Origin of the sequence: Methylobacter sp. BBA5.1 (genome assembly GCF_000746145.1) — a bacterium.
GTDB lineage: Bacteria > Pseudomonadota > Gammaproteobacteria > Methylococcales > Methylomonadaceae > Methylobacter > Methylobacter marinus.
On record NZ_JQKS01000002.1, the window covers coordinates 1 to 57,671 of the forward strand.

Annotated in this window: 47 protein-coding genes, 1 tRNA gene, 1 pseudogene and 1 riboswitch (1 of these 50 running past the window's edge); of the genes and pseudogenes, 20 read left to right on the forward strand and 29 right to left on the reverse strand. The window is 55.0% G+C overall.

From position 1 onward, the window contains the following. Together EK22_RS25125 and speA are read right to left on the reverse strand one after the other, a co-directional pair. Positions 1–195, reverse strand: a pseudogene (locus EK22_RS25125) (IS1182 family transposase); the annotation flags it as partial. A gap of 214 nt (positions 196–409) precedes the next feature. Next, positions 410–2,248: a biosynthetic arginine decarboxylase gene (gene speA, locus EK22_RS01085; RefSeq protein ID WP_036247207.1), complete on the reverse strand. Its 1,839-nt coding sequence runs from the start codon at positions 2,246–2,248 to the stop codon at positions 410–412. A 78-nt stretch (positions 2,249–2,326) separates the two neighbouring features. Between speA and speE the strand changes: the two genes are divergently transcribed. The 8 genes from speE (at position 2,327) to EK22_RS01125 (ending at position 10,753) form a co-directional block, all read left to right on the forward strand. Continuing rightward, complete coding sequence (speE, locus tag EK22_RS01090; protein WP_369798173.1) at positions 2,327–3,181, forward strand: polyamine aminopropyltransferase; 855 nt, start codon at positions 2,327–2,329, stop codon at positions 3,179–3,181. Between the two features lie 8 nt (positions 3,182–3,189). Further along, positions 3,190–3,768 (forward strand): MarR family winged helix-turn-helix transcriptional regulator, encoded by a 579-nt coding sequence (locus EK22_RS01095; protein ID WP_036247211.1) that lies wholly within the window; start codon positions 3,190–3,192, stop codon positions 3,766–3,768. Positions 3,769–3,831: 63 nt separating this feature from the next. Beyond that, positions 3,832–4,092, forward strand: coding sequence for a ubiquinone biosynthesis accessory factor UbiK (locus EK22_RS01100; RefSeq protein WP_020158415.1), 261 nt, complete (start codon positions 3,832–3,834; stop codon positions 4,090–4,092). A gap of 92 nt (positions 4,093–4,184) precedes the next feature. Further along, complete coding sequence (locus EK22_RS01105) at positions 4,185–5,693, forward strand: YifB family Mg chelatase-like AAA ATPase (protein ID WP_036247214.1); 1,509 nt, start codon at positions 4,185–4,187, stop codon at positions 5,691–5,693. A gap of 142 nt (positions 5,694–5,835) precedes the next feature. Then, positions 5,836–6,405 carry a retropepsin-like aspartic protease family protein gene (locus EK22_RS01110; protein ID WP_036247216.1) on the forward strand — a complete coding sequence of 190 codons (570 nt, stop codon included), beginning with the start codon at positions 5,836–5,838 and terminating at the stop codon, positions 6,403–6,405. Between the two features lie 52 nt (positions 6,406–6,457). Then, positions 6,458–8,461 carry a DNA helicase Rep gene (rep, locus tag EK22_RS01115; RefSeq protein ID WP_036247218.1) on the forward strand — a complete coding sequence of 668 codons (2,004 nt, stop codon included), beginning with the start codon at positions 6,458–6,460 and terminating at the stop codon, positions 8,459–8,461. A gap of 33 nt (positions 8,462–8,494) precedes the next feature. Continuing rightward, positions 8,495–8,571: transfer RNA gene (locus tag EK22_RS01120), tRNA-Arg, on the forward strand. A gap of 718 nt (positions 8,572–9,289) precedes the next feature. Beyond that, on the forward strand, positions 9,290–10,753 hold the full coding sequence (locus EK22_RS01125; protein WP_036247220.1) for a mechanosensitive ion channel: 1,464 nt from the start codon (positions 9,290–9,292) through the stop codon (positions 10,751–10,753). Between the two features lie 229 nt (positions 10,754–10,982). Here the strand turns inward: EK22_RS01125 and EK22_RS01130 are convergent, their stop codons facing one another. The 6 genes from EK22_RS01130 to EK22_RS01155 form a co-directional block, all read right to left on the reverse strand. Next, on the reverse strand, positions 10,983–12,947 hold the full coding sequence (locus EK22_RS01130) for a CHAT domain-containing protein (RefSeq protein WP_036247222.1): 1,965 nt from the start codon (positions 12,945–12,947) through the stop codon (positions 10,983–10,985). 1 nt (position 12,948) lies between these two features. Continuing rightward, positions 12,949–14,451: a metallophosphoesterase gene (locus EK22_RS01135; protein ID WP_020158429.1), complete on the reverse strand. Its 1,503-nt coding sequence runs from the start codon at positions 14,449–14,451 to the stop codon at positions 12,949–12,951. A 132-nt stretch (positions 14,452–14,583) separates the two neighbouring features. Next, positions 14,584–16,308: a GMC oxidoreductase gene (locus EK22_RS01140; protein ID WP_036247224.1), complete on the reverse strand. Its 1,725-nt coding sequence runs from the start codon at positions 16,306–16,308 to the stop codon at positions 14,584–14,586. Positions 16,309–16,473: 165 nt separating this feature from the next. Next, positions 16,474–18,054 (reverse strand): patatin-like phospholipase family protein, encoded by a 1,581-nt coding sequence (locus tag EK22_RS01145; RefSeq protein WP_036247226.1) that lies wholly within the window; start codon positions 18,052–18,054, stop codon positions 16,474–16,476. Between the two features lie 37 nt (positions 18,055–18,091). Beyond that, positions 18,092–18,955, reverse strand: coding sequence for an acetoacetate decarboxylase family protein (locus EK22_RS01150; RefSeq protein WP_020158432.1), 864 nt, complete (start codon positions 18,953–18,955; stop codon positions 18,092–18,094). 68 nt (positions 18,956–19,023) lie between these two features. Beyond that, positions 19,024–20,076, reverse strand: coding sequence for a lipase family protein (locus tag EK22_RS01155; protein WP_036247229.1), 1,053 nt, complete (start codon positions 20,074–20,076; stop codon positions 19,024–19,026). A 206-nt stretch (positions 20,077–20,282) separates the two neighbouring features. Between EK22_RS01155 and EK22_RS25410 the strand changes: the two genes are divergently transcribed. Beyond that, positions 20,283–20,408, forward strand: a complete 126-nt coding sequence (locus EK22_RS25410; protein ID WP_255360560.1) for a hypothetical protein — start codon at positions 20,283–20,285, stop codon at positions 20,406–20,408. Positions 20,409–20,809: 401 nt separating this feature from the next. On the opposite strand, the gene EK22_RS01160 is transcribed toward EK22_RS25410, so the two are convergent. After that, complete coding sequence (locus EK22_RS01160) at positions 20,810–21,334, reverse strand: DUF3280 domain-containing protein (RefSeq protein WP_036247232.1); 525 nt, start codon at positions 21,332–21,334, stop codon at positions 20,810–20,812. Between the two features lie 201 nt (positions 21,335–21,535). On the opposite strand from EK22_RS01160, the gene EK22_RS01165 reads away from it, so the two are divergent. After that, complete coding sequence (locus tag EK22_RS01165; RefSeq protein ID WP_081917714.1) at positions 21,536–22,939, forward strand: histidine kinase; 1,404 nt, start codon at positions 21,536–21,538, stop codon at positions 22,937–22,939. After that, a complete protein-coding gene (locus tag EK22_RS01170) occupies positions 22,936–23,631 on the forward strand; it encodes a response regulator (RefSeq protein WP_036247239.1) in 696 nt (231 codons plus the stop codon). Before EK22_RS01165 ends, EK22_RS01170 begins: the two co-directional genes overlap by 4 nt. A 59-nt stretch (positions 23,632–23,690) precedes the next feature. On the opposite strand, the gene EK22_RS25130 is transcribed toward EK22_RS01170, so the two are convergent. The 3 genes from EK22_RS25130 to EK22_RS25140 form a co-directional block, all read right to left on the reverse strand. Beyond that, entirely contained in the window at positions 23,691–24,293 is a 603-nt protein-coding gene (locus EK22_RS25130; protein ID WP_036247244.1) for a hypothetical protein, read from the reverse strand. 1,362 nt (positions 24,294–25,655) lie between these two features. Further along, entirely contained in the window at positions 25,656–26,198 is a 543-nt protein-coding gene (locus tag EK22_RS25135; RefSeq protein WP_036247248.1) for a hypothetical protein, read from the reverse strand. Positions 26,199–26,231: 33 nt separating this feature from the next. Continuing rightward, positions 26,232–26,313: riboswitch (cyclic di-GMP riboswitch) on the reverse strand. 118 nt (positions 26,314–26,431) lie between these two features. Further along, a complete protein-coding gene (locus EK22_RS25140) occupies positions 26,432–27,280 on the reverse strand; it encodes a VPLPA-CTERM sorting domain-containing protein (RefSeq protein ID WP_036247252.1) in 849 nt (282 codons plus the stop codon). Positions 27,281–27,633: 353 nt separating this feature from the next. On the opposite strand from EK22_RS25140, the gene EK22_RS01190 reads away from it, so the two are divergent. Next, positions 27,634–28,692, forward strand: coding sequence for a winged helix-turn-helix domain-containing protein (locus EK22_RS01190; RefSeq protein WP_036296615.1), 1,059 nt, complete (start codon positions 27,634–27,636; stop codon positions 28,690–28,692). A gap of 69 nt (positions 28,693–28,761) precedes the next feature. On the opposite strand, the gene leuA is transcribed toward EK22_RS01190, so the two are convergent. Continuing rightward, entirely contained in the window at positions 28,762–30,414 is a 1,653-nt protein-coding gene (gene leuA / locus EK22_RS01195) for a 2-isopropylmalate synthase (RefSeq protein WP_036247258.1), read from the reverse strand. Positions 30,415–30,596: 182 nt separating this feature from the next. Between leuA and EK22_RS01200 the strand changes: the two genes are divergently transcribed. From EK22_RS01200 to EK22_RS01225, 6 genes are all read left to right on the forward strand, one after another. After that, complete coding sequence (locus EK22_RS01200; protein WP_020158444.1) at positions 30,597–31,073, forward strand: Lrp/AsnC family transcriptional regulator; 477 nt, start codon at positions 30,597–30,599, stop codon at positions 31,071–31,073. Between the two features lie 359 nt (positions 31,074–31,432). Then, positions 31,433–31,903, forward strand: coding sequence for a VOC family protein (locus EK22_RS01205; RefSeq protein ID WP_020158445.1), 471 nt, complete (start codon positions 31,433–31,435; stop codon positions 31,901–31,903). A gap of 183 nt (positions 31,904–32,086) precedes the next feature. Further along, positions 32,087–32,644 (forward strand): hypothetical protein, encoded by a 558-nt coding sequence (locus EK22_RS01210; protein ID WP_036247261.1) that lies wholly within the window; start codon positions 32,087–32,089, stop codon positions 32,642–32,644. 215 nt (positions 32,645–32,859) lie between these two features. Then, the gene (locus EK22_RS01215; RefSeq protein WP_235209194.1) at positions 32,860–33,339 is read left to right on the forward strand and encodes a hypothetical protein; all 480 of its coding nucleotides are present in this window, start codon (positions 32,860–32,862) and stop codon (positions 33,337–33,339) included. A gap of 141 nt (positions 33,340–33,480) precedes the next feature. Further along, the gene (locus EK22_RS01220; protein ID WP_235209195.1) at positions 33,481–33,855 is read left to right on the forward strand and encodes a hypothetical protein; all 375 of its coding nucleotides are present in this window, start codon (positions 33,481–33,483) and stop codon (positions 33,853–33,855) included. 53 nt (positions 33,856–33,908) lie between these two features. Further along, complete coding sequence (locus tag EK22_RS01225) at positions 33,909–34,736, forward strand: alpha/beta hydrolase (protein ID WP_036247270.1); 828 nt, start codon at positions 33,909–33,911, stop codon at positions 34,734–34,736. 696 nt (positions 34,737–35,432) lie between these two features. Here the strand turns inward: EK22_RS01225 and EK22_RS01230 are convergent. The 8 genes from EK22_RS01230 to EK22_RS01265 all read right to left on the reverse strand — a co-directional run bounded on the left by EK22_RS01230 (position 35,433) and on the right by EK22_RS01265 (position 42,576). Beyond that, positions 35,433–36,662: a tetratricopeptide repeat protein gene (locus tag EK22_RS01230; protein ID WP_036247273.1), complete on the reverse strand. Its 1,230-nt coding sequence runs from the start codon at positions 36,660–36,662 to the stop codon at positions 35,433–35,435. Further along, positions 36,662–37,324, reverse strand: a complete 663-nt coding sequence (locus EK22_RS01235; RefSeq protein ID WP_036247278.1) for an energy transducer TonB — start codon at positions 37,322–37,324, stop codon at positions 36,662–36,664. The genes EK22_RS01230 and EK22_RS01235 overlap by 1 nt, the downstream gene beginning before the upstream one ends. Continuing rightward, a complete protein-coding gene (locus tag EK22_RS01240) occupies positions 37,321–37,725 on the reverse strand; it encodes an ExbD/TolR family protein (protein ID WP_020158452.1) in 405 nt (134 codons plus the stop codon). Before EK22_RS01240 ends, EK22_RS01235 begins: the two co-directional genes overlap by 4 nt. Before the next feature lie 275 nt (positions 37,726–38,000). Next, complete coding sequence (locus EK22_RS01245) at positions 38,001–38,576, reverse strand: MotA/TolQ/ExbB proton channel family protein (RefSeq protein WP_036247282.1); 576 nt, start codon at positions 38,574–38,576, stop codon at positions 38,001–38,003. Then, on the reverse strand, positions 38,560–39,936 hold the full coding sequence (locus EK22_RS01250) for a MotA/TolQ/ExbB proton channel family protein (protein WP_036247285.1): 1,377 nt from the start codon (positions 39,934–39,936) through the stop codon (positions 38,560–38,562). The genes EK22_RS01245 and EK22_RS01250 overlap by 17 nt, the downstream gene beginning before the upstream one ends. Further along, a complete protein-coding gene (locus EK22_RS01255; RefSeq protein ID WP_036247287.1) occupies positions 39,933–40,712 on the reverse strand; it encodes a DUF3450 domain-containing protein in 780 nt (259 codons plus the stop codon). The genes EK22_RS01250 and EK22_RS01255 overlap by 4 nt, the downstream gene beginning before the upstream one ends. 73 nt (positions 40,713–40,785) lie before the next feature. After that, complete coding sequence (locus EK22_RS01260; RefSeq protein WP_020158456.1) at positions 40,786–41,070, reverse strand: hypothetical protein; 285 nt, start codon at positions 41,068–41,070, stop codon at positions 40,786–40,788. 525 nt (positions 41,071–41,595) lie between these two features. Next, on the reverse strand, positions 41,596–42,576 hold the full coding sequence (locus EK22_RS01265) for a FecR family protein (RefSeq protein ID WP_036247300.1): 981 nt from the start codon (positions 42,574–42,576) through the stop codon (positions 41,596–41,598). A gap of 150 nt (positions 42,577–42,726) precedes the next feature. Here EK22_RS01265 and EK22_RS01270 point away from each other — a divergent pair, with 150 nt between their 5' ends. Beyond that, positions 42,727–42,909 carry a hypothetical protein gene (locus tag EK22_RS01270; protein WP_020158458.1) on the forward strand — a complete coding sequence of 61 codons (183 nt, stop codon included), beginning with the start codon at positions 42,727–42,729 and terminating at the stop codon, positions 42,907–42,909. Between the two features lie 223 nt (positions 42,910–43,132). Here the strand turns inward: EK22_RS01270 and EK22_RS01275 are convergent, their stop codons facing one another. Further along, positions 43,133–45,526 (reverse strand): penicillin acylase family protein, encoded by a 2,394-nt coding sequence (locus EK22_RS01275; RefSeq protein ID WP_051961579.1) that lies wholly within the window; start codon positions 45,524–45,526, stop codon positions 43,133–43,135. 1,091 nt (positions 45,527–46,617) lie between these two features. Between EK22_RS01275 and EK22_RS01285 the strand changes: the two genes are divergently transcribed. Further along, positions 46,618–47,223 carry an RNA polymerase sigma factor gene (locus tag EK22_RS01285; RefSeq protein ID WP_081917715.1) on the forward strand — a complete coding sequence of 202 codons (606 nt, stop codon included), beginning with the start codon at positions 46,618–46,620 and terminating at the stop codon, positions 47,221–47,223. A 285-nt stretch (positions 47,224–47,508) separates the two neighbouring features. On the opposite strand, the gene EK22_RS01290 is transcribed toward EK22_RS01285, so the two are convergent. The 7 genes from EK22_RS01290 to EK22_RS01320 all read right to left on the reverse strand — a co-directional run. Continuing rightward, a complete protein-coding gene (locus EK22_RS01290) occupies positions 47,509–48,342 on the reverse strand; it encodes a DJ-1/PfpI family protein (protein ID WP_051961581.1) in 834 nt (277 codons plus the stop codon). Between the two features lie 80 nt (positions 48,343–48,422). Beyond that, positions 48,423–50,888, reverse strand: a complete 2,466-nt coding sequence (locus EK22_RS01295) for a TonB-dependent siderophore receptor (protein WP_051961583.1) — start codon at positions 50,886–50,888, stop codon at positions 48,423–48,425. Between the two features lie 179 nt (positions 50,889–51,067). After that, complete coding sequence (locus EK22_RS01300; RefSeq protein WP_020158464.1) at positions 51,068–52,051, reverse strand: FecR family protein; 984 nt, start codon at positions 52,049–52,051, stop codon at positions 51,068–51,070. A 122-nt stretch (positions 52,052–52,173) separates the two neighbouring features. After that, a complete protein-coding gene (locus EK22_RS01305) occupies positions 52,174–52,674 on the reverse strand; it encodes an RNA polymerase sigma factor (RefSeq protein WP_036247302.1) in 501 nt (166 codons plus the stop codon). 447 nt (positions 52,675–53,121) lie between these two features. Next, positions 53,122–53,814 (reverse strand): 4'-phosphopantetheinyl transferase family protein, encoded by a 693-nt coding sequence (locus EK22_RS01310; RefSeq protein WP_036247303.1) that lies wholly within the window; start codon positions 53,812–53,814, stop codon positions 53,122–53,124. A gap of 110 nt (positions 53,815–53,924) precedes the next feature. Next, on the reverse strand, positions 53,925–55,178 hold the full coding sequence (locus EK22_RS01315) for a PepSY-associated TM helix domain-containing protein (protein ID WP_051961618.1): 1,254 nt from the start codon (positions 55,176–55,178) through the stop codon (positions 53,925–53,927). Between the two features lie 91 nt (positions 55,179–55,269). After that, on the reverse strand, positions 55,270–57,671 hold the 3' portion of the coding sequence (locus EK22_RS01320) for a TonB-dependent siderophore receptor (RefSeq protein WP_081917716.1). Its footprint extends 220 nt past the window's final position; the window shows 2,402 of its 2,622 coding nt (coding positions 221–2,622); the start codon falls outside the window, past its right edge — the gene reads right to left on this strand; its stop codon occupies positions 55,270–55,272.

Genomic DNA, 57,671 nt, shown 5'->3' on the forward strand with positions numbered 1-57,671 from the left:
TGGATGATAGGCCGGTTGCCCGGCTGTCAGACCTGAGCTGCACTTTTGGATTTTCAGGCGCACTAAATCAAGGGTGGTCACGTATGCATCAATCGCGCGTACCGGATTATTCTCGGATACATACTCATCCACGCGGGGGGGCAGCAACGATGACTGGTAGCGATCTTGACCCACTTTATAGTTCTTGGCAGTCATTTATTCTTTTTATATCAATGGAATAATAAATAATATTATACCATTGAGGAGTCTTGAATACTTTCACAGTCTCGTACCCTACGCTCAATTACCCTACTGCCGGGCGTGGCATGTTGCCGCGCCCGAAACGTTTGCAGTGATTAAATGTAACTGCTTGGCTCAGACATCTCTGAAATGTTAGGAACGGGGTTACAAACCCCGTCCCGCTTGAATTTTACCGCTCCAGATAAGTATAAGCCGTCAAGCCCGCGACCAGTTCTTTTTCGTAATCCCGCCGCTCCTGTTCGCTGATCGGGCTCCTGGCCAGTTTTTCGCGGTAGGCCGCCTTCAGTTCCTCGGTGCAGATATGAACATAATCGAGCAGATCGCCGACATGCTCGCCTTCGAGCAGATCGTAAAAATGATACCCGCTGTCGTCGAGCTCGATATTGATCGAATGCGTATCGCCGAACAGGTTGTGCATGTCGCCGAGGATTTCCTGGTAGGCGCCCAGCATGAAAAAGCCGATCAGGTACGGTTCCTTGCAGTCGATTTCGTGCAGCGCCAGCGTCGTCTCGATGTTCTGGCCGTCGATGTACTGGTCGATGCGGCCGTCCGAATCGCAGGTCAGGTCCTGGATCACGGCGCGCCGCACGGGCCGCTCGTCCAGCCGGTGTATGGGCATGATCGGAAAGATCTGCTCGATGCCCCAGATGTCGGGCATGGACTGGAACAGCGAGAAGTTGCAGAACACCTTGTCGGCCAGCTTTTCGCTCAGTTCCTGCAGGATCGTGGCCTCGTTCTGGCTTTTCGGATTCAGGCTGTTTTTGATCTGCTGACAGACGATCGCATAGTCGTTCTCGGCCTGCGCCAGCTCTGCAATGCTCAGCTTGTCCTGAGCGAACTGCGCGCGGGCCTCCGACAGTGCGAATTGCGCATCATGATAGCGTTCGACGATATTCTGTCCGTTCGCTAGAGGCTGCCTGGCCGACTCGTTGGTATAGACCGATTCGATATCGGTCACGTTAGTGATCAGGACGGCATGATGAGCGGTGATCGCGCGGCCCGATTCGGTAATGATGTCCGGCTGCGGCACCTGTTTTTCGGCGCAGATTTCCGCGAAGCTGCGCACGATGTTCTGCGCGTATTCGTCCAGGCTGTAGTTGATCGACGATTCGCGCCGCGACCGGCTGCCGTCGTAATCGACGCCGAGGCCGCCGCCGGCGTCGATGATGTGTATGGGCGCGCCCTGTCGGTGCAGTTCGACGTAGAACTGCCCGGCTTCCTTCAGCGCGACCTTGATGTCGTGGATGTTGGCGATCTGCGAACCCATGTGGAAATGCATGAGCTTGAGCGTATCGAGCAGGCCGGCCTGTTTCAGGCGGTTGATCAGCCCCAGCACCTCGTTGGCATGGAAGCCGAATTTGGATTTCTCGCCGCCGCTGTTCTGCCATTTGCCGGCGCTGATGCTGGCCAGCCGGATGCGCACGCCCAGCTGCGGCCTGACGTTCAAGCGCGCGGCTTCTTCGATGATCAGTTCCAGCTCGGAGGGCTTTTCAATGACCAGGAACAGGTTCAGCCCCATCTTCAGGCCGATCAGCGCCAGGCGGATATAGGCCCGGTCCTTGTAGCCGTTGCAGATTACGACGGACTTTGTCGACAAGGCCATGATGGCCAGCAGCTCTGGCTTGCTGCCCGCTTCCAGCCCGACATTGTCGCTGGCCATAATGCCCTCGACGACTTTGCGCTGCTGGTTGACCTTGATCGGATAGACGGGCGTGTAGCGGCCCCGGTAATCATTGTTGACGCAGGCTTTTTGGAAGGCGGCCTGCAGGCGCCGGACCCGATCTTTCAGGATGTCGGTAAAGCGTACCAGGACCGGCAGGGACAGGTGCTTGTCCTTGAGCGACCCGGCGATCTCGTACAGATCGATTTCCACGGCTTTGTCGGAGCTCGGCCTTACGCAGACGTGCCCGTCGGCATTGATGGCAAAGTAACCGTCGCCCCAGTTATTTATGCCGTAGGTTTGCGCCGAATCGTCGATGGTCCACGTCTTTGAATCACTTAAATACAACTTTTTAACTCCGTTCCGCCTAAATACGCGAGAATTCTAATATAATACCGGTTTGTTTATTCGTTTTTAGGAACACAGATAATGAATCCGTCTCAGTGGTTTACCGAGCAAGTCCCAGGTGCTGAATCCGCCTTTTCGTTAAAATTTAAACAAAAGTTGCACGAGGAGCAATCGGAATATCAATTTATTGAAATTTATGAAACCGAGGGCTTCGGCAATCTGATGGTGATCGACGGCTGCACGATGGTATCGACGCGCGATAACTTTCTCTATCATGAGATGATGAGCCACCCGGTTTTATACACGCACCCCGATCCGAAACGCGTCTGGATCATCGGCGGCGGCGACTGCGGCACCTTGAAGGAAGTCCTGAAGCACCCATCCGTCGAACAGGCCGTACAGATCGACATCGACGAGCGCGTCACGCGCCTGGCCGAAATCTATTTCCCTGAATTGTGCGAGTCCAACAACGATCCGCGCGCCGATCTGAAGTTCATCGACGGCATCAAATGGGTCAAGGATGCCGAGCCCAATTCCGTGGATATTATCATCGTCGACAGCACTGACCCGGTCGGTCCGGCTGAAGGCTTGTTTAGCAAGGATTTCTACCACGACTGCTTCAACTGCCTGTCCGAGCACGGCATGGTCGTGCAGCAAAGCGAATCGCCGTTGTACCACATGAAGCTGATCGGCGAAATGCGCGGCGCCATGAGCTCGGCCGGCTTCGGGCATCTGCAGACGCTGTTCTTCCCGCAATGCATCTATCCGTCCGGCTGGTGGAGCGCCACCATCGCCGGCAAGGCCAGTCTGGCAAAATTCAGGGAACTGGACTCGGCCAACAAAAACTTCGATACGACTTATTACAACGTCGACATCCATAAGGCGTCACTGGCCCAGCCCGAGTTTTTCAAGAAAGCCCTTGGTTTGAAGTAGTCAATTGAATGCAGGAATTAAAAAATACGTTTAAACTGATCGAACGCATCAGCACCCTGGTACGTTCGGAAGAACGCAAAAAATACGCCGCGATCGGCTTGCAACCCATCCATATCCAAGTATTGGACTATTTGTCACGCTGCAACTGGTGCAGCGACACGCCCGCGGCCGTGGCGGAATATCTGGGCCTGACCAAGGGCACTGTTTCGCAAACGATACAGGTTCTTGAGCGCAAGGGCTATCTCGAGCGCAGCAATGATGCCGAGGACGGCCGCGTCGTGCACTTGGCTCTGTCCAAATCCGGGACGCGGCTGCTGGACGAACTGGCGGCGCTCGATGTGTTCGCGCAGGCCGAAAACGCCCTGGCGATCAAAAAATACGCGACACTCGGCGATGCGTTGAATTCAATGCTGCGGACCTTGCAGATAACCAATAACGCCCGGACTTTTGGCGTATGTGACACCTGTGTTAATTTCAACGAAGTGGACAGCCACTATCAGTGCGATTTGGCCCAGGTGCCTTTAAGCCGTTCGGACACGGAAAAAATATGCCGCGAGCATAGGCCGGCTGACATAGCGGACGATTAATCAGGACAGGTCGCCAGCCGGCGGCCTGTCGCCTTTTACCTTTTTAACAAAGTGAGATATCCCATGTTTGATCCCAAAGCCTTTGACGATATTGCCAGCCGCCTGGCCGGAGCCATCCCACCGGGCCTGAATAATCTGAAGGAAGACCTGGAAAAAAGTTTCCACGCCATTTTACAGAGCGCCTTAGGCAAGCTGGACCTGGTGACGCGTGAAGAATTTGAAGTGCAAAAAGCCGTGCTGGCCAAAACCCGCTCCAAACTCGAAGAGCTGGAAAAGCGCGTCGCGGCCATGGAAGCGCAAATCCTGAATAAAGCCGACCTGTAAAGATCGTATTTTTGTCAGGACGACTTCCAAGTGTCAGGCTTTTGCGGGGGCGGCTTCGGTCGCCCTGTTGAAATAGCGCGAGGCTTCAGCCCATGGCCTTAGCCGTCATCTACAGCCGGGGCCGCGCCGGCATCGATGCCCCTTTGGTCACGGTCGAAGTGCACGTGGCCAATGGGCTGCCGGCGCTGTCCATCGTCGGCCTGCCCGAGGCCGCCGTCAAGGAAAGCAAGGACCGCGTGCGCGGCGCCATCCTGAACTCGCGCTTCGAGTTTCCGGCCCAGCGCATCACGATTAACCTGGCGCCTGCCGATCTGCCCAAGGAAGGCGGCCGTTTCGACCTGGCCATTGCTCTGGGCATCCTGGCGGCCTCAGGCCAGATTCCGACCGCGGGCCTGGACCGCTATGAATGCATCGGCGAGTTGTCCCTCGGCGGCGAACTGCGGCCGATCAGCGGCGTATTGCCGGTCGCGATACAGGCCAGAAACAATGCCAGAAAACTGCTGCTGCCGCGCGAGAACACCGCCGAAGCGGCATTGGTCGACGGCATAGAGATCATGCCGGCCGGCCATCTGCTGGAAGTCTGCGCGCACCTGAGCGGGCAGTCCCTGATACAGCCACAATTCCAGCAGCCCCTGCAAAATACCCGGACCGACAGCATCGACTTTGCCGATGTGCACGGCCAGTACCATGTCAAACGCGCGTTTGAAATCGCCGCGGCCGGCGGTCATAACCTGCTAATGCTGGGCCCGCCCGGCACCGGCAAATCGATGCTGGCCGCGCGCCTGCCGACTATTCTGCCGCTATTATCGGAACAACAGGCCCAGGAAAGCGCCGCCATCGCCTCGATCAGCGACCAGGGTCTCGATGTGGCCAATTGGCTGAAACCGCCTTACCGCGCTCCGCATCACACGGCCTCGGCGGCGGCACTGGTCGGCGGCGGAGGCAATCCCCGGCCCGGCGAAATCTCGCTGGCGCATAACGGCGCCCTATTCCTTGATGAGCTTCCCGAGTTCGACCGCAAAGTGCTCGAAGTGCTGCGCGAGCCGCTGGAAACCGGCCATATCACGATCTCTCGCGCCAGCCGGCAGGCGGATTTTCCGGCGCGCTTCCAGTTGATAGCCGCCATGAACCCGTGCCCGTGCGGTTATCTGGGCGATGTCTCGGGGCGCTGCCACTGCACTTCGGAGCAGGTCATGCGCTATCGGGCCCGCGTGTCCGGCCCGCTGCTCGACCGTATCGACATGCACCTGGAAGTGCCGCGGGTTCCGCATGAGGTGTTGCGCAAGGGCTCGCCGGAGGGCGAGGAAAGCAGCGCGACAATCCGCGCGCGCGTCGAGGCGGCACGCAACATTGCCGTCGCGCGCGGCGGCAAGGCCAACGCGGCGCTGACGGCCAAGGAAGTAAAACAGTTCTGCCCGTTATCGGAACAGGGCCACCGGCTGCTGGAACAGGCCATGGACAAATTCGGCCTGTCCAATCGCGCCTATCACCGCATTCTCAAGCTCGCGCGTACCATTGCCGACCTGGCGAACTCGGAACCGATAGAAATCACGCATTTGAGCGAGGCGATTGGTTATCGCAAACTGGATAGAAGCGTTTAATGAGCCTTATCCTGATCAACAAGGATTCCGCCCGGCCTGTAGGTTCGAATTTATTCGACCCGAAACGCCTGTGCTATTCTTTAAAATAGTCGTAAGCAGGTAAATCCCGCCGACAAGCCGCGCCAATTAACAGAGGGAAATCATGAAAAAAATTAACTTATTGTTGTTATCCATAGGACTGGCCGCATCAGGCACGAATGCCTGGAGCAATGACACGATCTACAAATGCAAGAATCAGCAAGGCAATATCATTTACCAGAAGTCGGCCTGCACGGAAAATGTAGAGACTGTTTCTTCATGGACGTCCGTGATTAAAGAAAAGCCGCCCGAAAAAGAACCGGAAAAAAAGGTCCACCGGGAGCTCGTCATCAAGCCGGGCGCCAACGGGCATTATTTCCTGGACGGCTCCGTTAACGATAAGCCCCTGACATTCGTGATCGATACCGGCGCCTCCGTCGTCTCGTTGCCGGGCTCACTGGCTTCCAATGCCGGCATTGACTGCAAGGATCAGGTGGTCATGGAAACCGCCAATGGCCAAACCGGCGCCTGCACCGCCGTCATTTCGGAGCTCAAGTTCGGGCATTTCGTGATGAAAAACGCACCGGCGACCATCGTGCCGAACCTAAGCCAACCCTTGCTCGGCATGAATGTCCTGCAACAGTTCAACATCAAGCAAGAAAATGACGAAATGCATATTTCGGCGCGTGATTGATGCCTGACAGAACGTATTAAATTCCATTTCAGCCTAAGTTTTTATAGTAGTGATGGCCAAACTGAACCCTCAGCAGCAAGCCGCTGTTAAAACAATCGATCACCCATTACTGGTACTGGCCGGCGCCGGCAGCGGCAAGACGCGCGTGATCACCGAAAAGATCGCCTATCTGATCACCCAGGCCGGCATTCCGGCACGCAATATCGCCGCCGTGACCTTCACCAACAAGGCCGCGCGCGAAATGAAAAGCCGCGTCTCCAAGCTATTGGACGACAAGCAGCTGCGCGGCCTCAGGGTCTCGACGTTCCACTCGCTGGGCCTGGACATATTGCGGTCCGAGCATAAAACGCTGGGTTACAAGGCCGGCCTGACGCTGTTCGACGAGCAGGACAAGCTCACGCTGCTGCGCAACCTGATCAGCCACGACAGCAAAAACTGCGATATCGACAACGTCGACCGCTATTCCTGGCAAATCGGGCAATGGAAAAACGCCTTCGTGACACCGGAACTGGCCCTGTCGGCCGCGACGGCGGAGCAATACCCGGCCGCCGTGCTTTACAACGACTATATCCGCAGCCTGAAAGCCTACAATGCCGTCGATTTCGACGACCTGATCCTGCTGCCCGTGCTGCTGTTCCAGGATCAGCCGGCGGTGCTGGAGAAATGGCGCAACAAGATCCGTTATCTGCTGGTCGACGAATACCAGGACACCAACATCACGCAGTACCAGCTCGTGAAGCTGATCGCCGGCAACCTGGGCCGCTTCACCGTGGTCGGCGACGACGACCAGTCCATCTATGCCTGGCGCGGCGCGCAGCCCGAAAACCTGGCGCAGCTGCAAAAAGACTACGCGCGCCTGAAAGTCATCAAGCTCGAGCAGAATTACCGCTCGACCGGCCGCATCCTGAAAGTCGCCAACCACCTGATCGCCAACAACCCGCACGCATTCGAAAAAAAGCTCTGGAGCGAGCTGGGCTACGGCGACCCATTGCGCGTGCTGAGCCACAGGGACGACCAGATCGAAGCGCAGCAGATCGTGTCCGAAATCATCCACCACAAATTCAAGACCGGCAGCCGTTACCAGGATTACGCGATTCTATACCGAGGCAATCACCAGTCCCGGCTGTTCGAGCGCAGCCTGCGCGAGAACAACATCCCCTACTTCATCAGCGGCAGCACGTCGTTTTTCGCCTATTCCGAAATCAAGGACGTGCTCAGCTACCTGCGGCTGTTCGTCAATCAGGATGACGACGCGGCCTTCCTGCGCATCATCAACACACCGCGCCGCGAGATCGGCCCGACCACGCTGGAAAAGCTCGGCGCCTATGCCAACGAGCGCCATATCAGCCTGTTCGCGGCCAGTTCCGAACTGGGCCTGACCCAGAAGCTGCCCGAAAAAGCCGTGCAGCGGCTGACCCGATTCCGCGACTGGGTCGTCGATACGGCCGACCGCATCGAGCGCGGCGACACCTTTGGTGTGATCGAAGCCATGCTGGACCAGATCGGTTACGAGCAGTGGCTGCGCGAGAACAGCAAGACGCCGGCGGCGGCCGAACGCAAGATGAAGAACGTCCAGGAGCTGATCGACTGGCTCAAACGCATCGACGAAAAAGACAGCGGCGAAAAATCGCTGTCCGAGATCGTCTCCAAAATCATGCTGATGGACATCATGGAACGCAATCAGGAGGAAGAAGCCAGCGACCAGGTCAGCCTGATGACGCTGCATGCCGCCAAGGGCCTGGAATTCCCGCATGTGTTCCTGATCGGCATGGAGGAGAACTTGCTGCCGCATCAGAACAGCATCGAAACCGACAATATCGAGGAAGAACGCCGGCTGGCCTATGTCGGCATCACGCGCGCCCAGCGCACCCTCACGTTCAGCTACTGCACGCACCGGAAACGCTACGGCGAGATCGGCGAATGCGAACCCAGCCGGTTCCTGAACGAACTGCCGCCCGACGACCTGGAATGGACCAACAAAAAACAGTTGGCGCCGGAAGTGATCAAGGAGCGCGGCAAGGCCAGTCTTGCACATTTAAAAACAATGCTATCGTAATTTCGCGCGCAATCGGTTAGAATACGCGCCTACGCGCCCGTAGCTCAGCTGGATAGAGCGCAGCCCTCCGGAGGCTGAGGCCAGAGGTTCGAATCCTCTCGGGCGCGCCATTTTACGTTATCCCCCAAAACAGTCGTTTTTATCCTGTTATTTATCACGCGCGCGTGGTACGCCAGTCAAAATTTACCCCTCTGCTCCATCATCTTTTTCTAAGAAATCGTAGGACGGTTTCGCGCAGCAAACCGCCATTTCAAGCAGACCGGTAATATTTGCAGACACATGACGGTTACGAGTACGAGGCTCCGTTTGTTGGTGGATTGCCGAGGCAAATCCACCTTACGAGTCAGCCGCCGTACGGCCTTGTTTCCAATTCGGACAACCTCGGCGGGAGCGATGCTTGCATAGCAACTTAAAATCTCCGGGCAAGTCGCGATGTAGGCATCGCTCCCACGAGGTTTCGCGCTCGAGTCCCCACCCTCTGGAAAGCCTGGTGGGCGTTTCGGGTCGAATCAATTCGGTCTTACAGATGCGTGAATCAATTATCTGCGTAATAACGCCCGCAACTGACTGGTCTTTCCGTCCCTCTTCGGCGTTGCCTACAGGGATGGGGTGAATGCAGAGAAATGACGGGATCATTTCCTGCCCATGCAGTCGTTGAACAGGAACAGAAATCTGCTTCAGTTGCAGGTTTTATTTCATACCCGTTCCTAAGTATTTGAACCAATAGTAATTTATTTTTCTTTAACCTACATTGACTGCAAGAGGTTGTGTATTTTTTAAAAACAAAAATATACAGCTGAATTAAATATATTCACGAAGGAGAAGTTCATGGAAACAACAAATTTAATGAATTCCCTCCAAGACACACTGGGACAGCATCTTCCCCGGATTGCCGGCGCATTGGCTATCCTTATCATCGGTTGGCTGGTGGCCATTTTGATTAGAGCCGGTATTCGCAAAGCCCTTTCCCTGTTCAGACTGAACCAGAAGGTTGCCAAGGGCGGTGATATTACAATAAATCTTGAGTCCGGCATCGCCAAGGGCGTCTATTGGATCATTATGCTGATCGTATTAATAGCCGCGTTCAATGTTCTTGACCTTGAATTGGTGTCAAGACCTCTGGATGCCTTGGTAACCCAGGTATTTCATTATATTCCCCGACTTGTCGCCGGAGGGATTTTGCTGCTGATCGCCTGGTTATTGGCAACCGTGGTCCGCTTGCTGGTCATTAAGGCGCTGGACGCCACTGATCTGGATGAGAGACTTGGCGTTGTGGAGGGCGGCGCCTCGACCAGTAAAAATATCGGCAACGTCGTTTACTGGTTTATTTTTTTACTGTTTCTGCCCGCGATTCTGGGGGCTTTTCAACTGGAGGGGTTACTGGGCCCCGTTCAGAATATGGTTAATAAAGTCTTAGCCATGTTGCCGAATATTCTTGCCGCCTTCATCATCGGTCTGGTCGGCTGGTTTGTGGCTAAAATTCTTCGCGACATTGTGGCAAATTTACTCGCTGCCGCCGGAGTGGACCGTATCGGCATCCGGGCCGGTTTTGGAGGAGGCATGGGGCTGTCCCGGCTTCTTGGCGCTATCGTCTTTTTCTTTGTGTTTGTCCCCGCCCTGATAGCAGCATTGGACGCCCTGGAATTGGAAGCGATATCCGCGCCCGCTACGAATATGCTCAATATCATTATGCGGACAATTCCGGATATTTTTGCGGCGGCGGTGATTTTGATCATCGCTTTCTATGTGGCGCGATTTGTCGCAAACCTTGTCGCCTCTCTTTTGCAGGGCATGAATTTTGACAGGGTTCCGGCGGTGCTGGGCTTTGGAGACGTGTTTACAACAGGAATCACGCCCTCCATCCTGGTCGGGAGATTGATAATTTTCTTTACCATGCTGTTTGCCACTATTGAGGCGGCCAACCAACTGGGATTACATCAAGTGGGGGATCTTGTCACAACCTTTGTGGAATTCAGTGGCCAGATTCTGCTTGGCTCGATTATTCTGGCTGTCGGCTTTTGGCTGGCCAATATAACTTACCTGGTTATTATTAGAAGCAGCGGCGAAAGCAAAATACTGGCCGGCATTGCAAAATTCGCCATACTTGGTCTTGTGACGGCAATGGGCCTGCACGCAATGGGATTGGCTGACGATATCGTGAACATGGCTTTTGGCTTAACCCTGGGTGCCATCGCCGTTGCGGTAGCGCTTTCATTCGGATTGGGCGGCCGGGAGGCGGCGGGCAGACAAATGGAATATTGGTTTAGACAGTTGCGGGGAGAACTTAAATAATTTTCAAGGCCCAAGCAAAATAAAACATTGTCCGGTGTTGCGGTCATATAGGTCGGATTACGCAACCGCTTTACCCGACCTGCTGAACCTGATGTTAACATGGACCGATTTTCACTCCGCTTGCCGCGATGCGGGTAAGCCAGACATTCACAGCGGCATAGTCAAGGATCACTATCGAACGCCCTGACTACGCCCTGCCCGCGCAAGCACGAATCCGGCCCTGCAAAAATTAATATACATCCCCCAGCGCACCCAGCGCCGCCTGCGCCAGACCGGCCCACAGCGGGGAGCTCCAGTCTTTCAGATAACGCCTGAACTGGCGCCGTGTTGAAATAATCGGAAATGCCTCGGCGCATAACTCGTTCAACATCTCTTTGCAGTAATAAGTGATATCGGCTTCCAGCATTTCCGGGTCGACGCTTTGTCCGCCGTAAACCGCGCCCAATAAACTGAGTTCCGCGAATGTGCTTAACGCGTAGGCCCGCTCATCGCCTGACGTTTTCCGTATTTGCCATTCCACGATCTGCCGGGCCGCGTTCCATACTATGCCGTATTTGCGCGCCAGTTCCTTGAGCATGGGCCCGTCGTCTTCCCGGTTCAGTATGGCGATAATCGACAGGTACTGTGTGATCACCCAATGGTTGCAGGGATCGATATCCCAGGCGTCGCGATAGAAGTCGCGGCAGGCTTCGTAGGCTTTCTGCGCCAATGGCAGATCTTCCGCCAGGGTATAGGCGATGCCGATGCGTTTCTCGCAGGCGGCGCTGATGCCCAGGCGTTTCGCCCGGTCCTGGGTCGAGACGCCGGCGTGCAGTTCCGCGCGCCAGTTTTTCAGATCTTCGCGAACCGATGCGCACAGCGCCGCCAACTCCTTGTTTTGAGCCTCGCTAAGCACCTTCCCGGCGTCGTCGCCACTGTCCACATCCGCGCCGACCAATTCGTCGATCCGGCCAAACTTCACTTCGATTTTCTTGTGCGTCTGCTGGTCGCGGAACTGGTTGACCTGTTGTTCAAAATTCCACGGCACCGTGGCGTAAGCGACGATGCTGGCCCAGTCATGCGTCTCCGGCGAATCCGTGCGCAACCGCTGGCGCAATTCGTAGAGCACCCAGCGCGGATCGGCACCGCTCAACAGACCGCTGTAAAACACTTTGGCCGCGATGGCCGATGCCTTCATCCACAGCGGAAACTGGGATGCGACGACCCACGGGATGCCGGCCGCGTTCAATTCGTGGGCGATGCTGCCGCCGGGCGTCAGCACCGATTCGATGTTGCCGGAATCGCAGGTCGCCAGCGTCACGACCGTGGGGCGAAACCGGGTATTGCCGGCCGAGTCGCTCGAGGTCAAGGCGATGGCGAGGCGCTCGCCGTCGACGATATCGGCGCTGTCGCTGGTCTCGCTGCACAAGGCCACGCCGTAGCGCTCGTCGCCGGAGTATTTGAACGGCGCGCCGTGCGCCAGGATGTGGACATGGGTGAATTCGGTCGACGCGCACAGCGAACGGATCTGCTCCAGCGTGGCGTTAGGCAGCACGGTCAGCAGCTTTTTGACTTCGTCGATACGGTCCTTGTCCTTATCCTTGATCTTGATCCAGGGCTCGATGGCCTCGCGCAGGGCCTGCAAATGGGTTTGTGCGGGCACGTAAAGCCCGTTCGGCGCCGCGAAGGCGAACAGAATGCGCGGCGGACGCGTCCAGTTGACCGGCAGCGGGCGGCCGCGGCGGATTTCCCGCGTGATCGAGATCGGCGTGCGCATTTGCAAGAACAGCGGCGAGCCCGACCCGGGGAAGCCGTCCGGCGCCACGGCCGCCTCGAAGGGAATCAGGCCCAGTTCAAACGCGGACATCGCCAGCCGCAGATGCACGAGCTTGCCGTTCTCGGCACCGGCATTGCCGAGTTCGGACAGCATGGCCGGCACCTGGCCGAGCACGCGGCCGATGGATTCGCCCAAGTCGCGGACTTCCGATTGCCGCTGATCGTCGGTGGCGGGGTCCTTGTCCAGGGGATATCTGAGCCGCCGCAAGCGCATCAGCAACTGGCGATGCTCGAACGGCATTTGCAGCGTCACCGGGCCGTCGGAGCCGCACAAGGCAATATAATTGGTCAGCGGCGACAGCAGCTGATTGTGGGCAGGCCCGGACCTCAACAGTTCGAGTTTGACGTTGCGGATTTCCGAGGTGTGATTGTTGCTCATGTCATTTCCTCACGAATTGCTGGATGACCCGGGGCGCTGTCGTGCCGTCGCCGACAACGTGGCTCAGGCGGCCGACGACGCTGCCGTTTTCAACCTTGATGGACACGGCGCTGGTCTGGTTCATCACGAAACTCTGGCCGCCGAATTTCGCCTCGTCGATCAGTTCCATGCGGCCGTCGATCAGCACGTCGTAAACCGGCTTGAACGAGTCCCGGTCCTTCAGCATCGCATCGGTGAAGCGCAGCAGCCGGATCCAGGTGCCGCAATTGAAGTAAAACCGCCCGCCGCCCATGTCGATGGCGCGCTCCAGGTGCGTGTGCCCGGTAATGATGAAATCGATGGAAGCGCCTACCGCCGCCGTGACATCCTTGAAGGTGTCGTCCCGGTCGGTATGATCGAAGGTCTTGTCGTCGGCCAGCCAGTCTTTCAGAGCCCGGCGCAACGCCTCGTCCTTGGGCACGTCCCTGAGCCAGCCCGTCAGCCGGTCGAAGATCAGCTGCCAGGTGCCCAGCGGCGCCGCCGGCTCGACGATCTGGGCATTCGGTTTGCCGAGATTGGCCTCGGCCAGCGCCAGCATCGCGTCCACATCCTGCGAATCCTGTTGTGCGTGCATGCTGACGCCCTCTCTGAGATTGGGGCCCAGCAATTGTTCGACCGTCAGCGCCGAGGCATCCGCCACCTGTTCGCGCGGCTGAAACCCTTCCGCGGACAGGCGTTGGTTGACTTCCCTGCCGCCGCTGACTCTCTCTCCGACGATTGACACCAGGTCGGTGATCTTTTTCGCCTGGGACGGATCGAGCACGACCAGCGTGCCGACCGCGGCCTGGGTTTCCGGTTTCAGCAAATCGATCCATTTGTATTTTTCCTTGACCTCGTTCATGACCTCCTTGACCATGCGTGTGCCGGCGTTCGGATACCATTCCTTGGGATCGAGCGAACGGCCGGCATTCAGGCGCCGCCCGACCTTGGCCAGATCCTCGTAGCGGTTGTAGTTCCAGGCGTCCACCTCATTGCCGTGCGTGCAGTAGACGCGGGCGCCGCCGACCAGGCAGGTATAGCCGGCGCCGATGGTCGAGAATTCGATCCGGGCGCGCTTGACCAGATCATCGCCCGCCAGTCGCGTCATGATCAGGCGCTGGACCGTCGGGAACGACATTTCGATGTCGTGGTTGCCGATGATAAAGATCAGCGTGCGCCGCTCGATCGCCACGAAAGCCGCCAGAGCCTCCCAAATGCCGGAGAACGACGGGTCATTCATGATCCGGTCAACGACCGCGACGGCTTGTTCGACGGCGATATAGCCCGGCAATTCCTCGGCCAGCGTGTCGAAGACATCCCCGTTCAGCACCAGCGCGACATTGCCCGCCGGGCACTGCTTGCCCACCCAGCCGATATAGCCGGCCAGCCTTTTGGTCTCCCTCAGAATTTGGAAATTGGGCCTGTTGCCGCCCATGTGGATATCCGAGATTACGTGAATCTCGTCATAAGCAGGAAAGTCGCTCATAGGTCTACCTCTAGTTGCAATAAAACCGAGGTATCCGCGGCCTCGGTCATCATTATGGTTTGTGCCGGGTATCGCCTGTTGATCCGGGCCAAGAGCCGGCCAGCAGGCGATTGGTCTGAATCTAAAAACGGTTTATAGGTCCGCGTCCGGCTTGATGCCGGTAATGCCCTCCGCGACGCGTTCCGACAAGGCGCAGATCGTCGCCACCGGATTGGCGCCGACCGCCGTCGGCAATAAGGCCCCATCCGCGACATACAGTCCGGCGTAACCGAACACCTGGCCGAAGCTATCGACGGCCGCGCTGGTGACGCCTTCGGCGGGGTCGTTCGCCAGACGGCAGCCGCCCAGGGAATGGACCGTGACGTTCCGTTTCATGGGCCACAGCCAGTTCGGCAGCGGGATGAATGCCTTGCCCCCGCACCAGTCCTTGAACCGCTTGCCGGTATCGAGAATGGTCTGATACAGGGACATGCTGTCCTTGTAAGGCCACTTCACATGCAGAAAGCCGGCGTCGTTCAATTCCATGACGCCGTTGCTTTTGTCTATGCCCATGCACAACAACACGCTGCTGGTATAGGAAATATCGCCTTTCAGCAATTCATTGAAGGCATAGCCGATATGTCCGTTCGCGAGGCCGCTAATGAAGCGGTCAAATGCCACCTTGGCGGTGCGGATAAAGGCGTTGAAATGCGAAAGCCCCGGTCTGAGCCCTTCCGAATACCAGGCGGCAAAACCGGGATAGCTGGCATCCTCCAGGATGAAGGCGCGCTCCCGGTCGAAATTCTTGAACAGATTGTAATCAGTGCCCTGGGTGATGACCGGTCCGTAATTGGGGTCGGCCGGCTTGTCGCCGTCGATGACGAAAGACAGGAAATCCCCGTTGCCGGAAAAATGCCGGCCCAGCTGCTGGCTGATATGGGGCAGGGTTTTGTAGACGTCCCGGCAGCGCATCAGCAGTTCGTTCGAGCCCAGCGTGCCGGCCGAAACCACGACGCGGCGGGTAACGGCGCTGTGCTGCCCGTGGCCGTCGTTCAGATCCAGCCAATAAACCCGGTAACCGAATTCGCCGCCGGCGGCGGGATTTTCATTGCCCTGCGCATCCAGGGGCACGATTTTCTGGCCGAGGACTTCGGTCTTGATCGCGGCGTTATAACGGGTCTCGGCGACATGCAGGTAATTCAGATCCAGCGTATTTTTCGATTGCGTATTGCAGCCCAGATCGCATTCGGCGCAATAGACGCAGGATGTTTGCAGCGCGCCGTAACGGTTTTTTTCCTGCACGCCGATGTCGGTGGAATTGTCGAAATCATTGCCGAAGAAGACATTGATATCCAGCAGTTGCGACTCTCGGCCATCGGCCTTGGCGAACTCCTGAAACAGGCCCGTGCGGATGATCTGCCGGCGCGGGTCGTCGCTTTGCGGTACGGGCCTGGCGCCCAGGACTTCCTTGCTGACCGTGTAATAGGGTTGCAAGGCGTCTTTCTTGCTGGTTTCCGGCCAGTTGTGGTCGAATACTTCATCGGGCGGCTGGAGAAAGACATTGGCATAGATCAGCGAGCCGCCGCCCAGTCCCGCGCCGACCACGGCATCGATATGGTCAAAATTGCGGATATCGAACATGCCGTGGGTTTCCTTTTCGGCGATGCTTTTCGGCCTGCTGCGCTTTTCCGGCGGAAGGTTCCAGAAGTTGTTGGCGATGTCATGCGGCGAGCGCGGGAAAGATCCCAGGGGATAACGCTTGCCGCGCTCCAGCAGCATGACCTTGCCGGGCCATTTTTTGGCTAGCCGGCAGCAATTGATTGAGCCCCCAAAACCACTGCCGATGACAATAGCTTCGTAATCGTATTCGATTTCCATTGTATTTCCCCGATATACTGTTTTTTATTATTTTTGGTAAAAAATTAGCTTCCTGAATTGCGCAGGAAACCGCTTATGCGGGCTGAGTCGGCAAACCCGGCATAAGCGGCTTCGAAAGACCGGGCTTAAGAAAGCGCCAGCCCGGCCCGCGGCTGTTGGCTAAAGTCAGGACTGACTTTGGGTGCTTTCGCCGCTTTTGTGGACATGCGTGACATAGGTGCTCCACAACTCGCGCAGGAAAAAGCCGCCGAAAGCGCCGACTGTTTTTACTTTTTTCGGAAAACCGTCGGCATGCGTGACCGTGACGGTCGACACCAGCTTCATCAGGTCGACCGGGCCTAATGTCAGAACCCCGGCGCCAATGACCGAGCCTGATTTGTCGGTGCCTTTGTGCAATTGAGTGTACAGTGTCGTGGTCTCCGGCCACAGCTTGAACACCGAACCATCGCGCACTTCCTTTCGGCCGGCCAGGTAATAGGCCTGGCCCTGATGCTCAAAACCCAGCTCGTAAACCATCAAGGTCAATTTCGGATCGTCCGTGGGCTTGAACAGATTGAACACGCCGGTGTCGGCGACCATGCCCATGCCCAATGGAGCAAAATCGATGGTGCCGGTCAAGCGGCCCGGATGCTCGGCATCCTTGATGAAGGCGTCCATGTCATCGATGCTGACCGTGGCGTGCATGGCCAATTGCGTACCCGCCTGCCTGCCTTTGGTTTTGCCGTCCCGAGGGTCGCTGGCATCGAGCGAAAAGCCGCCTGTCATGGTTTCTTTAAATTGCAGACCTGTTGTTTGTGCTGTCATTTTCAATATATAAGGTTCAAACGGAACCCCCTCCGGTTTCATGCGGTTGAAATAAGCTCTCGCATCGGACCGCCCCATTTCGATCAGGTCGGCATGGCTGATGGCGCCCGTATATAACGCCGAATCCAACGGCAGCGGGTGCGCGGGCTTGATCAGGTGGAGAGTGATGGGTTGCTCATGTCCGTATAAGTGCTCGCCATTGGCTATGCGGGCGTTGATATCCTTGATGTGCTGAAGCTCTTTGATCAGCGCGCCGTTGGCGCTCATTTCCAGCATTTGCACATAGGCGTTCAGCGGGCCGCTTCTATAATCCGGGATATTGCCCATGATCCAGACCAGCCATAATTCATTGGCGCCGCGCTTGACGGCCTCCAGCAGATTGGCGTCCTGGATAAACCCTGAATCCAGATAAACGGTATCCTTGATCGTGACAGGCGGCAGCGTGCCGGGCAGGGACATGCCGGCCACGAGATAATCCTCGGTCATATCCTGGTGGCGGATGACCTGGTTCATTTTTTTGCCGAAATTGCAGACATTGAACGTGCCCTGCAGGCCTTCCGCCGCGCGGATTTTTTCGAAATCGATGCCCAAATGCGGATAGACTTTGTCGCGGAAGGCCTTGGCTGAACCGGCGGCGACAAAATTCGGCGGCCAGAGATAATTGCCGAAAGGGAGGAAAGAGATCGTATCGCGCATCTTCAGGGTGCGCCAGCGCTCGCAGATGTCGTCGATCTTCAGGCCTGAAAACAGCATGGCCAGGTTCAGCGAGCCGCCGGACGTGCCGTCCATGTGCTGGAATTTCAGGTCATGGGCGAAAATTTCGGCCAGAGCGCCGGCGGCATACGATAAGCGCATGCCGCCGCCCGGAAGAATAAGCGCCCGTTTGGGCAGGCGGCTGTCGTTGGCCGCCGCGCCCTGGGGAATATGGGCTTGTGCCGTCATAACTGTTACTCCTGACTGTTGGTTGTTGCCATCATGATCACGCCGGCGGGATCGGCGCGTCGGGCGGCGACAGCCAGTCTTCACTCAAGCCCAGATTGATCACGGACTCAAAGCCTTCCGGGGCTTTTTCGGGCAACTGGTCGAAATCCAGAAACCAGCTTTCAATGTGATCATCGAGCGTGCCGGTGATGGACGGCAGGTAAACCGTGGCGAGGGCATCGCCGATTTCCAGCTCCTTCATGGCCTGCAGACGGGGATGGTCGCCGATGACGAAGCGGGCCTTGGCGCTCTTGAGCAGGCGGACGCCGCATTGGGTGTCGAGCAGGATGTCCGACTTCATCAGCATGCCGCGGAATGAACAGTAATTGGAGGCGCGCATCTTGACCGGTATCCAGGCCTTTTTGGCCGGTTCTATCTCGACATAAGCCACCAGTTTGCCGTCCAGGTCATACTGGCTGCTGACCTTGTCCTCGGTGATTTTGAAATCCAGATGTCCCTGATGCTTCGGCATGCCCCAGATGCCCTTGCCGCCTTTGACCGATATTTCCGACGATACCGGCAGGTCGACCACATACTGGCCGGTCTTGAAGAAATTCATGAACAGGGCCGGCAGCAGCCTGGGCGCCGGTTTCTCGCCATGCGTGCAGGCGATGGCGATGCTGTACTCGACGTATTTGCCGATAGGCGTCTCGCGGTAATCGATAACGGTCACGATCAGCAACCCGGAGTTCCACAAGCGGAAGGGATGGACCCCCTTGGGCAGGAAGGCCTTGGCTTTCTCCGCATTGATCGGGAAGATCGCCATCAGGGCCGGCGAGTTGGTCGCGGCGACCGGCAGCTTGAACGGAATGCCGTCGACCAGCGAAAAACGGCCCGCGTATTGTTTAATGCGTTTTGGCATGCAAAACATGATTTTTACCCCCTTTTGGCGCCGTTGATGTTATGGCGCGGTTTTATTGTTGTTATGAATCAGTCTTTATTGAGTTCGTCGAGGATCAAGGGAAACGTATCCCGCGCCGCGTTTTGGCCCATGAACACATCCAGATGGCCGTAACCGGGCAACACATGCAGCGAATGGTAATTCGGGCGCAATCCGGAAAAATAGTTATAGGTGTTGATCTGGCTGACGGGCAGGAAGCAGAGGTTGTTTTCTCCGGTAAAGAAGGCAAACCGGGCGTCAGTCTTGGGCGGCGCCTTGACGAAATCGTCCGGCAGTTCCTTGAAGCCTTCAACGGCAACCAGATGCCCCTGCCGCGCGCAACGATTGATCTGCTCGAAAAAGCGCAGCGGCACGGCGCCGAATTCCTCCTTCAGCCATTCATGGGTTTCCTCATTCAGGTTTTCATGGCTCCACAAGGCCGGAAAACCGCTGCCGTAGGTAAAACTGACCTGTTTGCAGACGGCGTTATGGCATTCGTGATGGGTCATATTGACCAGCAAGGTAATCATTTTTGCCGCCAGATCGGGCGCCTCGACGCCCCAGTGCGGATTCAGGTAGGGCGTGAACAGCTTGACCAGCGGCACCAGGTATTGAAGCTTGAACGTGGACCAGCGCGGCACGACCGGATGCAGGGACACGGCATTGCTGACGATGGTGGTGACTTCGGGCACGAGTCCCGCGAGGGCCGACATGGTGAAACTGGTCGAGCCCTGGCAATGGATAATGGCCTTGAGCTGTTGAGCGCCGGTCTCGGCGATGATGGTCTTGACGGCCTTGGTATGATCGTAAAGCGCCGCCTGGTCCAGGGTCCATAAATTCGGCGGAAAGGCGATACTGCCGCGCCAGTTTTCCAGCCATACGTCATAGCCCTGCTCGATCAGCACATCGACGATGGTCGTTTCCACCGGCGCCCGGTAGATGTTGGCCCGCACGCCGGCGCCATGCACCAGTATTACCGGGCCTTTGTCCGGCGGCTTGCGGCCGCGGACATTGATCAGATTAAGATTGACGCCATCATCGGTAATAAAGGGGATGATGCGCTCCTCATAGGGTGATTGCCCGTTCGGCGCTTGCGAGGACATACAGATTCTCCTTTTGGCATTTATTAATATTTATTATGGCCCTTAAGGGTTTTTAGAAAATCGGCTTGGTATCCGTCTCCAGGAAAGACCGGCGATGCTCTGCCATGTTTTGCGTTATCCATGCATTCAAACCCTCAAGGATAATCACAAAAATATTGTGGCATCCTGCCCTTCTCCCTTCGGAAAGGGACAGGATGAGGGGTAGAATGATCAAGCTCTACGGCAAAAACGACAGAAAAATGCCCTGCCCACCTGCCGAATCTTCCCTGGCCTTAACGGATTTCGTTAACCTTTCGCCCGTTGCGGAGCTTGCTCCGAATTTACCGACCTGAATATCTGATCGGTAAAAAATTATTTGAGTTAATCCGCCCAAATCATGGCAGCTTCAGGCTGTATATAATTAAGCGATAAAAACCGTGGAAAAGCCGTAACAGGCTGTTAAATTCTATCCTTTAATATTAGTATTTTATTATTAATTATTATTAGTATTTTGTTATTAATAAATAGAATAAATCGGTATTTGAGTAAATATCTGATTATAGATTATATAATCGATGTTACAAGAAGTTCCCCTGGTTTTTGCACCGGGCGATCCCTGCAGGCCGGCAATCCGGCCGCTTTGCGCGCCGAGTGCTTACATGGAGCCCCGCGCCCGGTGCGCAAACAGGATCACAATCCCTTGTACGGCATCCGTTAAAAAACAGAATGTATTTCATAGCACTTTGATAGGTATTCACATCCGATTAATCGTGGCGTCAATTTTTTTCGCCAAAGCCTTGACTCCTCGCCTTGTCACCTTTTCATGATTGCCTTTCAGCTCGATGGCATAGCGTGCGGAAAGCGCGGGGTTTTTCACGTTGACCAGATACGCTATCAAGTAAGAGAATAAAAAACTCGGTTTGCTGTGCTGCCCGACGATCACCCAATCGGCGCCGGATTGCCGGGCCAGTTCCGCCGCACTGTCATGAAATCTGTACAGATAGCCAAAGCCGGCATTGGCCGCCGCTTGCGCCTCGATATCGACGGGGATGATTTCATAATCGCCGGCCTGACCGATCGCCTGCTCCAGCAACGGTTTGATCGACGCCGTGCGCACGCGCTCCCCCGGCGTGTTCGGCAAGGACGTAATGTCGTTCAGCTCGAAGTTTAAAACCGCTATGCGGGGGCCCGCGTTAACGGCGCCGCTTAATATCAGCCCCATGCCCAGCAGGATCCAGGCGGGAACAGACCGTTGATTGCTTAATTTCTTTATTTTCATGCTATTTTCTCCTTAGATCGATGTAACGCCGCACCTGTGGGGCGACGGCCAGGGCAGACACGCAGGTCTGCCCCTACGGGGCCGCGTACCGACAGGGTAACGTGGCGACATGCGTTCGTAACCTGTTCATTACCCGTCAAACACGGGCAATTTGCCCGTCCTTGTCGCGATGGCTTTTCATGTCCGCCACAGGCGCATAGAATGCGGTCAATAACGCGCCCGAACCTCAATCCTTCATTGACTATGAATCTGAAATTCCATCTGCTCTCGCGCATCGTCCTGATCGGCCTGATCTGTCTGGTCGCAACGGCGACCTGGGTACTGCATCAGGCCGACAGGGCATCCAGGGATCAGGCCCAGGCAACGGCCGATTCAATAGGTCGGCAACTGGAAATGCAGTTGCTGCGCATCAATGCGGGCTTCGACCTTGCGACACGGTTCCCGGATCAGGGTTTATGGCAGCAAATCAACACCATTTCCGGCACTTGCGTGCGCTTTATGCCGGCAAGCGGCGATCAGGCCCGCAGTGTTTGCAGCGGCGGCAAGGCACCCGCCCGAAGCAGGCCGGAATGGTTCGAGAACTTTTACCGCTGGGCCTTCGCGCCCGGGGCTGAGACAAAACGGCCGATTGTCTTCCATGGCCGGGTTTATGGCACAGTCGTCGTCACGCCCGGCGCGGACATGGATATCGCCGACGCCTGGCAACAGCTGCGCGGATTAATGGGCTTGTCGGCATCGACCGTGCTGGCCCTTTGCCTGCTGGTTTATGGCACGGTGAGCCGCGCCTTGCGGCCGGCGCAAATCATCATTGCGGGCCTGGAGAGCATGAGAAACGGCGACTTGTCGGCTCGCCTGCCCGCGTTCGAATTGACGGAATGGCAGCGTACCGGCCAGGCTGTCAATCAACTGGCGGCCCGCCAGCAGCAATTGCTTGCCGAGCGCAGGGAACTGTCCCTGAAGCTGATGACGGTGCAGGAGGAGGAACGCCGCTATCTGGCACGCGAGCTGCACGACGAGTTCGGCCAATGTCTGGCCGCCATCAATGCCGTCGCGGCCTCCATAACGCAAACGGCGGAACAGGACTGTCCGGCACTGGTGCCTGAAGGCGAAAACATCGCTCGGATCACCGTCCACATGATGGCGTTATTGCGCGGGATGCTGCTGCGGCTGCGGCCCATGGCCGTCGATGAACTGGGACTGTCGGCCGCGCTGAACAGCCTGGTGGCGGGCTGGAATGCCCGAAGCGGCGGCAAGACTCATTATCGGCTGACCATCGACGGCGATCCCGACCGGTTGCCCGAACCCGTGCCGGCCAATATTTTCCGCATCATTCAGGAATGCCTGACCAATATCGCCAAACATTCGACCGCCGCCAACGCCCAGGTCACGCTCACGCAGTCCGAAGGACTGGTCGAGTTGCGGGTCGACGACGACGGCAGCGCCGGTAATCCACCGTATGAGGATGCCGCCGGCATCGGCCTGCTCGGCATGCGTGAGCGCGTTACGGCACTGGGCGGGCAACTGACATTGGCGCCATCCCCAAGCGGCGGGCTTATGATCCGGGCATGGTTGCCGGTACAATCTGTCACAGGCGCGCCGGCATGACGGCTTCGACCCGCATCAGGATTTTATTGGTCGATGATCATGCCATCGTTCGCGAAGGCTATCGCGCGCTGCTGGCCAAGCAGCCTGGGCTGGAGATCGTCGCGGAGGCTTCGGACGGGTTTGAAGCCTATGTCCGCTTCAAGGCATGCGGCCCCGATCTGGTGATCATGGACCTGTCGCTGCCCAATCAGGGCGGGCTGGAAGCGATTGCCCGCATCAGGCAGCGCCAAGCCGATGCCAGAATCCTGGTTTTCAGCATGCACCAGCATCCGGGATTTGCCATACAAGCGGTACGAGCCGGCGCCCTGGGCTATGTCACCAAAAGCAGTCCGCCCGATGTCCTGCTCCGGGCCATCCATGATGTCCATGCCGGCCGCCACACGCTGAGCCCCGACATCGCCCAGGCCCTGGCATTGGAAAAGCTGGGCGCCGACCGCATCGCGCTGGAAGAACTGACCGTGCGGGAATTCGAGATTCTGCGGCTGCTGGCGGAAGCGCGGCCGGTCGAGGATATCGCGCTGATGCTCCATATCAGCCCGAAAACCGTATTGAACTGTCATTACCTGATCAAGCGGAAACTGGGTGTCGCCAACGATATCGAGCTGACCCGCCTGGCCATCAGGATGAACGTAATCGACCTGCTGGAGCTGTCCGGTCCGTCGCCGGGACAGGCCCATAGGAAGACGTTTTGATACCGGCTGAAAAAAGGCAAAAAAAGGGGCCGAAGCCCCTGTTAATGTAAAACCCGATTTTAAGCTTGAGTAGCAGCTGATTTTCTGCGGGCCGCGCCGAGCAAACCGGCCAGACCGGACCCGAACAGCCAGACTGCCGCGGGCACGGGCACAACGGCTGCATCCGGGCTTACATAGGCTGTTATATGTGAAAGACCTCTAAAGGTGCTATCGGGCACTTGCGTCATCCAGTGACCGAATGTACTGCCTGGCGTCAGCAGCCATGCCGTCCAAAAAATATTCCCCACATTGCCATCATTCAGAACCAGCATCACAGACGCAAAGCCTTGCCATACAGACGCATCAAGCGACCAACGTCCACTTATCAATTCACCCTCGTCATTTCTGACCAGATCGCCTATGCTCAGTGGATCGTCGGAAAATCCTGTACTGGCGGCATCATTTTCCGGTATCTCTATTCTGGCTATTTCCGACCAAGTGTTAAGGCCAAAATAATTATTAGCATTCAGATCTGCGACGGAATCGCTTCCGTCATTAGCCGGACCATCCCTGGAAACCAAGGAAGGTGTTACAGGCCCATAAGTAGCCGCGTTTGCCACATTCATCGCCAACATAACCAAAACCAGTATCAGGCCAAATAAACTATGTTTTTTCACTTTCATTTCTCCGCAATAATTTTAAAAAAATCTGGGTTAAACTACTCAATCGAAAAATCTATTTATTTTGCTCCCGTCACTGTGCTCCTTGTTGTTAATTCACATTGATTCCGTTAAGTTTCAGCGCTTCCATTAAATAAAACTGATTTCCAGTTAATTCTTTGGACGGTTGTCAGTATACATAAGCCGCTTATTTTATTTGTTAGCTGCTTGTTATTTTTGTGTTACAGCTTGAAGTCACTTTTTTTAACCAGGCTTTTGTGCTTGTGTCGATGGCCAACTTCGAGATAGCGAATTTGCAATGTTTTTGCCTGGCTTTGTTCGGTACGAGGGTTGGTCAATATCCCGGAAAGAGTTGCTCAATGCGGTGTAGGATGCCGGCTTGTCGATGATCGGGGATTTCAGCTGGACGTTAATTCCCTGCGCAATATTTTTCAGGGCAGCCGCAGAAAACGCGCTTGATTTCTACAGTCAGCCGATGAGGCATCATGTCCTGACTGACATTCCGCAGCCAATTCAGCCACTACCGGAATAATATTTAGGAACGCGCACAAAATAACTTCCTCAAGTGCGCGGATGAATTTCCGGTGTAGGTGCGGATTTATCCGCACAGTGCGAATGAATTCGCACCTACAATTCCCTGATTTATTCCATGGCTATTACTTAACATGGAAATCACCTAATAATTTCAGTAACTCGCGATGCGGCTCATACAAATCAAAGGGGGCGCCTGTATCGTACGGATGCATGGTAGGGGCGGACCTACGTGTCCGCCCTGTTTCGGGTGCACAACGGGTTATCGGAGAACCGTTAGCCAAAGGTGAACCGATGAGCAAGGGCGAACACACAGGTTCGCCCCTACGTGTCTGTTCATTTCATACAAATCAAAAGGGGCGCCTGTATCGTACGGATGCATGGTAGGGGCGGACCTACGTGTCCGCCCTGTTTCGGGTGCACAACGGGTTATCGGAGAACCGCTGGCCAAAGGCGAACCGTTGAGCAAGGGCGAACACACAGGTTCTCCCCTACGTGTCTGTTCAATTTACGGTATCAGGGCATCAATCCGTGGGAATTGCCGGATTAAAACGCCTGGGGATCAAAGAAAATGAATAGGCCGATTAACAATCGATACTGAAATAATGCTGATTAGGTCAAATTTTGCTGAGGAATGTAGGTCCTGGCTCTGCTCGCCCTGATAAGAAAGGAAATCGGTCATCACCAGGCTTGAAAGAAGCCTGAAAATCAACCTTATGCTGTATAAGCCCAACTGCCCTGTCGATTACACCAGTATTAATCGGTATATTGCATTTCAGCGGTCATAAAAAAGGGGCCGGAGCCCCTTTACTGAATTGGAATCAGATTTTAACCTCAGGCGGCAGCTGATTTTTTGCGCGCCGCGCCGATCAAACCCAACAGACCTGATCCGAACAACCAGACTGCCGCGGGGACAGGTACGGCTGGCGGCTCATCACCACCAATGTTTATATTGCTACCATAGAGACTCATATGTGAAAGATCTTTGTCAGGCATTGCCCAAGTACCAGATATTGAACCTTCTACTAGCAGCCAGGCTGTGTAAAAAATACCATTGGGTGGTCTGCCTGTTCTTCCGTCTTTAAGAACCAGAGTGATGGCTTGATAAGTATCCCATAAAGAGGAATCAATCGACCATGTTCCGCTTCTCAAATCACCTGTGAAAGACAGTTCATTAGATATATCCGTCCAATCGGTAGCACCAAAAAAATCATCCGATACATCATCATTGCTATCCTCAAAGTCGCCATCCTCAGAAAGCAGGCTCTGAGCATATCCGTCGGATGTTACGGGTCCATAAGTAGCAGCACTTGCTATATTCCCCCCGCCTAGCATCGCCAAGCCTAGCACTAGGCTTAATACAGTAACTCTTTTCATTTTTATTTCCTCTGCAATAATTTAAAAAACAAATATTGCAACCCAGCCATCTTTCGCCATTGAAAGACCTGTGGCTTTCCGTCCCCGCTTTGCAACGAGTTTGGCTTTTTAACCACTTCCTAATCAACCAGATCCTCGGTCTATTCAGAAGTTTTGTTCATCCTGAACCATTTTCCTATGCAAGACGGACAAAACAGCCTGTCCGCTTTGATATTCATTCTTAACCTAAGCCGTTAAGCAATCGCTCTGCCCGCTTGACGGCGCGAGAATCCGGCCAGGCCAGCCATTGCCGAGCCGAACAGCCAGACAGCGGCTGGAACGGGAACGGCTGATATATTCTCGGCTGACATTTCCGCGTAGGAGTGTCCGATGATGATGTCGGCGTCAAATAAATTATTTAAACCATTCAAGGATAAGCGCAGTGCATTGACCGTCATTGAGCAAAAAGAATTGGAGCAATCCGTTATCTGTTCGTTGAGAATCAAAGTGGCGCCAATGAGTCCGAGCGCACTTAAATCAATCATGGAATTTGGTCCGGCATTGGTGTCAACTTGGATATCTTGGCCTAATATGCTCAAGCCTAACGATGTGATATTAGCGCTTCCCGAGGCGGTCATATTGCCATAATCCCCCGTTACCTCGGCGCTGGAGCTAAAAGTCCAATTATCCAGCTCAAACAGGCTTAATCCAGGACCAAAAATCGAGAAAAGACTGGCATTGATGTTTAAACCTTCGATGCCGCCGGATGCGCTCGTGGTTTTATTACCGGCCGATCCATCAACATTGGAATCCGCCGATCCAGTAATTACATCGATCGAAGCATGAGCTTGAGCTACTAGTAAATCAACGCCAACGTCAAAGCCTAAAAGCGCATCATTCAGATCATAGGGCGCCGGGGCTGTTCCCGATATACCAGCAGGTGCTGCCACTGCCAGTAAGTTTGAGCCCCCAACATTCAAATTTACAGAGAGCCCATATCCTTCACTGTAAGCATTAACGACCGCAGCACCCGCGATTGGGGTAAAAGTAACAGACGCCAGCGCCAATGTGACGGCCCCCAAAATACAAGCTTGCTTTTCCATAACTAAATTCCAAGTTTTTACAAATTAAAAAAACGCAACCCAGCCTTCTTTATCATCATCCACCCAAAGACCCGTAGCTTGCTATTCTTCGCCTCACAACAAGTTTGGCTTATCCTTACTTCTACAACTCTATTCCGGAATCGAACCGATGAGGTTTAACCTGGTCGAAGATCCCTTTAATTCTCAATACTTCCAATAAGTTTCAGTCTGTAATTCAAAGAAGCGTTAATTTTTAGTTAAATCCTTGCCCGGTGCCAGTATACTTAAGCCCCTCCTGTAAGTTGTTAGCAATTTGTTATTTTTGTGTTAGAGTCTGACATTATCTCTACTACAGGCTTTTTATGCTTGCGTCGATGGATCAAAATTCTATTTACGAGTTTGAAACGTTTCGCCTGGAAATGGCCAGCCAGCTCTTGTGGAAAGGTAAAACCGCTGTCGATTTGCCGCCCAAAATTTATCGGTTATTGCTTTATTTCCTGCGGCACACGGGACAGGTCATATCCAGGGAGGAATTATTCGATGCGGTATGGGATGGCCGGCTTGTCGACGACTCGGCATTGAGGCTGGCCGTTAATTCCCTGCGCAATATTTTGCATGACGACCGTAAAAATCCGCGCTTTATCTCCACAGTGACCCGTCGGGGTTATCGTTTCCTGCCCGAGGTCTCGGTTACGCAATCTCTCGAGCATCTGATCCCTTTGCATTACCGGACCAAAGTTGAGCCCTCGTCCGCCTGGATTGAACGCCCGGCGGAACTGGCCTTGCTCCGGAAAGCCTTTCAGCAGGCGAAAAATAAAGAGCGGTGCGTGGTTTTTCTGGCGGGGGAGCGAGGCACGGGTAAATCGACATTGCTCGACATGTTCCTGGCCAAAATCCAATCTCCCGAACTGGCCTTGCTGCGTTCCCGATGCGTGCAACTGCACGGGGTCGCGGAACCCTTCCTGCCTTTATTGGAAGCCCTGGAGCGCCGTTGCCGGGAACCTTCCGGAAGAGCGCTGATCGAGCGTTTGAATCAAGTTGCGCCCTGCTGGCTGTTTCAAATGTCGAACTTGTTAAGCGCCGAGGAACTGGCCGCCCTGCTGCCGAAAGTCTCTGAAAACAATACACGCCGCATGCTGAGAGAAGCCGCCGAGTTTTTTGAGACCTTGAGCGGCGATTCGCCCTTTATCCTGGTCGTCGATAACGCCCACTGGAGCGATGACGCGACACTGGACTTGATCGCCCTGTTGGCGTTTCGCCGTTCCGCATCGAGACTGCTGATTATCGTCGGTTATCGTCCTAGCGAAAACAATGCCAGCGTCCGGCGCATTGAAAAACTACGCGAAGAGCTGGTTCATCGCGGCTTGTGCCTGGAATTACCCTTGCAGCGCCTGGCTCAGCTTGATCAAGTCGAAGCCCCTGCATCTGGATAAGTTAACCGATAGCTTCGCTTGAATTCAGCCCCTCGGGCCGAAGCAATTCGGACCGAGGGCTTCATAAAATTACGTGATATGCCTCAAAACGGCATTCAGCGAAGCGCTGACGATATCATCATGACAGGCGATGCCGGTATGGGTCTCGCCATCGTATTTCAAGCGCATATAACAGGCTGCCCTGGCATCGCTGCCGGTCGACAGCGCGTGCTCATGATAGTCGGTGATTTCGATGGCCTGGCCGAACTGCCGTTCCAGCGCATTGATAAAGGCATCCAGCGCGCCATTGCCGGTCCCGGTCACGGTTATCTCTCCCGACGCCGACACCAGGCGCGCCGACAGTGTCTCCTCCCGGTCGTGGTCGAGATGAAATCCGGCCAGCCGGTAAACCGCGTCCCCGGCGAAATAGGTCTGCTCGAATAATGCCACGAGTTCCTGCGCGCTGATTTCCCGCCCCTCGGTTTCGGTCCGGCGCTGCACGATACGACTGAATTCAATCTGCAACCAGCGCGGCAGTTGCAGGCCCAGCTCCCGCTCGATGACATAAGCGGCGCCGCCTTTGCCGGACTGGCTGTTGATGCGGATCACCGCCTGATAATCGCGCCCGACATCGGCCGGATCGATGGGCAGATAGGCGACATTCCACGGCTGCCCCGGCCGGCGCGCCTCAAGGCATTTCTTGATCGCATCCTGATGGCTGCCTGAAAAGGCCGTGAACACCAGATCGCCCGCATAAGGATGACGCGGATGCACGGCGATCTGGTTGAAGCGGCTGACCTGGCGGCTGATCGCGTCCAGGTCGGAAAAATCCAGCTCGGGATCGACGCCCTGACTGTACAGATTCATGGCCATGACCATGATATCGGCATTGCCGGTACGCTCGCCGTTGCCGAACAGCGTGCCCTCGACGCGCTGGGCGCCGGCCATGAGCGCCAGTTCGGCGGCCGCCACGGCACAGCCCCGGTCGTTGTGCGTATGCACGCTGATGATGACCGCCTCGCGATGCCGGATGTGGGTGCTGAACCATTCGATCTGGTCGGCGTAGACATTCGGCGTCGAAATCTCGACCGTCGACGGCAGGTTGAAGATAATCGGCCGCTCGGCCGTCGGCTGCCAAATCTCGGCGACGGCATTGCAGATTTCCACGGCATAATCAGGCTCCGTGGCCGTAAAACTCTCCGGCGAATACTGAAACTGCCATGCGGTCTCCGGCTGCGCCGCGGCGCATTCCTTCATGACCCGCGCGCCGTTGACGGCCAGCGCGGTAATGCCGTTCCTGTCCATGTTGAAGACCTGCTCGCGCTGCACCCTGGAGGTGGAATTGTACAGATGCATGATCACGCTTTTTGCCCCCTTCAAGGCCTCGAAACTGCGCCGGATCAACGCCTCGCGCGCCGGCATCAGGACCGCCACCGTGACGTCGTCCGGTATCAGCCGTTGCTCGATCAGCTGGCGGATAAAGTCGTAATCGGTCTGCGAGGCCGAAGGAAAGCCGACAGCGATCTCCTTAAAGCCGATCCGCGCCAGGAGCTGGAAGAAAGCCGTTTTCTGCTCGATGGTCAAGGGATTGATCAGCGCCTGATTGCCGTCGCGCAAATCCTCGCTGCACCAGATGGGCGCCTGCTCAATGCGCCGGTCGGGCCATTGCCGCCGCGGCAGATTGATGACAGGGCTGGGTCTGTACTTATGATGATCGAAAACCGCTTTCTGTGCTGTACTCATAATGCTTCCCCGCTCGATGGTCGTTAAGTGAAGCGACAGTATAGGAAAAAGGTCTGAGTGAATGATTGCCAATATGCATTCAAAAACGGCTTTTTAAGCAATTATTGCCTACTGCTTGCCATCTGTTTGTATAATCATTGTCCTAGATCGCCTGAAGCCGACAACTACCCTGTTGAACCGCCATGAAAATAGACCGAACAGACCGACGCATCCTGGACGAAATGCAAAAGAACGCGCGCATTTCCAACCTGGAACTGGCCGATAAAATAGGACTATCGCCCTCACCCTGCTCAAGAAGAGTCAAGCAGCTGGAAGACAACGGCTTCATCGACCGCCATGTTACCCTGTTGAACCAGGCCAAGCTGCAGCTGAAACTGACCGCCGTGGTTCACGTCAGCATGGACCGGCATACCCCGGACCGGTTCGAGAATTTCGAAGCCCATGTCAGCGCCTGGCCGGAAGTACTCGAATGCTACCTGATCACCGGCCAGGCGGCGGATTACCTGTTGAAGGTGGTTGTGCCGGACATGGATCATTATCAGGACTTCCTGCTCGGAAAACTGACCCGCATCGAAGGCGTCAGCGGCGTCCAGTCCAGTTTCGTGCTGCGCAAGGCCATCGACACGACGGTTTTGCCGTTGAGATACGGTGAGTCATAGCTTTCGGACAATTCGGCGTTTTGAAGGCAGGGTGTGTACCGACAGCGGGGGGGTTGATGCGACACGCTCCCGCTCACCGTTCAGTCAGGTCCAACAACCTGTTTTTGCTTCAAATCGCACTGAGCGCGGGGCGGACACAGGCTGTTCGTGCCCACGCGTGACGGTTTGCGATGAAGGCGCCAATTTCGGACCCTGTAATCGCCGGCCCATGCGTTGAACTTAACGGCAACAAAATACAGAAACAGAGTCTAAAAATACGTCCGTTAATGACGATTTACCAGATCGTTCGCTATACTGCCTGCTGTCTGTTGCCCCCCGGTCAGGCAGCTCGGTATGTTCATTTCGAGAGGAGAAAAGTCATGTCAGTCAAACCTATCCCCGACGGTTACCACAGCATCACCCCTTATCTTTGTATTAAAGGCGCGGCCGAAGCGATTGAATTTTACAAGCGCGCATTCGATGCGACGGAAGTGTTCCGGCTGGCTACCCCGAACGGCGAGATCGGGCATGCCGAACTCAGGATCGGCAACTCATCCTTGATGTTGTCGGACGCCTGCGACCAAAGTCCGCTGCGCAATCCCCAAACACAAGGCGGTTCATCCACCGGGCTGCATTTATACGTAGAGGATGTCGACGCCCAATTCGCGCAGGCCGTCGATGCCGGCGCGAAGGTCGTCAGGCCGCTGCTGGATCAGTTTTACGGCGACCGTACCGGCACGCTGGAAGACCCGTTCGGGCATGTCTGGTTTTTGGCTTCCCATATCGAAGACCTGTCTCCGGAAGAAATCAGCAGACGCGCCGAGGCGCTGTTCAGCGCGCAATGCGGATAAGCGCCGCGCCATCCGCCGATTGACGCCTGTTCCTGTCCGGAAAGTCCGAAACGCATGGGGTGGGCTGACGCATCAAACCCATCCCATAAACGTCTTTTACGGAATAGGCAGGATTTTCCCCGAGCTTCAATCTGGTCTGCTATACAATGGAGCGCTGACAATGAGCGTGTTGAGGATCGGGTTATGCTGAAAAAAATCATCGCAAAAATAGCCGATATCGTTCTGGGAATATTGGTAACCGTTTATATCGTTTTGGAAGAGCTGGTCTGGGACAACATCGCCGAACCGATTTATGCCTTTATTCACGGCCTGAAAATTCTCCAGAAAGTCGAGACATTGATTTACCGGCTCAATCGCCATGCCTTGCTGGTGCTTTTTTTGGCTTTATTCATCCAGGTGGAGTTGCTGGGCATCGTGGCACTTAAACTGATGGCCACGGGCCAGGCCATCGCCGGGGCGACGCTGTATGTCGGCAAAATTCCCGTGGCCGTGTTTACCTTCTGGCTGTTTAACGTCTCGAAAGAAAAACTCATGACTTTCGGCTGGTTCAGACAGTCATACGACCTGTTAATGCGGGCCATCGGCAAGGTCAAATCCAGCGCCATCCACCAACACATTGTCGCTCGGCTTAAATCCGTGAAAGAATGGCTTAATAACCGGCTGTCCGGTCCCCGGCTGTTTATACAGACGCTGATGGAAAAACTCAAAAGCTCAATCCTTTTTCGCAAATCAGGGGGGTGATTTTGTCCGGGCTTCCGCTTTCCAGCGCATCATCATTTCAGGATGAGCAGAAAAACATTGCCTGCCCTGTCTGCTAATATAAATAAAGCCGACCATGATCATGAATTAAGTCCCGGATGAAAAATAACCGTTTAATAGCGCTAATAAGCCGCAGACTTCTGATGGGTTTACTGGTGAATGGCCTGTTTACGGGCTGTACTACGTTGGAATCGCGTATGTCTATTGAGCCTTATACCAAAAACAAGCCGATGCGAGATGCCCTTGAGAGCGTCGCGGAAACGTATTGCAAAAAAAAGCGCGCCAGTCCAAATCCTGCCGAATCAGAAACGCAGCCTGATTTTATTTTTACTACCGATGGCTGTTCCCGGTGGCTTGATAATTCATGGGCAGCCTGTTGCATTGCGCATGATATTGCTTATTGGTGCGGAGGCAGTGAGCAGGATCGTCAAGAAGCGGATCAGGAACTCATGCGATGCGTGAACAACAAAGCGCCGGTTTTTGGCAATATTATCTATGCCGGCACCCGCATAGGCGGGGCGCCCTGGCTGCCGACACCGTGGCGTTGGGGGTATGGATGGGATGACTGGCCCAGAAGTTATGAAAAATCACAGCCCTGGCCTTCGGTTAAAGAACTGATGGAAGAACTTAAAATTCATGGCATTATCGAGCATCATTTATCGGACAGCAAGCAGTGAGACTTACAGACGATTTTTTATTGAACAGAAATTAAGCAAAGCCGCAGCCTGGTCTTCAACTTAAAGTTTCCGCGCTCTTGATGCATGAAGGGGATGATATTTGATTTTAATCAGCGCTGATATGAATTTGGAGGAAAATCAATGACTAATGATGCACCTGGACTTCGGATGGTTTACGAAGGCTCAATTCGGGATGGAATTTATGCTTTTATCATTTTCGGCCTGCTTGCCGTAGTGGCGACATTATGGGTTTTATATAAAAAAAATACGTTAAGAACCAAATACCTGTTGCTGATAGTCTGGGGTATTTTCCCTCCCATGTGGTTTGTTCTGGAGTATTTTTTTATTTATTTGCCTTATGGTGCAAAGGACTCTTTCGCTTTTTTTCAGTACGGGCAGAATATCGCATCCAAGCTCTGGGCGGCTGTTTTCGCTTTAATCTCGATTGATCTTTATAAATCCAAGGAAAAAGAAAAGGAAGATAAGAAAAATAAGGACGAGGCAAAGGAACCATAAATTGAGTGTCAATTCAATCTATTGGATAGTTATCATTAAAACGAATTTTCAATATGACGGGACTTTTTCAGACCAGGGATCATCTTTCTCTTTTTTTTAATACGCTGCCGGTGGCTTCACCCAGGGCATCCATTGTGTTCCTGCATGGTGTGGGCGAGCATATCGGCCGCTATGAAACCACTTTTCAAGCGTTCGCGGCACGGGGCTTTAGCTGCTTCGGTTTCGATCAGCGGGGCTTTGGCCAATCCGAAGGCGAGCGCGGGCATGTCAAGGCATTTGCGGACTATGTCGATGATTTAGCCCGATTTATTGATGAAATTGTCAATACAGACCCTGCAAAGCCGGTTTTTATATTTGCCCACAGCATGGGAACTATCGTCGCGCTGACTTACGCCTTGCACTATTCCTCGACAATACAGGGTCTGATGATTTTTTCCTGTCCGGTAGCATTTGCCTCCTGGTTTGCCAATTTCGGCGGCTTTTTCGCGGATGCGCTGTCGGGAATAGCGCCGCGACTGAAGATTCCCAATATGATCGACCCCGATGAATTAACGGACGATCCTCTAATTATCGAAGCCTTTAAGCATGACCCTTATATCGTCAATAACGTCTCGCTCAGCTGGCTGCATGAGTTTAAGCGAGCTCGGGAAGCTGTTTTGCTCAATGCCAACCGGATTTTGCTTCCCACATTGATATGCCATGGTGATGCAGACCCTATTGCCGCGGTTGCGGGTGCAAAATTACTCTATGAAAAACTGGGCGGCGATGACAGATCGTTAATTATTTTTGATGGATTGAAGCATGAGCTTTTAAACCATCGCGCCAACGAAAGAGCGCAAATCTTAAAGAATGTGTTCGAATGGCTGGATAAACAGGGCTAGTTTTCAACATAGGCAGAAAGCGGACGAACGTGGTCAGAAAAGCCAGCAGAATCGGCCACCGGCAGTTATTTATGCATGTTTTCTAAGGACTCGGCTAAAGATAACTTCCTTGAATAAAATGCTGTTATTTAGAGCAATCAGCCCTTAATTGAAAGCAACAACTGTTGTGAAAATTGAGTTTTGTTATCGACAAGCTTGCCTGAAAAACACAGTAGGGTACGAGACTGTGAAAGTATTCCCTGGTTCCCATGCTCCTGCGTACCCTGAAGGGCATAAATGGGAACCCATACCGGTGCCCAGTTCAGCTGCGGTCTGCATTCCCACGCAGGAGCGTGGGAACGAGGAAATGCTTTAGTACTTAGGATTTGGCTAACAATTGCTTCCTGAAACTGGAATCTTGCATAGGATGTGCTGAGCACAGCGAAGCGCATCGCTCGCAAATGATGCGCCTCCTGTCGTCGGCACATCCTATGTTTAAACAGGGAAATTATTTGCGACCAAATCCTTAGTCAGTCTTGTTCTGACGAGTCAACAGTTGCAGAGCATTCATGGTGTGCGAAGAGTGCGAATGAATCCGCACCTACGCGTGCATGACCATTCACGCGATGAGGTCACTGTCAGTTGAATAAAGATCGGTTTAACAACCTATCGCCAGCACGGCAGGCAGGATAAAAAACGGCCCATGCGTAATATCAGTTACCCATGTTTTTTCGCATTGACCTGCTGTAGCCAGCGCGCCGCCTGGCCTTTGGTTTTCCTGTATTTACCGGCTTCGGTGAAGGCGCTGACCGCGCGGCCGGCGTTGCCGGCATTGAAGGCGGCGATGCCCATCAGCAGATGAGCCTGCTCGGGGTTTTTCAGGTTGCCTGTGGCCAGGGATTTTTCCAGCATGGCCATCGCCTCTTTCCAGCGCGTCAGCTTCAGCTGAATATGCGCGCAGCGCAGGTAGCTGGCGCCGTCGTTTTTCATCGCCGCCACCTGCTTCAGGACCTCCAGTTCCTTTTCGTGCTCTCTCGCCAGTGCCCAGCTGTTCGCCAGCAATTCCATATTGGCCGCTGAACGCGCAATGCGTCCTGTCTTGAACATCTGCGTCAATAGTTTCGCGGCGCTGTAGGGAATGTTCTGGTGCATGTAGAGCTGGGCAAGCCGCAGCAGGTCTTTTTCTTCCAGATCGAAGCGGTGATGGACCAGGATCAGCGTCGCCAGCGCCTTATCGTAATCCTTGAGTATCAATTGTGCGTCCACCAGATTCATCCAGTACTCGCGTTTGCCGGGGTACAGGCTGAGCAGCTGGTTCAGCACGGAAATGGCATCCCTGTACTGCTTCTGCTCCAGATAAATGCTCAACAGCAAAACGTACCAGTCTTCGTGCGCCGACAGGGCGATGGCTTTTTTCAGCGGCGCCGTCGCCTGTTTGAAGCGCGACAGCTTATAGTAGGCCAGGCCGCGCATGTACCAGGCATCGGCTGAGGGATTTTTTTCCAGCGGAAACCATTTATCCAGTTCCGCCGCCGCTTTTTCGTACTTGCCGGTCTGCATTGCGACCTGCGCCAGGTTATAGCGCAGATTCTGAACGCTGTCGGCGGGCAAGGTGTCGGCGCCTTGCAGCGCGGCCTCCAAAGCCGTCATCGCCTGCGCGTTGCGGTGATCTTCCAGATAGGCGTAAGCCAGATACTGATTGATCATCGCCGCTTCATAGCGGTTGCCGGCCACTTTCGGCAGGTGTGCTTTCAATAGCGAGACCGCCTCCTGAAACCGGGATGTATCCGACAGCTCGCGGGCCTTGTTCAAAGCCTTGAAAGTTTCGGGGGATACGGTGTTTTTCTGTTTGTCCTCGGCGTTAGCGCCGGTCGCCGCCAGCGAGGCCAGAAGGATGCACAGCCGCAGTAACGTCGCTGAGCGCTTGGTTATTTGATTAACAGCCATTATTTATCCAGCTTGAAATAAATTGTCTGCATGCTTTTCCATTGCACGGGTTGCCCGTCCACGAGCTTTTTCTCGAATTTCCAGCGCCGAATGGCACGCAAGGCGGCCTGGTCGAAAACGCCTTTCGGCTTGGACACCAGCACGGCGGGTTCGACGACGGTGCCGTCCTCCGCCACCGTAAACTCGATCCTGACCATGCCCTCCTGCCTTTTTGACAGGGCGCCGGGCGGATACATCGGCGCGATGCGCACCAGCGGTACCGCTTCGTGCATGTTACCCATGCCGCCGAAGTTCGCCTTGCCGCCGCTCGGCATGCCCTCGCCCAGAATGGCCTTCATCGGGGCGCCGGCGATAGTCATCGGAATGTCAAGTTTCGGCATCGCCATGGACAGATTATTGATCTGCATCGATTTTTGAGCGGGCATCGACAGGTCCGGCATCGTCAACTGCTCGTTCTGCTTCTCGGGCGGCTTGACGCGCTCCTTGGTGGGCGGCGGAGGCGGCGGCTCCCGTTTCAGGCGGACAAAATCGATAGTCAGGGCATCGGCAGGCGCCGTCAGCGTAGTCGGTTTTTGCGCAGACATGCGCTCCATGATCACGAACAGCAGCACGTTGACGGTCAACGCGCCCAGGCCAATGGCGAGAAAACGCTGGATCATCATTCGCTATAGGCCGCGATGGAGACATTGGCCACGCCGGCCAGGCGCGCCTGATCCAGGGCCTGGACCAGCAACCCGGTCAGCGCGTCCTTATCGGCGGCAATGATGACCGAGCCTTCCGGGTTCTCGGCATGCAGGCGCTCGACATTGGCCCTTAAGGCGCCGACATCGACCTTGCGCCGGTCAATCCAGATATCGCCGTTTTTGGCGATGGAAATCAGGATGTTGCCTTTTTCCTGGCGTTCCGCCGTTTTCGCGGACGGCCGGCTGACTTCAATGCCGCTTTCCTTGATGGTTGACGAGGTCACGACAAAAAAAATCAGCAGAATAAACACCATGTCGATCAGGGGCGTCATGTTGATTTCGGTACTGCTTGTATCGTCTTCTTCGCTATGTATTTTCATTTTTATAAATATCTAAGAACAGCTTTTAATTCTGGGTTACGAGAGTGGGAAAGTATTATCCCTGTCAGGTTAAAAAATGATTTACCACAGAGAGCACAGAGGACACCGAGAAAAAAAGGTCGGCTAATTCAATGATTTAACAACTCTGTTTCCTCTGTGGTTATTGATTAATTTGGGCCAAAAAATGAATTCTTTCAGTCTCGTACGCACCGCGTACCTTTATTAAACTCGGGATAGAAAATGGTACGCCATGCGTACCCTACGGTTTATATCGGTTAATAATCGCCCCCGCGAAACTCCAGCCGGGACTGCGCGTGCCGGGCGCAGTCCGTCCAGTCCAGTTCGTCCTCCGCCTTGTCGATGGCGGTCCTGACCCGCTCGTTCAGGTTCGAGCTCAGGTAGATGCCGGACAACGCCGTCACGAGCCCGGCCATGGTCGTCAACAACGCTTCCGAGATGCCGCCGGCCATGCCGCGCGCGTTGCCGTTGCCGAACATCGCTATGACCTCGAAGGTATGGATCATGCCGAACACGGTGCCGAGCAGGCCCAGCAGCGGCAAGGTCTGCGACAGCACCGTGATGCTCTGCAGATAGGCGCCGGCGGAGACTTGCAATTCCCTGATCAGTCCGGTGCGCAGCCGCATCGCGATCGGCAGCGGCGCGTTTTTGTAGTGGCGCCAGGCGGTCTTCACGGCCTCCAGTTGCCGCGGATAGGAATAGTACAGATACAGGTACCGTTCAATGATCAGTATCCACATCAGCAGCGATACCGCCATGATCGCCCACAGCGCCGTCCCGCCCTTGTCCATGAACGCGGCGGCGGTATCGATCAGTTCAGTCGCCGACAGCATGCAGGCTTTCCTCGCGGCGCGCGACGATGGCGGCGCTTTCCTCGTCGAGCATGTAAATGACCTTGCGGGTGCCGCCGGACAGCCAGTTATGGGACAGCAGCAGCGGAATCGAGACGATCAGGCCCAGCTCCGTGGTCACCAGTGCGACCGAAATACCGCTGGACATCAGCTTGGGATCGCCGTTGCCGAACAGGGTGATGGACTGAAAGGTTTCGATCATGCCGGTGACGGTGCCCAACAAGCCCAGCAGAGGCGTCACGCCGGCAAAGATGGACACGGTCGGCAGAAAGCGCTTGATGGCCGGGCGCTCGCTGAGAATGACCTGGTCCAGCTTCAGGCCCAGGGTTTCGGCATCCATGAGCGGGTTTTCCCGCTCAACCTGACGCAGGCGGGTCAACGGCGAGTCTTCGCCTGTGTCGTCGCCGTGCCGCTGGCGGCTCATGCGGCGCTGGAGCCGCATCAGCACCACGGCCCGTTCGGCAATCAGCACCAACCCGATCACGCCCAGCATGATGATCATGTAACCGATGACGCCGCCCTGATTGACGTGTTCGCCCAGATCCGGCGACTGCACCATCAGCGACAGGATGGCGCCGCGCGAAGGGTCGAGAGCGACCGGCGCGATGCCGGTTTTCGTCTGTTGTAATTCCCGCGCCAGGTCGGTGTACCGGGACGAAGGCTGCCGGCCCAGTTCCACCAGGCGCCCCGTTTCCGGCAGATAGCGCAGATAAACGCCGTCGGACACGACATTGAAGGCGCCGATCCGCACCACTTCCCGCCGTTGTTCCTCGCCGCCGATGGTAATGACCGGCGCCTCGAAGCGCTTGACCTTTCCGGACTGCACCATTTCGTCCAGCAGCAGGTACCAGAAATCCTCCATTTCCTGAATCGTGGGGTTGGACTTGCGTTCCGCCAGACGCTTGACCAGCGGCTCGCGGTCCGGTAGCTGCGCGGAGATCAGCGAAACGTTGAACAGGCTCTGCACGTCTTTTGACGTCTGCCTGACGACGCCGAAAAGCTCGCCCAGCGACCCCATGCGCTCGTGCAGGCGCTCGGACTCGGCCTGGATGAAGGGATCGTTTTCCTCGTAGCGTTGTTTCAGCGCCGCCCCGCGAGCGCGTTCGGCGGCCAGTTTGCTTTTCAGCGCCTGCAGCAGCGCCGCCTTGTTATCGCGTGCCTGGCGGAACACCTGTTCCCGAGCCTCCAGTTCCCTGCTTTCCAGAACGCTTTCGTTATGCACCTGTTTAATCAAATCATCCAGCGAACGGGGATTATCCGCCGCCATCGACTCCGCGCCAATCAGCTGACTCAACAACAGAGCCGCCGCGGCCGGCCATTTGAAACGCTTGCGAGACATCATTGCAAAGCCTCCGGCGCCGCAACCGGCAGCTTAAGAAGATCGGGAGCCGCCTGTTTCTGGGCTATTTTCAGGCCCTGGGAAATTGCGCTGCGATAGGCATCGGGCAAAACCTGCCAGTCTTTCTTGTCCCGGTCCCAATAGCCGGTCTGGCTATTGTCCAGGGTCAGGTAATAAAAGCCCAGCCGGCCGAAGCGCAGGAACTCCACCGTGCGCTTTTTACCGTCCAGGTCCAGGTCGCCCTTGTAGGCTTCAATGGTCCGGCCATAGTCGGTTTCGACCATGTAAGCCTCGATCAGGCGGTGGTATTTTTCGGCCAGATCGACATCGGAACGATCCAGCAGCTGATGCAATTCGCTGATTCTCATGCGCCGTTCATTTTCCAGAAAGGGGGCGTCCAACTCGACGAACTCGTCCAGTACCTTCAGCATACGCAACATCAACGGCATGATATTGCGCTGGGTCACATCGATTTCCTGCATCTGTCTGGCCAGTTCCGCCTTTTCCTGCTCCTGGCTGGCGACGATTTTTTCCAGCTGGTCGTGGTAAATCTTCAGGTTTTCAAGCTCCAGGCTGGCGGCACGGAATTCCGATAACATCGATTGCGTCTGATCATCCAGTTTCTCTACCGTGTTCTGTGATTGCCGGGCCTTGTTCAGCAATTGTTGCTGGCTCAGCGCCGCCGACTCCGTATGCGTGGCAAAACAGGTTGCTGAAAAGCCGCCCAGAAAAAGCGCCGTTAAAAATTGTCGGAGCAGGCTCCGCCAAGGACATGTCATGAATTTATAACCTCTTGTCATTAATAACCGTCGTCACTGCCGAAACTGAAAATTGTTGCGTCAGGACCGTGTTCTATAATTTTTCGCCATCGTCCGGCTGCCTGTCGGGAGCATCGCCCAATAACGCCATGAGCCGGTCCAGCTTGACATCCACTTGCGTTACATATTGCTTGAGCTGAGCCATTTGCGCTTGTATATCCTGGGTATTTTCATGAACATGCTGGAAATGCACCTGAAAATACCGGGGCAAGGGAAACAGGTCCAGCAAGTCATCGCCTTCGCGAACGCTGCGCTCTTCAGGCATGTTGGGGGGCATGGCTCTTCTTTTGCGTTCTTGCACCAACTTTGATGTTTTCATGCTTCCTCGCTTCGAGTTGATCGGTAAAGGCACTCCAAATTCATATCGGCAATAACATTAAAGACGTTCCCAAAATACAGATGCCCGGCCAATACGTCTGCCGACGCCGCCGGAGCCAGAATTCAAAAAATCCATCCCTGGACTCTACCACGCCATGCCTGGCGGTTTTTTTAAGGCTATTGAAGTTCCGAACAGGGGATCTGTGTGGGGGGAAAAAAGGCCGCTATTACAGAGCTTCAATCAACTAGACGAACCAGCCGCAAAAAACCCTCACCTGAAAAATAAAAAAATTAGTTTCAGTTGATTGCCGGGGATGCATTGGTGCCCGAAAAGGCAGTGTATGGATTTATTAGAGACAGCACAGGCGGAAGCGGGACGAAGGGAACAGGATGGGTTGCTCAAAGGCAAACGCTCCAGGCGATGCGGTGAAGCTCGCGAATGATACCCTAAAGGGCACAAGTGCGCCTCCTGGCGTCGGCACATCCTATGCCCATGCTTTTTTAGCATTGAAAATGAATTCAACCGTCAACCGATGATGACCAGCCAGTCGCTCAGGCGCGTTATTTTGACCGACAAGGTCTTTTCCAGTGTGTCCAGGATGCGCTCCGGCTCGCGCAGGTTGATGCGGCCGTTGATTTTCAGTCCGCGCAGGCTGCTGTCCCTGAAGACCACCATGCCGTTTCTGTAGCGCTGGACCTGTTCGATCACGTCGCTCAGGGCGATGTCTTCGAAAACCAGGTAGCCGTCCAGCCAGGACGTGGCCTGTTTCGTATCGAGCCGGCCGGTTTCGCCATGCCCGGACCGGCCGACCGATACGGCATCGCCGTCCCGGAGAACGACCGACTGCCGCCAGCGCTGGCCATCCGTGACTTCCACGCGGCCGGACAGCACTTTGACCTCATCGCTATGGTCTTTCTCGTGCACGAAAAACCGGGTGCCCAGCACGCGCGTGATGGAATGGTCGGCATGAACGATAAACGGCCGGCCGGCATCGGGCCGCACGTTGAAGAAGGCTTCGCCTTTCAGCAGTTCGATGCTCCGCCTGTCGCCCTTCATCGTGACCGCCAATGCGCTGTCGGTATTAAGCGTGACGGCGGAACCGTCCTCCAGATACACGGTTTTCTGTTCGCCCACCCCCGTTACATAGTCGGCCTGGAACAATACGGCCAGCTCAATGCGGAAGACGAACAGCAAGGCCAGGCAGGCGACCATCGCCAAAGGCAGCCGAAAGTGACGGCGCGCTTTGTCTTTCGGCCGCGGAAATTCGGCTAATGGTGTTTCGGCCTCGCTTAATGCGCGTTTCAGGCCAGGGTCACCCCACAGCATACAGAGTTCATCAAACGCTTGTTGATGCGCCGGGTTCTGAGCCCGCCAGCGCGCGAACGCGGCTTTTTCGGCATCGCCGATCGTGTCCGCGCGCAGCCGGACAAACCAGGCGGCCGCCTGTTCGTCGATCAAATCCTCGCTATCCGATGCCTCGTCAAAATCGTTGTCTGTATGCTTCATACCGGTATTTTATATCAGCGTGTTTATCAGTGGACGATTTTGATCACGCGCAACCTCATTTAAAATGTCAGATCAAAGGGGCGTCTGTATCGTGCGGATGCCCTGTAGGGGTGGCCCTACGTGTCCGCCCTGCTTCCGGATGCACAATAAATGATCAGAGAACCGCTGGCCAAAGGCGAACCGTTGAGCAAGGGCGAACACACAGGTTCGCCCCTACGTATCCGCCCTGTTTCGGGTGCGCAATGGGTTATCGAAGAACCGCCAGACAAAGGCGAACCGTTGGGCAAGCTCGTAGGTCGGGTTTACCCTAAAGGGCATAAAAGCGCCGCGTAACTCGACACTTTCGCGCCACAATGCGCCCACTTGGCTTCGACCTGTCGGGTTACGCCAAAGGCTAACCCGACCTACGGTTTTTGGCTTAAAATTCATATACCCCTGCTCGTAGGTCGGGTTAGCGCCGCGTAACCCGACCTACGGTTTTTTGGCTTCAAATTCATATACCCCTGCTCGCCCCCTGAGTCGTTCGTGGTGAACTATTCAGGTTAATAAGACCGGTTCAGTCGATATCGGGTTTTAGCACTAACCTATGCTCGGGTTTACCGGCCAGCAAGCCGATCGGCAGGCCTTTTACCCAATAGCGGTGCTGGTCGCGGTAATGGGGCGACAGCGGATGCGAGGACTGGCCGCCGGGCATGTGCAAAAGCGCCTGGTCGAGGTGGGCGGGCGAGACGACCAGCCGTTCGCTGGCGCCGAAGCCCGATCGGGTGACGCGCACGCAAGTGGCGCAACCGGCCAATTCATCCGCCGGCATGTCCAGCAGAAACCCGAGCAGCGGCACGACCCTGGAGAAAGGATGGCCGATTTGCGCCTTGTTGATTCGTCCCCAGGTCAGTTCGGACAGCGCCGTATCGGGATAAGCTGTCTTCAATTGCCGCGCGCTGCGCTTTAGCTGCCCCAGGATGAAGTCGTCCCAGGTGCGGTAATTGACCGGGTCAGGCAGCAGCCGCGGCACTTTCTCGGTCAGCATGGCCTGCAGCGGCGTGTCGATATAGGTCCAGGCATAGTTGAAATTTTTATCGATATTTCGGCTGGCCGCCAGGAATGGGCTGAACACGCTTTGCGCCAGCTGTTGCCGAAACCTCACCAGCAGGGCAAAGCCCAGGCTGTCCGTGTCGGCCCTGCCGTTCCAGGCCAGCAGCGTGTCGCGCAGTTCCCGCAGTTCCGGTTGCTGCTCGGCATTCCCGGTCGACAGCGCGCGCAACGCCAGCTGCTGATAAAAATCATAGAATTCGTTGCCGGTATCGAGCTGCAACGCGAACAGCGACCACTCGTTGATGCTCGGCATCTGTCCCAGCCGCTGGGTGATGCGGTAGGCCCGGTAGCCGCTGGCGAACTGGCGCCCGATCACGTGCGGGTATTCTTTGCCGATGCGCCGGTCATTGGCCGATACCAGCCAGCCCGAGGGCGGATCGATCTCGCGCGGCAACTGCTCCGCCTCGACGTAACCATCCCAGCCGGCCGAACCGTCGGCCCAGGAGCGGCTGACCGAACCGTCGAAACCGACGCGTCTGGGAATCTGGCCCATGACCGTCCAGCCGATACGGCCCTGGTTATCGGCCAGCAGGAAGTTCAGCTGCGGGCCGCCGGTGCGGTTGACCACTGCCATGGCCTGCTCCAGCGTTTCAGCCTGGCCCAGGTCCAGCAGCTCGAGATTGACGGCATTGTCATCGAGCGCGCTCCAGTGCACGGCCACCGGTTTGTCCAGCAACGGCGCCAGGGCCACCGGCCCCCAGATGCTGCGCCGGACAGTAATCTGCACGGGCTCGTTATCCTTAACGCGGATGCTTTCGAGGGTTTGTTCGAAGTGTTGCCATTTATCGCCGACGCGGTACTGATCGGGATTATCCGGATTGATCTCCAACGTCACCAGGTCCAGGAAATCGCCGGTCAAGTTGGTGGCGCCCCAGGCCAGGCGGCCGTTGCTGCCGGCGATGAACACGGGCGTACCGGGCAAGGTCACGCCCGCCGTGCGGCCGGCTCCGTCCTCCAGTTCCGCCCGATACCAGATATTGGGCACCGAAATGCCCAGATGCATGTCGTTGGCCAGGATGGCGCGCCCGTCAGACGTTTTCGCGCCGCTGACGGCCCAGGCATTGGAGCCGGCCATGAGGTCCCGCAGTTGCACGACTTCGGCCAGCCTCACCGCATCCGGCGCATGCCGGGCCAGCATGGTTTCCAGCGAGGCCGCCGGAATCGGCCTTACCGGCCGGTAAGGCTTGGCGTCGCCATACAGGCTGTCGGTGAACCGGTCGGTATCCGGCGTCAGGAACGACACGACATCGGCCGGCAGGCTTTTCTCCATGACCGTCAGCATGCGCTCCTCGCGCTCCGCCCAAGCCGTGAGGTTATCGAACATGCCCAAAACCACAAGCAGGCTGTCTTCCGGTTTCCAGCGTTCGGGGCGGTACGCCAGGGCCGTGAATTCGAAAGGCAGGGCCTGGGCGTTGTCGATATAGCTGTTGATGCCTTCGGCGTAAGCCTCGAGATAGCGCCGGTGCTCAGGCGGCAGTTTCGCCACGACCGCTTTCGCGACGCGCGAAAAGCCGTAGGTTCTGGCTCTGATGTCGTTATCGACGGCGACTTGCCCGAAGAGCTCGGCCAGCCGGCCAGCATTCTTGCGGCGCATCAGATCCATCTGGAACAGGCGGTCGCGCGCCGTGACATAGCCGAGCGCGCGCAGGGCATCGGCACGGTCGCCGGCCTTGATCACGGGAATGCCGTGCCGGTCGGATGTGATCGTGACAGGCGCGGACAGTCCTCTCACCATGAATTCGCCGTCCTGCGGCGGCAGCGATCGTTGCAGAAACAGCAGGCCCGCGCCGGCGATGAGAGTGCTTAGACCGAGGAGGGTGAACAGGGTATAAAGGAATAGTTTTCGAATTCGTTGCATGGATGTTCCGGATTTTGTGCCCTTCTTGATTATTCTGGAATTATCATAAAGCCCTCGAAGGGGCAAGCCTATAAAATTTCGGGCTCTTTGTTTTCATAGGGCTTGGGTAATGTCAATCAGCTTATAGACTGGGATAAAGCCTTGTAATTCCGAACCATTTTTCGAAACGCGGCCATGTTCCGCCTGTACAGGCCATGCTGTATTGTTCCTTCCGAACCGGCGCATCGGTTTTATGGGCCGCCGGACTGGGAAAGGCATCGAATCAAACTTATCGTTAGATAGCAATAGATTGATCCAAAGAGCCTGCCTTTGCCTGAACATGCCGGGGCAGAGCCTTTTCAAGATTTTCAGGCGAAATTGACCGCTTTGTCGATTCAGGCAATATGCAGTGCTTTTTATAACTGATGTTACGATGGGCCGTTTTTTATCCTGCCTGCCGCGCTGGCGATAGATTGTCAAACCGATCTTTATAGGGCTTACGCAGTTTGCCTGTTCATCCGCCGAAACAAGCGGATTCAAAACCTGTGGAGGCGACTTCAGTCGCCTTTTATCTGAATGGGCGACTGAAGTCGCCTCCACAGGCTGGCGTAAGTCCTGCTTTATTCAACTGACAGTGACCCTATCGTCTGAATGGTCATGCATGCGTAGGTGCGAATTTATTCGCACTAGACTGAACAGCAAGCGTTTCGGGCCGAATACCCTAAAGGGCACAAGTCAATTCGACCCTACCGTTGAATTCAAATAACCGCCGCGCGGGAGGTACTTTAGTAAATCTGTCTCAATTCAACTTATGCGTAACATCAGTTCATAAATAGACGCGTGAGCGCCCGATTCCCCTCACCTGTGAAATGACGGTTCGAAGAACGCATGGAAAGACTGAAACCGACGGGTTGGCCGCTTTAATTGAACTATGTTATTTAACACATCCCAACAAGGGAAATACCTTAGCGCTAAACAGGCGTATGCCTTGCCGGATGGCATTTTCGCCCGATAAAAACAACATCAAAAATCGCATGCCGTCTTGAAGCTAATAGCCTGACGGCGCTAATACCTTAATATTTATAATGTTATTGTCATTTCAGGCATAAAAAATGCTTTTTAACTCAGGCGCGGATTTGTATTCGCGCATCGCTAAACGCTCATGTTTCCCGGGCGATCTTCATTACGTACGCTATCAGACATCCAAGGAAGAGAAATTGAACCTAGAAGCCCTGTACCAGCAACATCAAAACGAGCTGATCTATCATGTCTTCGGCATACTGCATTGTCGGGACATTGCCGCGGATATTGTTCAGGAAAGCTACATTAAATTGTCGCGCGAAGCCGAAAGGCAAAAGATCGAACACCCCCGCAGCCTGCTGTTCCGCATCGCCCATAATCTGGCACTCGACCACCTGAAGCATAGAAAGGTGACGGAAAACCATGCGCAATCCCTGGATCCGACCCTGGTTCCGGCCAGCGAATCGCCATCGGCCGAGCAACTGGCATCGGAAGAGCAGAGACAGCGGATTTTAAGGCGGATCATAAACGAATTGCCGCCCCGCTGCCGTCAGGTTTTCATCATGCACAACCTCCACGGCATGAGCTATCGCGACATAGCCAGGGAACTGGGCATATCCGAAAGCGGCGTCGAAAAGCACATCATGAAAGGCCTGCTGCACTGCCGCAAGCAGATGAAAACATTGCTGCCGGAATAGACACCTATAGCAATCAGCCGTTATTTGAAAGCAACGGCTGTTGTGAAAATTGAGTTTGGTTATTGACAGGCCAGCCTGAAAAATTAAAGGCGTACCCTACCGGGCCACTGCCATTCGGTTAAGGATTTGACAATCAATAATCGCCTTGTTGTAAATCCGGATCAGCGTTTGTGGGAGCTTTGTGGGAGCGATGCCTTCATCGCGATTGGCGGCCTTTAGTCGCGATGAAGGCATCGCTCCCACGGGATCATAAAATTGGCATCGAGGTATATTTTGAAGCCAATCCTAAATCTCCAGTTCCATATCCAGCACCAGCGGCGCGAACATTCCCCTGACATTGTCCCGGACAAATGCCGGCGCCTTTTCGGGTGAGCCAGAGTTATAAGGGGGTGCGGGATCGTATTCAGCCTGCAGTTGAATGGCTTGCGCATAGTCCTTGCCGCGCAAGGCGGCGACAATTTCCAGGCCCAGATCAATTCCGGCCGTGACGCCGCCGCCCGTCACCAGATTGCCGTCCCAGACCACGCGTTCTTTCACGGGCGTCGCGCCGAACTTTTTCAACAAGTCCAGCGTCGACCAGTGCGAGGTGGCCTTTTTGCCTGCCAGCAGGCCGGCCTTGCCGAGCAGTAAACTGCCGGTACAGACACTGGCGATATATCGGGCTTCAGCCGCCCTGGTTTTAATAAAGTCGATAAACGGCTTGTTTCTCATGGCCTCCAGCGTCCCTTCCGCGCCGCCGGGAACAAAAAGAATATCCGGTTTGGCCGGGCATTCGCTCAGCCTGTGCGTGGGCACGACTGAAAAGCCGCCGCAATCCACCGGCGTCAAATCGTCGGTCGGGGAAATCAGGCACACTTCGGCGCCCATCATGGCATGAAATAAAAACTGCGGATTAATCAGATCCGGCGCATAAAATCCAGGATACAGCAGCATGGCAATTTTTTCATTGCCCATCATTTTCACGCCCGGAGCGCTCATCAAAGCCTTATGCGCCTGCAGAGAATCCGTTTTGGCCTGGATTTTTCTCTGCGCAGCGCTTTCGGCGGCTTTAACGCTGTTTCCCAAGGGGGCGAGGAAAGCGCCAAATAATGCCAGCTTGGTAAATTGTCGACGATCCATAAAATAGTCCTGATGATAACTGTAGTATTAATGTAAGCCTTGATGGCGCCGGTAAGCGCCATCACCTATTGCCAAAGCCGTCAAAAGATCACCGAGCCGCTGAAATAGACGGTGGTGCCCTGAGAAGGCATCACGCGCGTGTCGAAGTAATTCAGCCGTTGAAAATACTCGTTGTCGGTCAGGTTCTTGACCGATATGCCAAGCTTGTAACCTTTTGTTCGATAAGCGATGTCTGCATCTATGGTGTAAAAGCTTTCGCTTTTGTACAGATTGTCTTTGGCCAGATAGGTGCTCGACTGCGCATAGATGCCCGCGCCCGTGCTCCATCCCTTCAACATTGCGTCCTGGAAGGCGTAATTGGCCCAGAAACGACCGGAATGCTTCGGCACACCCGGCAAATGGTTGCCGTCAGGCACGCCTGCCAGATCATCGGTGAATTCCGCCTCGGTAAAGGCGTAATTGCCCAACAGACTCAAACCTTGGGTGACCTGCCAGGTCATATCCGTCTCGATACCTGTCGAGCGCTGCTGCCCTTTGGTGACCGACCGGAATTGAGCATCGGTGAAATCCGTGACCCTGACGTTTTCCCGCTCAATCTGATAGACCGCAAGCTGGCCCGTCAGCTGTTCGGCAACATTAAACTTTACACCGGCTTCGATCTGCTTGGAGAGTTCAGGTTTGGGTGTCGAGGCATAGTTGGCCCCGCCTTGGCCGCGCATGCCTTCGCTGTAGTCGACAAATAGCGAAAATTCATCGGTGATGTCAAACAGCGCGCCGACATTGGGCAGGAAACGGCCGGTATCCGATTTGAAGCTTGTCCCGTTCATGGTATTGACGAAATCTGTCACGACATTGCCGCGGCGCACGCTCGCCAACAGGTGCAGGCGGTCATAGATCGTGCTTTGCAGCTGGATATAGCCGCCGTAAGTCGTGTTTCTGGTGAATTGAGTCTGCTCACGCGTGCCCGGAGTGCTGTACGGAACCCGAAAGGCCGGATTGCTCAAGTCGACAAAGTCGACGGGAAAAAAATTGAAGTCCATGAAACCGTCGTCATCCAGCTCGCTGAAATCGGCGCCGAACAACACGGTATTCCTGGTCGGACCCAGGTCGAATTTGGCCGTGGCATAAACCTGTACGCTCTTTTCTTCCTGCTCTTGACCCAGTTCGCTGTTGATCAGTCCCCAGGTTGACGGGGCAATGAGCGGCTGGTCGGCGCCAAAGCTAAAACCGCTGCCGAGCAGGTTCTGCGCCAGGGTATCGAATTTGGAATGGGAATAGCGTCCTTTAGCGGTAAATGACCAGATATCGTTCAACTGGTGATCCAGCGTAGCCCAGACGCCGTAAAATTCCGAATTGCTTTTTGCGATATCATCCGGACCGATGAACAGTTCCGGCCGGATCCTGAAATTGCCAGCAACAGTGCCGACCGCCGGCAAGCCCTGGTAGTCCTGCTGCTCCCATCGTGAAAACTTGCCTTGCAAGGTGAACGTGGTATCGTCGTTGTTAGTGAAGGTCAGGGTAGGATTGACATTGAACCGGTCCGTATCGAGCACGTCGATATTGCTGGCGCTGTTCGTGTATTCGCCCGTGAAACGAAACAGGATGTTGTCGTTGATCGGCTGGTTCAAGTCCACGAACGGCTGGGCAAAGTCATACAGCCCGGCCTTAACCCCTATCTCATAAAACGCCTCTTTTTGCGGCATCTTGGAAACCAGGTTGATCATCCCGCCCACCGGGGAGCCGTTGCCGCCGCCGTAAAGCACCGCGTTGGCGCCTTTCAATACTTCAACCCGCTCGATATTGACCATACTGCTCTGGTCTCCGGAATTTAAATATTGGTTGAAGCCGTCGATAAACTGCCGCGCCGCAAACCCGCGAATCAGGGTCGGCTCAAAATTGGGCGTGATGGCCGAAAGGCGCGGAACCACGCCGCTCACGTTGCGTAAACTTTCTTCCACGGTAATGTTTTGCTGGTCATCTATTACCGCGCGCGGGATGACCTGGATGGACATCGGCGTCTCTAATATCGGTGTGTCGGTCCGGGTCGCGGTACTGGCATTCACCGCGTTGTACCCCGACATCGCCACGCCCTGCACGGTCATATCCTCCTGCTCGACCGGGCCGGCATAGGGCTTTTCGGATACCGGCTCGGCCGGGTAGTTCTCTTTCGGCGCCTGGGCCAGCAGGTTTTCGGCGGTCAGGCTGCCGCGGGTCATTTCCAGCGTGATGGTGTTGTCATTGCTGTACCGGTAATTGAGCCCGGTGCCCTGAAGCAGTTGTTCCAGCGCTTCCTCCGGCGTATAAGTGCCGTTCAGCGCGGGAGCCTCCAGACTTTCGGCGATGTCACTGTCATACAACACTTGCAGCCGCGTGTCGGCGGCAAACCGGGTCAATGCCCCCGATAAGGATTGCGCCGGAATATTGAATGGCACCGATTTGCCGGTATCGGCGGCATGGCCGTTTTGTCCCGTGGCAAGCAGAACAGCCAGAACCCCGGCTGTTTTGAGCATTTGTTGTCCTTGTTTGCGGCTTTTCGATAATTTCATGCTGTGTTTCTCATTGTCCTAAAACGTTAACCTTCAGGACAAAAGACGAAGCAGCTGAGGTTTACCCTTAGTCGCGGGAAAAAAAATGTCGGAATGACCTTACAGACAGAATGAGCATCAGTAGTAGACGCTTTATGCGGCGCTTTTGCCCGCCATGAGCGCTATGGGATAGGCGCGCGTTAATAAAGCAATACCAGACGTTCGGACAGTCTCAGGGATCTTATCTTCAACGTGGCCTTGATTCCGTCCAGCGCGGCGTTCGGGTCCGTGGTATCGAACACGCCGCTGACGATATGCCCTTTCAGCGCGGGATTGAGCAGCAGGATCCGGCCGCGCCGGTAGCGGTTGACTTCATCGATCACCTCCGGCAGCGGCTGGCGGTTGAAAATCAGCTGGCCGCGCTGCCAGGCGAGCGCCTCGAGCATGTCGGCGGACATGACCGGCCCGAGCCGGCCCTGTCGATAAGCAACCTGCTGATTCAGATACACCCGCACGGCTTCATCGCTGTTGCCGGCCGACACTTCCACTGTGCCTTCGCTGACGGCCACGCGCAGGGCGTCGCCGGAGTTCCTGACGCTGAAGGCCGTGCCGACCGCGCGGGCGCGGGCAGTGCCGCTGGCCACGATAAACGGTCGGCTTTTATTCGGCGCCACATCGAAATAACCCTCGCCGCGCAACAGTCTGATGCGCCGCTGATCGGCCGAGAATTCCACGCTCAGCGCGGTATCGGTATTCAGGGTGATCCGTGAGCCGTCATCGAGCGCAACGGTTAAGCGCTCGCCCGGCGCCGTGTGGTAGTCGCTTTGCCAGTTCTGGTAGAGGATCGGGAATTGATGGCTCAGCGGCACGGCAACGGCCAGAACCAGCGCGGAGGCGGCCAGGAAGCGCCGGGAATAGGGACGTTTGCCGGCCATGGACAACGGCGCTGCCTGTGCCTGCTCGGCCTCGACTTTTGCCTGCACCCGTTGAGCGGGCGCTTCCAGCATGGCCCAGAGCACCCGCATTCGGTCATAAGCCCTGGCATGTTCCTGGCTGGCCTGATACCAGGCTTTGAACCGGGCCACTTCCTCCTCGCTCACGTCACCCGCCTGCAGGCGCGCAAACCAGACGGACGCCAGCTCGGAATCGGATGGCTGCGATGAGGAAGGTTTCTTGATGGGCATGGCCGAATATTGTAGTACGACAGGGTATCCAATGAACAGGAAAGGCTTTTTAGTAAGACGTTCGACAACCCTGTTTGCCCTTACAAGACGCGCATTATTTTTGCGTCGTGATTCGAAACTGCTCAATCAAACTGTTGGCGAATCTGCTCCAGGGCCTTGCGCATATGGCTTTCCACGGTACGGGGAGAAATGGACAGCGCATCGCCGATCTCGGCATAGCTTTTGCTTTCCACGCGGCACATCAAAAAAACCTCGCGGCATTTCGGCGGCAGATCGTAAATAATCCGTTCAAGCATCTCCAGTTGCTGGCGGCCGGCCAGCGCCGCATCCGGCTCCGGTGCCTGGCAGACCAAATCGTCCGTAACCGGCCCGGCTTCGCGCTGCAGCTGACGGGTCCGGCTGCGAAGATGGTCAAGGGCAAGATTATTGGCAATCCGAAACAAATAGGCACGCAAATTTTCGATCGTATCCACTTGACGATGCTGAACAAGGCGCAAATAAGTCTCCTGACTTAAATCCGTTGCCGTTTCGGCGCACTGTACTTTATAAGTCAAAAATTGCATCAAATCCTTTTGATGCAGTAGAAAAAAAGATGACAAACTCTGCTCGGGCAATAGACTCATCAACAAATACAATCCTTTGATTAAGGGTGCTGTTATTGAAAATAAGGAAGGGAAGGCTCCCCTTAATCCTTACAGCAAATATGATGCCACTTATCGCTACCCTTTAAAGGGAAAGGCTTCCCGCTCATCTCTCCAGTTAGAGCCTGCAAAAACACTGTGTCATATGGCCTATAAAGTGCGGCATATAACACAGTTTTTTTTAACGGATATACGCGGGCCATTGTTTCAGGTATTGAGCATTCGGCTAAAAACAGCCTCCGATATCCCTTCAGGTTAAGGATCGTTTGTGTGTGAGTGATGCTCACATCGCAATTTAGAAAAACCGCAAGTCGCGATGTAGGCATCGCTCCCACGCCGGTTGCCCGCATTTGAAACCGAGCCATTGTTCAATGGCCGAACCTGAGCGGGCGACTCTGAAAGAGCCTTATAATCCGGGGCACCGCAACGTCAAAGGCGCCTGAAGCAAAGGCGCTCCATGCCGCCGGCCCTGACTGTCAGTGCACCGCTGAGGCCCGGCCCCAGGTCCAGGTCCACCAGGCGCCATTGACCGGCCGCGCCGTAGCGCGCGGGCAGCGATATGAACCGGGAAGCGCCGTCCACCGAAGTCACGACTTGCGAGACGTCTAGCGAAATGCCCGCGCCGATCGCCTTCACAAAGCTTTCCTTGCGGGTCCAGAACCGGTAAAACGCATCGGCTTTTTCATGCGCCGGCAAGGCCTGCCAGAACGCCTTCTCGGTTTCGGCAAAACATTCCTCGGCAACGGCGGCGCAATCGAAGCCGTCGAGCCAGACTTCGATATCCACTCCGACAGGCTCGTGGCGGCTCACCGCCAGCATCATTCTGTCGCCGGAATGCGACAGGTTGAATTTGACCTCGTGCGGGCGGCCATCGACAACCAGATAGGGTTTGCCAGCGACTTCCTGCGCAAAGCATAGGGTTTCCGGCGGCTTGTCGATGTAGCGCGCCAGTATCGTCCTGACTTTGCCGTGGCTGATGACGTACCGGGCGCGGTGCTGTTCCTGGACAAAGCGCAGGGCTTTGGCCTGCTCTTCTTTATCCAGCAATGCCCAGTACCGTTGATATGCACCCTCGGTAGCGGCCAGTGCTTCAAACCATAGATCAATGTCTTTATCAGCCAATCGACGGACTCCTTATTGGATAATAGGCCGGGTTTTCGCTAACGCGCCGATCCAGCCCGCACCTCTATTCTTTATCATTTGCCAAGAGCCACGGGCTCGAACGATGCGCTTTAGCGCCTCAGCATCTTATCGCCCTGCCGCAGTTTCGACAACGGGCCGCGATGGCTTTTCGCCTTGCGTTTCTGTAGCCAGCGGATGACACCGGTCGTATAAAGCACCAAGGGTGCGAAACCCATAACACACCATACAATCCGACCTGCAAGCCCGAAAGCTTCACCGTTATGGAGCGGCCACAGCACGTTCAAAAACGTTTCGCCCGCGGTAAACTTGTTCGGATCTTGTACGGCCAGTACCTTGCCGCTATATTGGTCGATCCACACTTTGCTGCGCGGCCATCTATAATTAGCTTCCCCTGATTGCCTTTTCGAAATACAGTAAACGCCCTCTTGACCATCCGGTGTTGATATTCCGCGCAATTCCGTATTAGGGAAAATGGTATTGGCTTGTGCCACGGCCCGCGCTATTGAAAGAGGCTGTGCATTACCTATAACCCTGGATTTTACTTCCGGTTCTTCTAAATGCTTTTCCTTGACGGCTGAAAAACCGCGTATCAACGGCTTGATATAATCCGCATAACTAAACGAGAAACCGGTAAACGCTAAAATCAGCAGGACGATTGAACTGTAAAACCCCGTGGTTTTATGCAAATCGAAGTAAAACCGCTCCAGACTTGCACCCCGCTTAATAGTCACTGCTTTTGTGAATTTCCTCCAGCGCGGCCACCACAAATAAAGCCCCGTCAACGCGGAAATAAACAGAAACAAACCTAGAAAACAGACCGTCCGGACGCCGATTCGCCCGATCTCAGCACCTAATTTACCCGTCATTAAAGCGGCATGAACTTCATAGATTAATGTCCATAGCGTTTGCCCCCAATAACTCTCCGCGACGATTTTTCCGCTGTAGGGATCGACCAAAACACGGAACGGTGCGTAAAGCTCATCGGCGGTTTCTACAGGCTTTGGATAGACCACCCACAAATAATCATTGCCGTAGTTCGGCAACAGTATTGACCATTTTCCTCGTTTTTCCGGATGGGCGGCTTTAACAGTTTGCATGATTTCATCCAGGGAACGCGGTTGCGCATTGGCTTCATGACGAACTGGCGGCAAGCCATACTCCTCCAGTTCATAAATAAACACATTAAAAGAACCTGTCAGTCCAAGGACGACGAAGAAAAAGCCTATCGTCAGAGCAACATACAAATGTACCGTTAGCCAAAAACTCCGAAAACGCCCCCGCCATCGTGAAGTTCTATAACGGTTCTCATGCGTCAACTGTGGCAGTATGTTTTGTAAAGCCATATCCTCATGCTCGATCATTTTTCATCAACCCGTTCATGTTTAATCAAGTAAGTTCGTAGCTTGGGCATAATTTTTATGCCCGACAAACCAGCTAAAATTCCAAACGTATCGACCCCATAGCCGTCAACGGCGCACCAGGATAAATGCCGACACGCGGCGGTGCGTTTTGAAAAGGATCGGTAGACTCGTAATAGGTTTTATCCAATAGATTGCGGATATTAAATTGTGCAATTAAACGTGAATCGCGGAGCTGGTAAGCATAGCTGGTGAAGGCATCCAATCGGACATATCCGGGTAAAGCAAAAGTATTACCGTCATCACCTTGCCGTTGTCCGGTAGCAAACACACCCAAACCGAAACTCAAACCATTCAGTGGCTCATAGTGATGAATATCATATTTAAGCCACAGACTGCCGGAATGCTCTGGAACGTTGTTCAGGCGATTGCCTTGAAGACCGGAAAAATCTTTGGTGATGCGCGCATCGGTGAAAGCATAGTTGCCAATGATACTGAATTCATCGGTAATCTGACCGGTTACATCCAACTCGATGCCTTGGCTGCGTGCTTCACCTATCGCAGCAACGGCAGAAGGATCAGAGCTGTTAAAATCCCGGGTCATGATATTTTGCTTGGTCAAATAGTAATAAGCTAACGTTGTCATCAGCCGCTGATCAAACAATTCGATTTTAAACCCCGCCTCAAATTGTTCGCCAATTTCCGGATCGATAGTGGCGCCACTATCCGTTACCCCATTGTTAGCACCGAACGAAGTCGTCCAGTTGCCATAGACACTGGCCCATGCCCAGGGCTGATAGAGAATACCGACTCTGGGACTAAAACCCTCATCCCTGCGGGAAGGTAAATCGGCTTCCGCTGCACTGAACGATTCGCCGCGGCCACGACCGGTGGTCGCCCAGTCATAGCGGCCGCCACCCAGAATATGGAGAGCATCCCAAAGTGTAATGTGATCTTGAAAATACACACCATACCATTCATCCCTAAAAAAACTGTGGCTAGCACCGGCTGGAAAAGGCGTGGCCAGTGCAGCCGAGTAAAAGGAAGGATCAATACCGTATACCGGATTGTAAATATCGATTTCTAAGCCCGGTACTGGAGCCTGAAAATTTCCACGGGTCAGGTAGGTGCCGGTTGATCGTAAATAATCGAAACCGACAAGAGTTTGGTGTTTTGTGCCCCAAAGTTCTAAGTTACCCGTTAAATCAAGATTAGTGGTATAGGTTTCACTGTCGGATATTTGAGAAAATATATTACGTAGATAGGCGCGATTTCCTGCACTCGGATCCAAAAACTGTTGGACTGTAAACGCATTGGCGGGTTTGACGGAAATATTGTTATCATGGATAAACGAAGCCAAAAAACGGGTGCGCAATGTCCAGTCCTCATTGAGCGCATGGGTTAAATTGAAGCCGAGATTCACCTTGGAATTAGTATCGACAGGATCGTTGGGATCGATAAAGGATCGGCTGACGGGAACAGGCGCCGGGCGGTCGCCGATAGCGAATAAGCCTCTGTCAACCTGGTAATCCTCATCCAAAGCTTCTACTTCCAGGGATATTTCGGTGACATCGCTAGGCCGCCAGGTCAAAGACGGATTCACCAGAACCCGGTCATTAAAACTGAAATCTCGAAACGACTTGTTGTTTTGATAAGAGCCGGAAAATCGATAGCTTAACGACTTATCATTGGTAATCGCATCGGTCGCATCCCATTCGGTTCGATAGAAATCGTAAGAGCCGAAACGCTGCTCCACGGAATAATAGGATTCATCCCAAGGTTTTTTGGTGACCAGGTTGATTAAGCCGCCAGGTTCGATACGGCCAAACAAAACCGCAGCCGGGCCTTTGAGCACCTCTAGACGCTCCAAGTTGGCGGAATCAAATTGAGCTCCATCTCCTATACTCAAGCCATTGGCAACAAGGCCATTACGGTAAACCCGTCCACTTCTGAAGCCACGGATAATAAAGCCATTGCTTAGACCCAAAGACGATTGCGGACGCACGCTGCTGACGTTTTCGAGCGCATCTTTGATTGTTGTTGTTTTTTGATCGTCCATTACCGATCTCGGCACCACCTGAATCGACACCGGCGTTTCCATAATCGGCGTGTCGGTCTTGGTCGCCGTACTGGCATCAATCACGCTGTACCCTGACAACGCCACGCCCTGCACGGTCATATCCTCCTGCTCCACCGAACCGGTAAAAGGTTTTTCAGGCGTCGGATCGGCCGGGTAGTTTTCTTTCGGCGCCCGGGCCAGCAGGCTTTCGATGCTCATGCCCTTGTTTTTCGAGCCGGCCAGGGCGATGACCTGGTCGTCGGCAAACCGGTAGGTGATGTCGGAGTCGGCCAGCAGCTTCGCCAGCGCCTGCTCGGGCGTAAAAGTGCCTGACAGCGCCTTGGATTTGACATCCCGGACCAGAATGGACGGATAGCTCAGTTGAATGTCGGTGGTTTCCGAAAATGCCTCCAGCGCGG

Coding starts and splice junctions, on each gene's coding strand:
- EK22_RS01095 (WP_036247211.1), top strand. CDS start 3,190: ATGCAGGAATTAAAAAATACGTTTAAACTGATCGAACGCATCAGCACC.
- EK22_RS01100 (WP_020158415.1), top strand. CDS start 3,832: ATGTTTGATCCCAAAGCCTTTGACGATATTGCCAGCCGCCTGGCCGGA.
- EK22_RS01105 (WP_036247214.1), top strand. CDS start 4,185: ATGGCCTTAGCCGTCATCTACAGCCGGGGCCGCGCCGGCATCGATGCC.
- EK22_RS01110 (WP_036247216.1), top strand. CDS start 5,836: ATGAAAAAAATTAACTTATTGTTGTTATCCATAGGACTGGCCGCATCA.
- rep (WP_036247218.1), top strand. CDS start 6,458: ATGGCCAAACTGAACCCTCAGCAGCAAGCCGCTGTTAAAACAATCGAT.
- EK22_RS01125 (WP_036247220.1), top strand. CDS start 9,290: ATGGAAACAACAAATTTAATGAATTCCCTCCAAGACACACTGGGACAG.
- EK22_RS01130 (WP_036247222.1), bottom strand. CDS start 12,947: ATGAGCAACAATCACACCTCGGAAATCCGCAACGTCAAACTCGAACTG.
- EK22_RS01135 (WP_020158429.1), bottom strand. CDS start 14,451: ATGAGCGACTTTCCTGCTTATGACGAGATTCACGTAATCTCGGATATC.
- EK22_RS01140 (WP_036247224.1), bottom strand. CDS start 16,308: ATGGAAATCGAATACGATTACGAAGCTATTGTCATCGGCAGTGGTTTT.
- EK22_RS01145 (WP_036247226.1), bottom strand. CDS start 18,054: ATGACGGCACAAGCCCATATTCCCCAGGGCGCGGCGGCCAACGACAGC.
- EK22_RS01150 (WP_020158432.1), bottom strand. CDS start 18,955: ATGCCAAAACGCATTAAACAATACGCGGGCCGTTTTTCGCTGGTCGAC.
- EK22_RS01155 (WP_036247229.1), bottom strand. CDS start 20,076: ATGTCCTCGCAAGCGCCGAACGGGCAATCACCCTATGAGGAGCGCATC.
- EK22_RS25410 (WP_255360560.1), top strand. CDS start 20,283: ATGATCAAGCTCTACGGCAAAAACGACAGAAAAATGCCCTGCCCACCT.
- EK22_RS01160 (WP_036247232.1), bottom strand. CDS start 21,334: ATGAAAATAAAGAAATTAAGCAATCAACGGTCTGTTCCCGCCTGGATC.
- EK22_RS01165 (WP_081917714.1), top strand. CDS start 21,536: ATGCGGTCAATAACGCGCCCGAACCTCAATCCTTCATTGACTATGAAT.
- EK22_RS01170 (WP_036247239.1), top strand. CDS start 22,936: ATGACGGCTTCGACCCGCATCAGGATTTTATTGGTCGATGATCATGCC.
- EK22_RS25130 (WP_036247244.1), bottom strand. CDS start 24,293: ATGAAAGTGAAAAAACATAGTTTATTTGGCCTGATACTGGTTTTGGTT.
- EK22_RS25135 (WP_036247248.1), bottom strand. CDS start 26,198: ATGAAAAGAGTTACTGTATTAAGCCTAGTGCTAGGCTTGGCGATGCTA.
- EK22_RS25140 (WP_036247252.1), bottom strand. CDS start 27,280: ATGGAAAAGCAAGCTTGTATTTTGGGGGCCGTCACATTGGCGCTGGCG.
- EK22_RS01190 (WP_036296615.1), top strand. CDS start 27,634: ATGGATCAAAATTCTATTTACGAGTTTGAAACGTTTCGCCTGGAAATG.
- leuA (WP_036247258.1), bottom strand. CDS start 30,414: ATGAGTACAGCACAGAAAGCGGTTTTCGATCATCATAAGTACAGACCC.
- EK22_RS01200 (WP_020158444.1), top strand. CDS start 30,597: ATGAAAATAGACCGAACAGACCGACGCATCCTGGACGAAATGCAAAAG.
- EK22_RS01205 (WP_020158445.1), top strand. CDS start 31,433: ATGTCAGTCAAACCTATCCCCGACGGTTACCACAGCATCACCCCTTAT.
- EK22_RS01210 (WP_036247261.1), top strand. CDS start 32,087: ATGCTGAAAAAAATCATCGCAAAAATAGCCGATATCGTTCTGGGAATA.
- EK22_RS01215 (WP_235209194.1), top strand. CDS start 32,860: ATGTCTATTGAGCCTTATACCAAAAACAAGCCGATGCGAGATGCCCTT.
- EK22_RS01220 (WP_235209195.1), top strand. CDS start 33,481: ATGACTAATGATGCACCTGGACTTCGGATGGTTTACGAAGGCTCAATT.
- EK22_RS01225 (WP_036247270.1), top strand. CDS start 33,909: ATGACGGGACTTTTTCAGACCAGGGATCATCTTTCTCTTTTTTTTAAT.
- EK22_RS01230 (WP_036247273.1), bottom strand. CDS start 36,662: ATGGCTGTTAATCAAATAACCAAGCGCTCAGCGACGTTACTGCGGCTG.
- EK22_RS01235 (WP_036247278.1), bottom strand. CDS start 37,324: ATGATGATCCAGCGTTTTCTCGCCATTGGCCTGGGCGCGTTGACCGTC.
- EK22_RS01240 (WP_020158452.1), bottom strand. CDS start 37,725: ATGAAAATACATAGCGAAGAAGACGATACAAGCAGTACCGAAATCAAC.
- EK22_RS01245 (WP_036247282.1), bottom strand. CDS start 38,576: ATGCTGTCGGCGACTGAACTGATCGATACCGCCGCCGCGTTCATGGAC.
- EK22_RS01250 (WP_036247285.1), bottom strand. CDS start 39,936: ATGATGTCTCGCAAGCGTTTCAAATGGCCGGCCGCGGCGGCTCTGTTG.
- EK22_RS01255 (WP_036247287.1), bottom strand. CDS start 40,712: ATGACATGTCCTTGGCGGAGCCTGCTCCGACAATTTTTAACGGCGCTT.
- EK22_RS01260 (WP_020158456.1), bottom strand. CDS start 41,070: ATGAAAACATCAAAGTTGGTGCAAGAACGCAAAAGAAGAGCCATGCCC.
- EK22_RS01265 (WP_036247300.1), bottom strand. CDS start 42,576: ATGAAGCATACAGACAACGATTTTGACGAGGCATCGGATAGCGAGGAT.
- EK22_RS01270 (WP_020158458.1), top strand. CDS start 42,727: ATGATCAGAGAACCGCTGGCCAAAGGCGAACCGTTGAGCAAGGGCGAA.
- EK22_RS01275 (WP_051961579.1), bottom strand. CDS start 45,526: ATGCAACGAATTCGAAAACTATTCCTTTATACCCTGTTCACCCTCCTC.
- EK22_RS01285 (WP_081917715.1), top strand. CDS start 46,618: ATGCTTTTTAACTCAGGCGCGGATTTGTATTCGCGCATCGCTAAACGC.
- EK22_RS01290 (WP_051961581.1), bottom strand. CDS start 48,342: ATGGATCGTCGACAATTTACCAAGCTGGCATTATTTGGCGCTTTCCTC.
- EK22_RS01295 (WP_051961583.1), bottom strand. CDS start 50,888: ATGAAATTATCGAAAAGCCGCAAACAAGGACAACAAATGCTCAAAACA.
- EK22_RS01300 (WP_020158464.1), bottom strand. CDS start 52,051: ATGCCCATCAAGAAACCTTCCTCATCGCAGCCATCCGATTCCGAGCTG.
- EK22_RS01305 (WP_036247302.1), bottom strand. CDS start 52,674: ATGAGTCTATTGCCCGAGCAGAGTTTGTCATCTTTTTTTCTACTGCAT.
- EK22_RS01315 (WP_051961618.1), bottom strand. CDS start 55,178: ATGGCTTTACAAAACATACTGCCACAGTTGACGCATGAGAACCGTTAT.